At 69.4% G+C, this 57,671-nt stretch carries 49 protein-coding genes and 1 pseudogene (1 of these 50 running past the window's edge); 19 read left to right on the forward strand and 31 right to left on the reverse strand.

What is annotated here, in order from left to right:
• The first annotated feature begins 651 nt into the window (after positions 1-651).
• Positions 652-1,296, forward strand: coding sequence for a hypothetical protein (locus ABZS42_RS16200; RefSeq protein WP_355145900.1), 645 nt, complete (start codon positions 652-654; stop codon positions 1,294-1,296).
• A gap of 36 nt (positions 1,297-1,332) precedes the next feature.
• Here ABZS42_RS16200 and ABZS42_RS16205 read toward each other — a convergent pair whose 3' ends face one another.
• The 9 genes from ABZS42_RS16205 to ABZS42_RS16245 all read right to left on the reverse strand — a co-directional run bounded on the left by ABZS42_RS16205 (position 1,333) and on the right by ABZS42_RS16245 (position 10,721).
• Positions 1,333-2,610, reverse strand: a complete 1,278-nt coding sequence (locus tag ABZS42_RS16205) for an FAD-dependent oxidoreductase (RefSeq protein WP_355145902.1) — start codon at positions 2,608-2,610, stop codon at positions 1,333-1,335.
• Positions 2,607-3,200 (reverse strand): GTP cyclohydrolase I FolE, encoded by a 594-nt coding sequence (gene folE / locus ABZS42_RS16210; RefSeq protein WP_355145904.1) that lies wholly within the window; start codon positions 3,198-3,200, stop codon positions 2,607-2,609. Before folE ends, ABZS42_RS16205 begins: the two co-directional genes overlap by 4 nt.
• Positions 3,201-3,504: 304 nt before the next feature.
• Positions 3,505-4,689, reverse strand: coding sequence for a sialidase family protein (locus tag ABZS42_RS16215; protein WP_355145906.1), 1,185 nt, complete (start codon positions 4,687-4,689; stop codon positions 3,505-3,507).
• A gap of 487 nt (positions 4,690-5,176) precedes the next feature.
• Positions 5,177-6,052 carry a dihydrodipicolinate synthase family protein gene (locus ABZS42_RS16220; protein WP_355145908.1) on the reverse strand — a complete coding sequence of 292 codons (876 nt, stop codon included), beginning with the start codon at positions 6,050-6,052 and terminating at the stop codon, positions 5,177-5,179.
• Positions 6,049-7,074, reverse strand: a complete 1,026-nt coding sequence (locus tag ABZS42_RS16225) for a sialidase family protein (RefSeq protein WP_355145910.1) — start codon at positions 7,072-7,074, stop codon at positions 6,049-6,051. Before ABZS42_RS16225 ends, ABZS42_RS16220 begins: the two co-directional genes overlap by 4 nt.
• Positions 7,071-8,597 (reverse strand): tripartite tricarboxylate transporter permease, encoded by a 1,527-nt coding sequence (locus ABZS42_RS16230; RefSeq protein WP_355145912.1) that lies wholly within the window; start codon positions 8,595-8,597, stop codon positions 7,071-7,073. Before ABZS42_RS16230 ends, ABZS42_RS16225 begins: the two co-directional genes overlap by 4 nt.
• Complete coding sequence (locus tag ABZS42_RS16235; protein ID WP_355145914.1) at positions 8,594-9,076, reverse strand: tripartite tricarboxylate transporter TctB family protein; 483 nt, start codon at positions 9,074-9,076, stop codon at positions 8,594-8,596. Before ABZS42_RS16235 ends, ABZS42_RS16230 begins: the two co-directional genes overlap by 4 nt.
• Positions 9,073-10,041, reverse strand: a complete 969-nt coding sequence (locus ABZS42_RS16240; protein WP_355145916.1) for a tripartite tricarboxylate transporter substrate binding protein — start codon at positions 10,039-10,041, stop codon at positions 9,073-9,075. Before ABZS42_RS16240 ends, ABZS42_RS16235 begins: the two co-directional genes overlap by 4 nt.
• Positions 10,038-10,721, reverse strand: coding sequence for a GntR family transcriptional regulator (locus tag ABZS42_RS16245; RefSeq protein WP_355145918.1), 684 nt, complete (start codon positions 10,719-10,721; stop codon positions 10,038-10,040). Before ABZS42_RS16245 ends, ABZS42_RS16240 begins: the two co-directional genes overlap by 4 nt.
• Positions 10,722-11,326: 605 nt before the next feature.
• On the opposite strand from ABZS42_RS16245, the gene ABZS42_RS16250 reads away from it, so the two are divergent.
• The gene (locus tag ABZS42_RS16250) at positions 11,327-13,987 is read left to right on the forward strand and encodes a glycoside hydrolase family 97 catalytic domain-containing protein (RefSeq protein ID WP_355145920.1); all 2,661 of its coding nucleotides are present in this window, start codon (positions 11,327-11,329) and stop codon (positions 13,985-13,987) included.
• Between the two features lie 519 nt (positions 13,988-14,506).
• On the opposite strand, the gene ABZS42_RS16255 is transcribed toward ABZS42_RS16250, so the two are convergent.
• On the reverse strand, positions 14,507-15,037 hold the full coding sequence (locus ABZS42_RS16255; RefSeq protein WP_355145922.1) for a GNAT family N-acetyltransferase: 531 nt from the start codon (positions 15,035-15,037) through the stop codon (positions 14,507-14,509).
• Positions 15,038-15,290: 253 nt separating this feature from the next.
• On the opposite strand from ABZS42_RS16255, the gene ABZS42_RS16260 reads away from it, so the two are divergent.
• Complete coding sequence (locus ABZS42_RS16260; RefSeq protein WP_355145924.1) at positions 15,291-16,034, forward strand: hypothetical protein; 744 nt, start codon at positions 15,291-15,293, stop codon at positions 16,032-16,034.
• A gap of 61 nt (positions 16,035-16,095) precedes the next feature.
• Here the strand turns inward: ABZS42_RS16260 and ABZS42_RS16265 are convergent, their stop codons facing one another.
• Both ABZS42_RS16265 and ABZS42_RS16270 read right to left on the reverse strand, forming a co-directional pair.
• A complete protein-coding gene (locus ABZS42_RS16265) occupies positions 16,096-16,248 on the reverse strand; it encodes a hypothetical protein (protein WP_355145926.1) in 153 nt (50 codons plus the stop codon).
• A gap of 211 nt (positions 16,249-16,459) precedes the next feature.
• The gene (locus ABZS42_RS16270) at positions 16,460-16,852 is read right to left on the reverse strand and encodes a hypothetical protein (RefSeq protein WP_355145928.1); all 393 of its coding nucleotides are present in this window, start codon (positions 16,850-16,852) and stop codon (positions 16,460-16,462) included.
• A gap of 405 nt (positions 16,853-17,257) precedes the next feature.
• Between ABZS42_RS16270 and ABZS42_RS16275 the strand changes: the two genes are divergently transcribed.
• Positions 17,258-18,682: a M1 family metallopeptidase gene (locus tag ABZS42_RS16275; RefSeq protein ID WP_355145930.1), complete on the forward strand. Its 1,425-nt coding sequence runs from the start codon at positions 17,258-17,260 to the stop codon at positions 18,680-18,682.
• Between the two features lie 89 nt (positions 18,683-18,771).
• On the opposite strand, the gene ABZS42_RS16280 is transcribed toward ABZS42_RS16275, so the two are convergent.
• Complete coding sequence (locus tag ABZS42_RS16280; RefSeq protein WP_355145932.1) at positions 18,772-19,470, reverse strand: hypothetical protein; 699 nt, start codon at positions 19,468-19,470, stop codon at positions 18,772-18,774.
• A gap of 646 nt (positions 19,471-20,116) precedes the next feature.
• Here ABZS42_RS16280 and ABZS42_RS16285 point away from each other — a divergent pair.
• The 5 genes from ABZS42_RS16285 to ABZS42_RS16305 all read left to right on the forward strand — a co-directional run bounded on the left by ABZS42_RS16285 (position 20,117) and on the right by ABZS42_RS16305 (position 26,148).
• The gene (locus ABZS42_RS16285; protein WP_355145934.1) at positions 20,117-20,332 is read left to right on the forward strand and encodes a hypothetical protein; all 216 of its coding nucleotides are present in this window, start codon (positions 20,117-20,119) and stop codon (positions 20,330-20,332) included.
• Positions 20,333-20,334: 2 nt separating this feature from the next.
• A complete protein-coding gene (locus tag ABZS42_RS16290) occupies positions 20,335-22,248 on the forward strand; it encodes a CocE/NonD family hydrolase (protein WP_355145936.1) in 1,914 nt (637 codons plus the stop codon).
• 204 nt (positions 22,249-22,452) lie between these two features.
• The gene (locus ABZS42_RS16295; protein ID WP_355145938.1) at positions 22,453-22,911 is read left to right on the forward strand and encodes a hypothetical protein; all 459 of its coding nucleotides are present in this window, start codon (positions 22,453-22,455) and stop codon (positions 22,909-22,911) included.
• Between the two features lie 475 nt (positions 22,912-23,386).
• Positions 23,387-25,246 carry a hypothetical protein gene (locus tag ABZS42_RS16300; RefSeq protein WP_355145940.1) on the forward strand — a complete coding sequence of 620 codons (1,860 nt, stop codon included), beginning with the start codon at positions 23,387-23,389 and terminating at the stop codon, positions 25,244-25,246.
• Positions 25,247-25,380: 134 nt separating this feature from the next.
• Positions 25,381-26,148: a VOC family protein gene (locus tag ABZS42_RS16305; protein ID WP_355145941.1), complete on the forward strand. Its 768-nt coding sequence runs from the start codon at positions 25,381-25,383 to the stop codon at positions 26,146-26,148.
• A 138-nt stretch (positions 26,149-26,286) separates the two neighbouring features.
• On the opposite strand, the gene katG is transcribed toward ABZS42_RS16305, so the two are convergent.
• The 3 genes from katG to ABZS42_RS16320 form a co-directional block, all read right to left on the reverse strand.
• Positions 26,287-28,560, reverse strand: coding sequence for a catalase/peroxidase HPI (gene katG, locus ABZS42_RS16310; protein WP_355145943.1), 2,274 nt, complete (start codon positions 28,558-28,560; stop codon positions 26,287-26,289).
• Positions 28,557-29,012 (reverse strand): Fur family transcriptional regulator, encoded by a 456-nt coding sequence (locus tag ABZS42_RS16315; RefSeq protein ID WP_355145945.1) that lies wholly within the window; start codon positions 29,010-29,012, stop codon positions 28,557-28,559. The genes katG and ABZS42_RS16315 overlap by 4 nt, the downstream gene beginning before the upstream one ends.
• Before the next feature lie 165 nt (positions 29,013-29,177).
• Positions 29,178-30,137 (reverse strand): TIGR03619 family F420-dependent LLM class oxidoreductase, encoded by a 960-nt coding sequence (locus ABZS42_RS16320; protein ID WP_355145947.1) that lies wholly within the window; start codon positions 30,135-30,137, stop codon positions 29,178-29,180.
• 162 nt (positions 30,138-30,299) lie between these two features.
• Between ABZS42_RS16320 and ABZS42_RS16325 the strand changes: the two genes are divergently transcribed.
• Both ABZS42_RS16325 and ABZS42_RS16330 read left to right on the forward strand, forming a co-directional pair.
• Positions 30,300-30,704 carry a MerR family transcriptional regulator gene (locus tag ABZS42_RS16325; RefSeq protein ID WP_355145949.1) on the forward strand — a complete coding sequence of 135 codons (405 nt, stop codon included), beginning with the start codon at positions 30,300-30,302 and terminating at the stop codon, positions 30,702-30,704.
• 126 nt (positions 30,705-30,830) lie between these two features.
• Entirely contained in the window at positions 30,831-31,292 is a 462-nt protein-coding gene (locus tag ABZS42_RS16330) for a tetratricopeptide repeat protein (RefSeq protein ID WP_355145951.1), read from the forward strand.
• Between the two features lie 234 nt (positions 31,293-31,526).
• On the opposite strand, the gene ABZS42_RS16335 is transcribed toward ABZS42_RS16330, so the two are convergent.
• Together ABZS42_RS16335 and ABZS42_RS16340 are read right to left on the reverse strand one after the other, a co-directional pair.
• Positions 31,527-31,949, reverse strand: a complete 423-nt coding sequence (locus tag ABZS42_RS16335) for a hypothetical protein (protein ID WP_355145953.1) — start codon at positions 31,947-31,949, stop codon at positions 31,527-31,529.
• A 138-nt stretch (positions 31,950-32,087) separates the two neighbouring features.
• Positions 32,088-32,573: a hypothetical protein gene (locus ABZS42_RS16340; protein ID WP_355145955.1), complete on the reverse strand. Its 486-nt coding sequence runs from the start codon at positions 32,571-32,573 to the stop codon at positions 32,088-32,090.
• A gap of 112 nt (positions 32,574-32,685) precedes the next feature.
• Here ABZS42_RS16340 and ABZS42_RS16345 point away from each other — a divergent pair.
• Positions 32,686-32,967: pseudogene (locus tag ABZS42_RS16345) on the forward strand (aldo/keto reductase); the annotation flags it as partial.
• A 152-nt stretch (positions 32,968-33,119) separates the two neighbouring features.
• Complete coding sequence (locus ABZS42_RS16350) at positions 33,120-33,518, forward strand: hypothetical protein (RefSeq protein ID WP_355145957.1); 399 nt, start codon at positions 33,120-33,122, stop codon at positions 33,516-33,518.
• 425 nt (positions 33,519-33,943) lie between these two features.
• Here ABZS42_RS16350 and ABZS42_RS16355 read toward each other — a convergent pair whose 3' ends face one another.
• Complete coding sequence (locus ABZS42_RS16355; protein WP_355145959.1) at positions 33,944-34,831, reverse strand: hypothetical protein; 888 nt, start codon at positions 34,829-34,831, stop codon at positions 33,944-33,946.
• Positions 34,832-35,001: 170 nt separating this feature from the next.
• Between ABZS42_RS16355 and ABZS42_RS16360 the strand changes: the two genes are divergently transcribed.
• Positions 35,002-35,469 carry an NUDIX hydrolase gene (locus tag ABZS42_RS16360; protein WP_355145961.1) on the forward strand — a complete coding sequence of 156 codons (468 nt, stop codon included), beginning with the start codon at positions 35,002-35,004 and terminating at the stop codon, positions 35,467-35,469.
• 125 nt (positions 35,470-35,594) lie between these two features.
• Positions 35,595-36,359, forward strand: coding sequence for an MBL fold metallo-hydrolase (locus ABZS42_RS16365; RefSeq protein ID WP_355145963.1), 765 nt, complete (start codon positions 35,595-35,597; stop codon positions 36,357-36,359).
• Positions 36,360-36,406: 47 nt separating this feature from the next.
• Here ABZS42_RS16365 and ABZS42_RS16370 read toward each other — a convergent pair whose 3' ends face one another.
• Positions 36,407-37,294, reverse strand: a complete 888-nt coding sequence (locus ABZS42_RS16370) for an NAD(P)H-binding protein (protein ID WP_355145965.1) — start codon at positions 37,292-37,294, stop codon at positions 36,407-36,409.
• Between the two features lie 100 nt (positions 37,295-37,394).
• Between ABZS42_RS16370 and ABZS42_RS16375 the strand changes: the two genes are divergently transcribed.
• Positions 37,395-38,285: a LysR family transcriptional regulator gene (locus ABZS42_RS16375; RefSeq protein WP_355145967.1), complete on the forward strand. Its 891-nt coding sequence runs from the start codon at positions 37,395-37,397 to the stop codon at positions 38,283-38,285.
• Between the two features lie 16 nt (positions 38,286-38,301).
• Here ABZS42_RS16375 and ABZS42_RS16380 read toward each other — a convergent pair whose 3' ends face one another.
• Positions 38,302-38,799: a YcxB family protein gene (locus tag ABZS42_RS16380; protein ID WP_355145969.1), complete on the reverse strand. Its 498-nt coding sequence runs from the start codon at positions 38,797-38,799 to the stop codon at positions 38,302-38,304.
• Between the two features lie 172 nt (positions 38,800-38,971).
• Between ABZS42_RS16380 and ABZS42_RS16385 the strand changes: the two genes are divergently transcribed.
• Positions 38,972-39,688 carry an OBAP family protein gene (locus ABZS42_RS16385; RefSeq protein WP_355145971.1) on the forward strand — a complete coding sequence of 239 codons (717 nt, stop codon included), beginning with the start codon at positions 38,972-38,974 and terminating at the stop codon, positions 39,686-39,688.
• Positions 39,689-39,750: 62 nt separating this feature from the next.
• On the opposite strand, the gene ABZS42_RS16390 is transcribed toward ABZS42_RS16385, so the two are convergent.
• From ABZS42_RS16390 to ABZS42_RS16425, 8 genes are all read right to left on the reverse strand, one after another.
• Positions 39,751-40,818: a LacI family DNA-binding transcriptional regulator gene (locus ABZS42_RS16390; protein ID WP_355145973.1), complete on the reverse strand. Its 1,068-nt coding sequence runs from the start codon at positions 40,816-40,818 to the stop codon at positions 39,751-39,753.
• Between the two features lie 39 nt (positions 40,819-40,857).
• Entirely contained in the window at positions 40,858-42,585 is a 1,728-nt protein-coding gene (locus ABZS42_RS16395; protein ID WP_355145975.1) for an IlvD/Edd family dehydratase, read from the reverse strand.
• 79 nt (positions 42,586-42,664) lie between these two features.
• Positions 42,665-43,549: a carbohydrate ABC transporter permease gene (locus ABZS42_RS16400; RefSeq protein WP_355145977.1), complete on the reverse strand. Its 885-nt coding sequence runs from the start codon at positions 43,547-43,549 to the stop codon at positions 42,665-42,667.
• Positions 43,550-44,491, reverse strand: a complete 942-nt coding sequence (locus ABZS42_RS16405) for a sugar ABC transporter permease (RefSeq protein WP_355145979.1) — start codon at positions 44,489-44,491, stop codon at positions 43,550-43,552.
• A gap of 75 nt (positions 44,492-44,566) precedes the next feature.
• Positions 44,567-45,910 carry an extracellular solute-binding protein gene (locus ABZS42_RS16410; protein WP_355145981.1) on the reverse strand — a complete coding sequence of 448 codons (1,344 nt, stop codon included), beginning with the start codon at positions 45,908-45,910 and terminating at the stop codon, positions 44,567-44,569.
• A gap of 208 nt (positions 45,911-46,118) precedes the next feature.
• A complete protein-coding gene (locus ABZS42_RS16415; protein WP_355145983.1) occupies positions 46,119-48,257 on the reverse strand; it encodes an alpha/beta hydrolase-fold protein in 2,139 nt (712 codons plus the stop codon).
• A 224-nt stretch (positions 48,258-48,481) separates the two neighbouring features.
• The gene (locus tag ABZS42_RS16420) at positions 48,482-49,504 is read right to left on the reverse strand and encodes a LacI family DNA-binding transcriptional regulator (RefSeq protein WP_355145985.1); all 1,023 of its coding nucleotides are present in this window, start codon (positions 49,502-49,504) and stop codon (positions 48,482-48,484) included.
• A gap of 334 nt (positions 49,505-49,838) precedes the next feature.
• On the reverse strand, positions 49,839-52,190 hold the full coding sequence (locus ABZS42_RS16425) for a glycoside hydrolase family 3 N-terminal domain-containing protein (protein WP_355145987.1): 2,352 nt from the start codon (positions 52,188-52,190) through the stop codon (positions 49,839-49,841).
• Between the two features lie 503 nt (positions 52,191-52,693).
• Between ABZS42_RS16425 and ABZS42_RS16430 the strand changes: the two genes are divergently transcribed.
• Positions 52,694-52,870, forward strand: a complete 177-nt coding sequence (locus tag ABZS42_RS16430; RefSeq protein WP_355145989.1) for a hypothetical protein — start codon at positions 52,694-52,696, stop codon at positions 52,868-52,870.
• Positions 52,867-54,399, forward strand: a complete 1,533-nt coding sequence (locus ABZS42_RS16435; protein ID WP_355145991.1) for an alpha-N-arabinofuranosidase — start codon at positions 52,867-52,869, stop codon at positions 54,397-54,399. Before ABZS42_RS16430 ends, ABZS42_RS16435 begins: the two co-directional genes overlap by 4 nt.
• A 211-nt stretch (positions 54,400-54,610) precedes the next feature.
• Here ABZS42_RS16435 and ABZS42_RS16440 read toward each other — a convergent pair whose 3' ends face one another.
• Together ABZS42_RS16440 and ABZS42_RS16445 are read right to left on the reverse strand one after the other, a co-directional pair.
• A complete protein-coding gene (locus tag ABZS42_RS16440; RefSeq protein ID WP_355145993.1) occupies positions 54,611-56,185 on the reverse strand; it encodes an alpha/beta hydrolase-fold protein in 1,575 nt (524 codons plus the stop codon).
• 330 nt (positions 56,186-56,515) lie between these two features.
• A protein-coding gene (locus ABZS42_RS16445; RefSeq protein WP_355145995.1) for an aldehyde dehydrogenase (NADP(+)) crosses the window boundary here: on the reverse strand, positions 56,516-57,671 show its 3' portion. 362 nt of this gene lie beyond the right edge of the window; the window shows 1,156 of its 1,518 coding nt (coding positions 363-1,518); its start codon lies beyond the right edge, outside the window — the gene reads right to left on this strand; its stop codon occupies positions 56,516-56,518.

Genomic DNA, 57,671 nt, shown 5'->3' on the forward strand with positions numbered 1-57,671 from the left:
ACCACACACCATCCGACCAACCCCCAAAAAAGGGCCCATCATCCGGGGCATTTCGTCCGGTGTCCCGCCGCTCCCGCGCCGGGCACTTTTACTACATTACCCGCCGATTTCCGCCCTGTCAACCCGCTGTAACCCGGTTTCACATGCTTCCACCCATAACGCGGGCACCCTCAAATCAACCGGCTCCCGCCGCCTTCATCAAGAGATTCAGCAGACCGGCCGCCACGGTTACCCGCGAACTCGCCCGGCACCCTGCCGACCGTTCACCCTACCCGGCCGGTTCCGCCTCACCAAATCCGCCTCGCAGCGAACCCGGGGCACCGCCCGAACCGATCTCGAAGTGGTCTGCGACCGCTCCGATCCCGGTGCCATCCCGGTGCCGGGCCCCCGGGGCTTTCGTCCCGTTTGCCCCGTTCCGCGCTGGCAGAGAGAAAGTTACGTGACCGGGGGTTGATCGTCAAATCCGGCTCGTGGATCAGGTCGCACCTGCTGTCGCCGCCTTTGCGCGCCAAGGAACACGCGCTCGCCCCTCGCCCCGGCGCGTATGTGCGACGGTCGCCGGGAGCCAGAGACACGGCGGCGCCGCGCCGCAGAGCGCCACGCCCGCATCGGGCAATTTCTACAAGATCCGCTGGTGATAAACTCTGTGGCGTGGCAGCGGCCTCCTGGCAGGCGGTGACGGCGCTGGTCGACCAGGTCCGACGGGCGCTGTACGACTACGTCCGCGGCCAGGACCACCCGGTGACGCGGGACGAGGCCGCCGAGGCACAGGGCATCTCACGCAACCTGGCGGCGTTTCACCTCGACAAGCTGGTCGCGGCCAGGCTCCTGCAGGCCCGGTACGAGGCGCCGGCTGACCAGCCACGCGGGCGAGGCAGGACGCCGAAGGTGTACGAGGCCGCGCCGGGCTGCATTTCATTGACCATCCCGGAGCGTCGCTACGACCTGATCGGCGAGATCCTCGCTCAGGCGGTCGCCGAAGATCCGACCGACGCCAGATCGGCGGCCCTACGCGTCGCGGAGCGGCGGGGCGCCACCATCGGTCGTGAGGCCACCAGGCCCGGCACCGTGGCCTCGCTCCTGGACGAACTCGGCTTTGAACCGGTCGACGACGACGAGCTCATCCGGCTACGGAACTGCCCGTTCCATCAACTCGCTGTTCAACAGACCGAGCTGGTGTGCGGCCTGAACCAGGCGTTCATCGCCGGCCTGCTGGACGGGCTCGGCCGGACGGAACTCCGCGCGCGGCTGGTCCCCACTCCCGGAGCCTGCTGCGTGCAGATCCGTCCGGCTTGACCCGCCGGGCACTCGTCCCGCTGACGATGCCTTAACTCAGGCCAGGAGATCGCCGAGTGGCACCTGCGGGTCGGCGAGCCTGGCCAGGTCGACGGCGGTGCCGCCGTGTCCGGCGCGCACCAGCGCCTGGATGTGGTCGGTCACGTCCCACACGTTGGCGTTCATTCCGGCCAGCACCCGGCCGTCGGAGACCCAGAACGCCATGAACTCCGGTGCCTTGCCGTCCGCCACGGCCGGGTCGCCGCGGAACACCACCTGGTCGTAACCGCCCGGGGCCGCCCAGCCCGAGTACTCCATCCCCAGGTCGTACTGGTCGGAGAAGAAGTACGGCAAGCGGGTGTACTCGGCCTGCTGGCCCAGCATCGAGCGGGCGGCGGCCGGGCCGCCGTTGAGCGCGTTCGCCCAGTGCTCCACTCGGATGTGCCGGCCCAGCAGTGGGTGGTAGGCGTTGGCCACGTCGCCCGCGGCGTAGATGTGCGGATCGGAGGTGAGCAGCTGGGCGTCGGTGACGATGCCGTTGTCCGCCTTCAGGCCCGCCGCCTCGGCCAGCTGCATGTCGGGCTGGATACCCACACCGACGACGACGGTGTCGGCGGGCAGTTCGGTGCCGTCGGTGAGCAGGACGGACGACACCCCTCCGGAACCGTGCAGCCGTCGGACCCCGGCGCCGAACCGGAAGGTGACGCCGTGGCTGTGGTGCAGGTCGGCGAAGACCCGGGCGACCTCGTCGCCGAGGACTCGCTGCAACGGCAGGTCGGCGACGTCGACCACGGTCACGGTGGCGCCGTGCTCGCGGGCGGCAGCGGCGATCTCCAGACCGATCCAGCCCGCACCGATCACCACGAGCTGGGACTTGTCGGTGAGGGCTTCGGCGATCCGGTCGGACTGCGCCAGCGTGCGGAGGTACAACACGCCGTCCAGGTCGGCGCCGGGAACGTCCAGGCGGCGGGGCGTCGAGCCGGTGGTCAGCAGCAGCTTGTCGTACCCGAGCCGCTCGCCGTCGTCGAGGACGACGTCTCGGGCGGCGCGATCGATGGCGGTGACCCGGGTCGCGGTACGCAGGTCGACGTTGTTCGCGTCGTACCAGCCGGCGTCGTGCACGTACACGTCGCCGCGTGGTGTGGTCCCCAGGAGTAGACCCTTGGACAGTGGCGGCCGCTCGTAGGGGCGTTCGGGCTCCGCACCGAGGAGGATCACACGGCCGTCGAAGCCCTCTTCGCGCAGCGTTTGGGCGGCTTTGGCGCCGGCGAGGCCGGCCCCGACGATGACGAAGGTGGGGCTGTTGACCATGCCGTTCTCCGATTCGGGGATCACTGGGTTCCGGTGAGGGAGAAGAACTCGGCCCTGGAGCGGGCGTCGTCACGCAGAGTACCGAGCAGGGTGGAGGTCACCGTGGTGGCACCTGCCGCACGTACGCCACGCAACGTCATGCACATGTGCTCCGCCTCGATGACGACGCCGACGCCTTTGGGAGCGAGTTCGAGGGCCAACCATTCCGCTACCTGCTTGGTCAGCCGTTCCTGCACCTGCGGGCGATGGGCGAACAGCTCCACGACGCGGGCGAGCTTCGACAGCCCGAGGATCCGGTCGCCCGGCAGGTAGCCGACGTGGGCGACACCGACGAAGGGGAGCAGGTGGTGCTCGCACACCGACCGGATCGGGATGGATCTGGCCAGCACGAGTTCGTCGTATCCCTCGTCGTTGGGGAAGGTGGTCGGCTCGAACGGGCGCGCGGTGAGCAGTTCGGCGTACGCCGAGGCCATCCGCCGTGGTGTCGCGCGCAGGCTCTCGGAGTCCAGGTCGATGCCGAGCGCGGCGAGGAACTGGGCGGCGGCCTGCTCGGCGGCGACGAGGTCGCGTGCCGGTTGCTGGTGCACGCGGCGTGGGGCGGGTGCGATGGTCACGTCCGCGGCTCCCGGGGTCGGTGTGCAGGTTCCACGGCGCGTGCCTCGTCCTCGGCGAGGGCCGTCGCCGGCACCTGCCATCCTGTGCTCTCCGGCGCGGAATTTCAATAGCGGGCGCTGGTCAAATTCGGGGACCGCGCTCGGCCGGGCCGACGACCCCGGGTGGATCGCGCGGGACCACGACCGACGATCCGTACGTCTCCGTGAGCCGGCCGCGAATGGTCTCGCGTCAATTCGGGCTGGTCCCGGAAGCGGCGGTACGGACGCCACGGTCGTGTCGTCGTGGCGTCCGTACTCGCGGGGGTCAGCGTGGGGTGTTCACGTAGTGGCAGGCGGAGGGCTGCGTCAATTTCCCGTGCCGCAGCTCGACGGGGACGGGCTGCGGGTCGGACGGCAGGTCGCTGCCGGCTCGCACGAACTCCTCGTTGAAGACGACGTGTCGCATGGACTCACGTCGGTGCGTGTAGGCGAGGTGGATCATGCCGTCGCCGGTCTGCAACAGATAGGGGTACGAGAACTCGGCACCGGGCTCGGACTCGACGTCGACGTGACTCGTCCAGGTCTTGCCCTGGTCGGTGGAGAGGGAGAGCCGCAGGATGTTCCTACCCGAGGTGATCGGGTTGTGTGCCAGCACGAGGTTGCCGTCGGCAAGCTTGATCAGGGCCAGCCGGGCGTTGTTGTTCGGCAGGCCCGTCGACTCCGCTTTGGTCCAGGTGCGGCCGTAGTCGAACGACTCGGTCTTGTAGATGGCCTGGTCTCGGGTGCGGAGGTAGGCCAGCAGGTGGCCTGGTTCGAGTTCGACGGTGGCTGGCTGGATCGCCCCGTTCGGCGAGGTAGGCCAGTTCGCGTCGTTGTCGGACGGGTGCGGCACCCAGGTGGCGTAGTTTTCGCTCGGGATGTACCAGCCGGACGACCATCGCGTCTCGCTGTAGATGGGGACGAGGACTTCCCCGTTGGACATGCGGAACGGTTGGGTGCCGAAGAGCCAGCCCCATTCCTCGCGGATCTGCTCCGGCGCGCTCCACGTGTGGCCGTTGTCCGTCGAGCGGATGAGGCGGAGGTCGGCCTCCGTCCAGCCGTCCCCACGGATCGTGGAGAAGAACAGGTAGGTGGTGTCGTCATCGGCCCACAGCACGGCATTGCCGTCCGGCTTGTCGGGCTCGTCGAAGATCACCCTCGGTTCGGTCCAGGTCTTGGATCCGACCGGGAGTCGACTCATGTAGGTGGCCACGTCGTCGGCCTTCTCCTGGGTGCCTGCGTAGAAGGCGTAGAGAAGGTCACCGTTGGGCGCCTTCTCGATGGACGCGACGTGGACGCCGGGGTAGTCCGGGTCTTGCGGGTGGATGTCCTGACGACAGGCGTAGGCACGAAAGGCATCGCTGTGTCCGGGTGGTTCCGCGGCGCGGGCCACTCCGGCGACTGGGAGCGCCAGCACGGCGGCGAGGCTGGGAACCAGCACTCGGCGCAGCGGGGTCAGGTGTGCGAACACGATGTCTCCTTCGGTTCGGTTGGGTGGCACGGGCGGTGGGCGATGCATGGCCGTCCAGGTGGTGCCCGTGCTCGTGTCCGCTCCCTGTGCCTGCTCGGGTGCAAAGCGCCCCCATTCGCGCGATTGGGTTCCGCGTCGGTCGCCCTGCCGTTGAGACCGGCCACCGGCCAGGGACCGGTCTTGCGCCTCGGACACCAGTGGCGGGTCACCAACGGTGTGGGCAGGCCACCGGCTCGCTGCCCGCCGACCCGTGCGGACGCTCGCTCCACGGCGGCATGCAGATATCCAAATTCGTTAACCGTCTACTGTTAACAGTAGGTTGCCAGCGACTCGCCTCGATGTCAACGGCTCACTTGGCCTCGTGGCCTGCGATTGGCTGGTCACAACCCACCCAGTGCGGCACTGCGCGTGAAGGGCCGCTGAGGCGTCAGCGCGTCGAGGCCGCGCCGTTTCCCTCCGCGCGACTCCTTAGCCGGGGGCGGGCCGGTCAGAGGAGGTCGGCGACGTCGGATTCGAGCGTGCGGCGGTCCTGCGGGGAGATCGGGTCGAGCGGGGCGCGCAGCCCGCTGGCGGGGATGCCGCGCAGTTCGAGGACCGCCTTCAGGTGGGCGAGGTTGCCCTGACCGGTAACTGCGACGGCGCGGCGCGCTCGCTCCCGCGCGACCGCCAGCGCCGCCGAGTCCCCGGCGCGCAGGGCATCGCGTACCTCGAGGAAGGGTGCCGGCAGCGCGGAGCTGACGCCGGACACCACGCCCGCCGCTCCCAGGTCGACCACCTCGGCGAACTCCGCGTCCGCACCGGAGTAGACCGGGATCGTCCGGTCGAGCGCGGCGAGGTAACGACCGACGGCGGCACTGCCCGCACCGCTGATCTTCACTCCGGCGAGGCCCGTGTCGACGAGCCGGGCGAGCAGGGCAGGCGTCACCGACGTGGTGGTCCGCGCTTCGAAGAGGTACCCGTAGACGGGTACGCCGGCGGCCCGCCCGACCAGGGTCTCGTAATACGACAGCAGGGCTGACTCGGTGGCGGCGTAGTAGTGCGGTGTGAGCGCCGCGAGGCGGCGGGCACCGCGGTCCACGGCGGCCTGCGTGAGGGCGGCCGCCTGGTACCGGGACGCTGCGCCGACGTGCCAGTACGTCCGGTCGGGACCGAAGGCGTCGCTGGCGGCGGTGCAGACGGCCAAACGTTCGTCATCGGTGAGAGTGGTGAACTCGCCCGTCGTTCCGGCGACGAAGATGCCGTCCAGGGGCGCCTCGGCCAGTTGTGCGTAGGCCGCCCTGGTCGCGCCGATGTCGAGCGCGCCCTCCTGGTCGAAAAGGGTCGGCACGGCGCTGATCAGGTTGGCGTCGGGGTAACTGGTCATGAATTGCTCCGGTCTGAAGGGGCGAGAATGGCGAACGCGATTCCGCGGCGCTGCCAGGTGTAGGTGACGGCGAGTCCGTCGCGGGTCCGGACGAGGCAGGGATAGGAGAACTCGTTGGCGCCGGTGGTGGTGACGCCCGAGTCGGCCGGTTGGTAGGTCTCGTCACCGGCGCGGTCTCGCGATTCCTCGATCGTTGCCCAGGGCTGCCAGGTGGCACCGTCGTCGGTCGAGGCCGAGATCAGCAGCGGCGCGCGCGATGCCCAGTCGCCACCGGTGGGATTGTGGGCCAGATACACCGTGTCGCCGAGGGTGCAGATGCTGATGCCGGAGTTGTTGTTGGGAACGTTGCTCAGCACTCCGGCGGACCAGGTCTCACCGTCGTCGTCGCTGCAGGAGAAGACGAGCCGGCCGGCAGTGCTGCGAGCGAGGAGGCGGACCTGCCCCATGCCGGCCTGCCACAGTGCGGGTTGGATGAGCCCCGCGCCGGGGAAGGTGCTGTGGTCGATGACGATGCTGTCGGTGCGCCGCCACGACCAGCCGTCGTCGTCGCTGATCTCGACGAACGAGTCCCATCGGGGTGTCGCTCCCCACGTCTCGGTGGAGGCGCCGGCGAGTAGCCGGCCGGACGGCAGACGAAGGGGTGGCGTGCGTACCGGTCCTCGTCCGCCCGGCGTGTCGGGTGGGAGTGGGTGCGGTACCGACCACGTCTGGCCGCCGTCCACCGAGGTGGTGTGGAACGTCCGCCAGGCCGAAATGGTCCTGCCCACCTTGAAGAACAGGCGCAGCGCGCCGGATTCCTGTCGGTGGAGGACCGGGTTCCAGCACGGCACGAGGTCGCCGCTGACCATCCGGGGTGGAGCCCAGTCTGCGCCGGCTCGGGTGGCGAGCCAGATCTGTGAGTTGGCCGCCCCTTCGTGGTCGCCCTGGAACCAAGCGACCACGAAGGAGTCTGCCGTCTCACAGAGCGTGCTGCCGTGGCACTGGCCGGGCACGTCGCGCACGACGAAGTGCTTTTCGATCAACTGCCGACCCCGGCCGGCCGTCGCGGTTGCGGCGTGCCCGGTGGGGATGGGCGTTTCCGTGCCTTCATCCGGGAGCGGATGCGGGGCACGGCGATGGCCAGGACCGCGGCGACGAGGAGGACGACGGCGATCGGGCTGGTGTAGATCGTCTCGAGGCCGCCGAGTTCCATGGAGCGACGGAAGTTGCGCTCGGCCAGGGGTCCGAGGATGAGGCCGAGCACGATCGGTCCGGCGGGAACACCGAATCTGCGCAGCAGCAGGCCGATGACGCCGAAGAGGAGCATGAGGCCGACGTCGAAGACGCTGTTGTTGACCGCGTACGTGCCGACGATGCAGAAGGTCACGATGACGACCCACAGGAACCGGGTGGGTAGCTCGAGCAGCTTGGCGACTCCCCGCATCCGAAGGAGGCTGAGGCCGAGGGTCAGCAGGGTCGCGAAGAGCAGGATGCCTGAGATCGAGTACACCAGGTCCGGGTGCTGCGAGAAGAGGCTGGGTCCGGGCTGGATACCCCAGATGATCATCGAGCCGAGCATGACGGCCATGACGGAGTCCCCCGGCACGCCGAGGGCGAGCGTGGTCAGAACGGACCCTCCCACGCCGGCGTTCGACGACGAGTCCGCCGCGGTCAACCCTTCCAGTGAACCCTTGCCGAAGAGTTCGGGCTCCTTGGAGATCCGCCGAGCCTGGTCCCAGGCGACGATGCCACCGATGTCGCCGCCCGCCGCCGGCAGGATGCCGACGACGGTGCCGACGGCCGACCCTACGGCGACAGGCTTGATCATGGCTCGGTTCTCGGCCTTGTTCGGCCACCAACGGCCGAAGCTGCGCACCGCCTCCTGCTGGGCGTGCCCACGTTCGACCATTTGGGTGAACACCTCGGTGATGCCGAACAGCCCGATGATGACCGCGATGAACGGGATGCCCTCGACGAGTTGCGGAATGCCGAAGGTGAAGCGGTCGGAGCCGTCGAGGGGGTCGCGGCCGATGGTGCCGAGGGCGAGGCCGAACAGACCCGCGATGAGGCCCATGACGATCTTGCCGCCCGACACCTCGATCATCATGGTCAGCCCGAACACCACGAGGGCGAACATCTCCGGCGAACCGAACTCGAGCGCCAGGTTGCTGAGCGGGACGGCCGCGACCATCAGGACCGCGATGCCCACCAGGCCGCCGATCGCCGAGGCGTACGCCGACGCGGTGAGCGCGATGCCGGCTTTTCCCTGACGGGCGAGCGCGTAGCCGTCGAAAGTGGTCGCGATGGAGGCGGGTGTGCCCGGGGTGTTGATGAGGATCGCCGGGATGCGATCGCCGAACTGGGCCGCGACGAGGATGGTCAGGAGAACCGCCAGTCCGGGCAGCGGATCCATGGTCAGGGTGAAGGCGCTGGCCAGGGCGACGGCCATGGTGGCGCTGATGCCCGGAAAGGCGCCGACAAGCATGCCGATGGCGGCGCCGATGAGGATGCACAGTGCGATCTGAACGGTGAACAGAGCGCCGAAGCCGTCGAGGAGAGCGTTCATACCGGAACCCTCAGGAGGAGCGCGAACAGGGCGTAGAGCACCACCGTGATGCCGGCGGGGAAGAGGATCAGGTCCTTGATGCCGCGGCCGCCCGCGATCCACGTGAGGGCGGCCACGAAGACCATCCCGGACACCAGGAAGTGGATGTAGTACCAGAGCAGGCCGAAGGCGAGGGTGGCCAGGACGAAGCCGGCCACCCGCAACACGCCGACCCGGGTGGCCGGCTCCGCGTCGTCGCGCTCGGGCGTGGCGAGGAACGCGATGACGATGTGCAGGACCGACAACACGACGATCCCGGCGCCCAACGCCTCTGGCCAGATGCGGGGACTGACGGCGAGGGCACGGGCAGGCAGCTCGATCGCGCGGGCGAGCAGGAGGATCGCGACGCCCAGCGTCAGGAAGACACCTCCCAGTGCTGCCTCGCGCCACGGCGAGGCAGCACTGCGCTCACCCTCGGGGGACGGGTGAGACGCGGTCATTTCTGGTAGATCTCGCCGAAGCGCTGGAACTCCGACTGGGCGAAGGCGGTGGCATCCTCCGATGAGGTGGCCATCGGCGTGTTGCCCGCCTTGGTCATGACGTCGGTGAAGGTCGCCGAGGACGCCGCCTTGTGCACGGCGTCGGCGAGTCGCTGCTTGACCTCGGGCGGCAGGTTCGCGGGGGCGCCCATCAGACCCCAACCACCGATGACGACGTCGACGCCGAGTTCCTTCGCGGTCGGGACGTCAGGCAGCGAGGAAACCCGCTCAGGGGCCATCACGGCGAGCACCCGCAGCCGGCCGTCCTTGGCTGCCGCGCCGGACTCGCTCACACCTGCCATGACAGCCTTGACCTCGCCGGACACGCCGGCCGCCACGGCCGGTGCGCCACCGTCGTACGGGACGGGCTTGAAGGTGACCCCGGCCGACTCCCCGAGGGCGAGGGTCGCCGCCTCCCAGATCGCGCCGGCGCCCGAGTTCGAGACGGTGATGGTTCCGGGGGCGGCCTTGGCCGCGGCGATGAACTCCGCGAGCGTCTTGTAGGGGCTCTCGGCCGGGACCGAAAGGGTCGCGGGGGCGTTCATGACCTGACCGAGGATGGTGTACTGGTCGGGCTTGATGTCGGCGCCCTGGTGTCCGAGCATCGCCACCTCGACCGGGATGAATCCGATGCTGTAGCCGTCCGCCGGCCGGTCCTTGAGGTAGGTGAGGCCGACACGGCCCCCGCCGCCCGTACGGTTCTCCACCACGATCGACTTTCCGAGGTCGGACTCCATCTCCTTCGCGAGCGTCCGGGCGGTCAGGTCCGACCCTCCTCCCGCTCCGGCGTGGACGACCAGGGTCAAATCCTTCGACGGGTAGTTCGCGGAGGATACCTCTCCCCCGCCGCCACGGTTGGCGCACGCGGTCACTGCGAGACTTGTGGCGACGGCCAGTGCGGCTATCGCGACCGTTCTTGATCTCATAAGTCGTTCTCTTTCTGCGGGGGTGGTGGGGGTGCCGCGGACTGCAACCGCGAACAGGTCGTCTGCAGGTGACGGTGCAGTTCGACCTTGACTTCGGCGACCTTGCCCGCGGCGATCAGACCGGCGAGGTCGCGGTGCTCCCGCGCCGACGTCGCGAGGTCGTCCATGCGTTTGCCGGAGGCGTACAGCAGGCCCTCGATGGTGGGACGAAACTGGTTCCACAGAACACCGAGTCGGGTCAGAGCGGCGGCGTGGAAAAAGGCACTGTGGAAACGGATGTCGGCTGCGGTGAAGTCCGTCGAGCTGCGGTCGGTGACTGCCGCATCCATGTCGGCGAGTGCTGCTTCCAGTTCGCGGGAGAGATCATCTCGCCTGGCGGCGATGGCACGCTCGACCGCCAGCAGTTCGAAGGACTCCCGGAGCGCCATCAGCTCGTCGATGTCAGCTGCGGTGAGCGAGCGGGTGACGACGTTCCGGCCGGTGCCGGCGACGAGTCCCTCCGCGCGCAGGATTTTGATGGCGTCCCTGACCGGACCCCGGCTGACCCGGAACGACTCAGCCAGCTCCTCCTCGACGAGGCGTGTGCCCGCGGCGAGTTCGCCCATGATGATGCGGCGGCGCAGCTCGCTGGCGAGCCTCTCCCCGAGGGACTCCACTCTGATGGGGCTGACGTTCAGCACTCGACCTCCCGAAAACTGTTAACAGTTAACACTTGGTTTCATCGACCGTCAACGGTTGATGAGGCGAAGTCCCCCGACCTGCACCCACACCCGCACAGGTGGCGCGGCGACCGTCCACAAGCTTCGTTCGCTAAGCACTCCGGGCGGGAGGGCCAAGCGCCCAAACGCTCTCAGCCGCACATTGGATGACATCTTCGAACGCCTTGCGCGCGGCCGTCCACTTTGACAGACAGTGTGGTCATTTTCCCGGCAACACTCCTCCATAGTGCGTCAACTCGGCGCTACTGAGCGGCGACGTAACGGTTGCTCCAGGCTGAGTTCGTCCCTTAGGCTCCGGGTCGCGAGAGCCAGACGTGGGCTTTCGCGATCGTCACCCCTGTTCGGTTCTGTTGGATTCGACTACGGGCAGGAGGGAGGTCGGCTCCCCCCACGCCGGCCCTCACGGCCGGCTCCTGCCGGCGTAGGCAACGCGACCGCGGTCAGGATGAAACCCGCAACTGACGACGCAGGCACTCCCCTGCCGTCGATCAACCGCCGCGTCGCCCTGGCACGTGCCTGCTGGTTCGGCATCCGCTGATCAAACCCACATGCAGAAGGGACGATCGATGCGTGTGCACAGCTCGCGGCACCGGTTCCTCGCGCGCTGCGTCGTACCGATAGTCGCCGTCGCCGCCGCGGCGGTGGCGGCCACCCCCGCCGCGGCCTCCGATTCCGGCGCCTGGACGGTCCGTGGGCCGTCGCCCGCGGCGCCGGTATCGGCTTCGGTGACGCTCGACTCCGACGGCGCGTTGTCGCTCGCCGTCTCTCACCGGGGCAGGAGTGTGCTGGCCCCCTCGGCGGTCGGCATCGAGACCACGGCCGCCGACCTGACCAAGGGTCTGACCTTCATCCGCCGTGCAGACCGGGTCGTGGTGGAGAACTACGTCATGACCACTGGCAAGCAGCGCGTCCGGCACGCCCGGTCGGCGGAGTCGACGCTGTCGTTCGCCGGCGAGAGCGGCGCGCGGATGGATCTCGTGGTCCGCGTCTCGGACGACGGTGTGGCCTTCCGGTACGTCCTGCCCGAGGCCGCAGGCGTCACCGTCGAGCGGGAGGCGTCCTCGTACGCCCTGCCGACCGGCGCACCCGCGTGGTTGCTGCCGTACACGCCCAACTACGAGGCGACCCGGGTCGAGACCACCGCCGGTGCCGCCGCGACGGGCGACTTCGGCTTCCCGGCTCTGTTCGAGGTGGACGACACCTACGTCCTGCTCACCGAGTCGGACGTGGACGGCCGGTACTCGGGTGGCCGCCTCACCCACCAGGCGGGATCCGATTCATACGCGATCAAGCTCGCCGACGCGGAGGTCACCTCGCCCGGCCCGTTGGCCACTCCGTGGCGTACCGCGATCGTGGGCGACCTGGCCACGGTGACCACCTCGACGCTCGTTGACGACCTGGCACCGGCGTCGAAGCTGGCCGACACCTCGTGGATCCGCCCGGGCACGGTCGCCTGGTCGTGGCTGTCCGAGCACGACAGCCCCCGGGACCCGGTGCGCCAGAAGCAGTACGTCGACTTCGCCGCCCGCAACGGATGGTCCTACATCCTGATCGACGAAGGCTGGGATCGCAGTTGGGTGCCGGACGTGGTGCGCTACGCGCGCGCCCGCGGTGTCGAGGTGCTGCTCTGGTTCCACTGGACGGCTCTGGACACCGCGCAGGAGCGGGACGACACGCTGTCGCTGGTGAAGTCGTGGGGCGTCGCCGGGGTGAAGGTCGACTTCATGGACTCGGATTCCCAGGCACGCTTCAAGTGGTACGACGACATCCTCCGCAAGACGGCCGAGCTGCGGCTCATGGTCAACTTCCACGGCGCCACCATCCCCCGGGGCATCCAACGGACCTGGCCACATGTCATGACGCTTGAGGCGATCCGTGGCGCGGAGCAGTTCCGTACCCGGGCCGCGACGAACACGATGTTCCCGTTCACCCGCAACGTCGTCGGCGGCATGGACTACACCCCTGTCGCGTTCGTCGTCTCCGACCGCGACACCACGGACGCGCACGAGGTGGCGACGTTCCTGGTCTACGAGTCGGGCTGGCAGCACGCCGCGGACAAGCCCGAGAACTACGACTCGCGTCCCGAGGCGCTGCGGACGATGAACCAGCTCCCCACGACGTGGGACGAGACGCGACTGCTCGGCGGACGCCCGGGGCAGGAGGTCTACCTCGCCCGACGATCGGGTCAGCGGTGGTACCTCGGTGGGATCTCGGCCGTACCGGCGAAGACGTTCGAGACGCCGCTGACGTTCCTCGGCAAGGGCCGATGGCTCGTGGAAACTCTCCGTGACGGCCCGGACGGCCTGGTCCGGGAGGCCCGCATCGCCGACGCACACGACTCGTTGACGGTGCCGGTGGCCACCAACGGCGGATTCGTCTCGGTGATCTGCGAATACACCAAGGGAAGGTCGACCTGTGACCAGCCGGTACGGCGGGTGCCGCGGACGGATCTCGTGGTGACACCCGGCCAGGCCCAGACGCGACCTGGCGGCACCGTCGACGTACGCGGCACCTTCACCCTGCCCACCGGCGGCCCGATCAACGACGTCCAACTGCGGGTGAACCCGCCCGCGGGCTGGAGTGTCAGCGGCTCGACGGTGTCCGACAAGCACCTGCGGGCCGGTGAGTCGATCAGCGGCGCGTGGACGGTCACCGCCGCCGCGGACGCCGCTCCCGGGTACATCGACGTACCGGTCGTCGCCACCTACCGCTTCGCCGACGATCCGCAGCGGCGCCCGGTGCATGTCGAGGAGGCGGTGCGCGTGTTCGTTCCGCCGCCGAACCCGACCGGAACGGCGTACGTCAGTGACCTGCCGTTCCTGAGCGAGAGCAACGGGTGGGGTCCGGTCGAGCGGGACGGCTCCAACGGCGAGATGAACGCCGGCGACGGAGGCGCCATCTCCATCGGCGGCAGGACGTACGCCAAGGGCATCGGCACCCACGCGCCCAGCGAGATCACCGTGTGGCTGGGTGGCGCCTGCACCCGATTGCAGGCCGAGGTCGGCATCGACGACGAGGTCACTCAGTCCGGCTCGGTCGCGTTCCAGGTCGTCGGTGACGGTCGGCCACTCGCCGACACCGGGATCATCCGGAGCGCCGACGGCGCGCGCACGCTCGGTGTCGACGTCAGCGGGGTACACACGGTGACCCTGAGGGTCACCGATGGTGGGGACGGTAAGAACTTCGACCACGCCGACTGGGGTGACGCGCGGGTGACCTGCGCGTAAGTGGTCTCCAGCGGAGCCGCCACGGCACCGCGGAGGGTCCGGGGGCCGGTCACCACGCCGCCCCCGGCCCCTCGCACCACGGATTCGGAACCGTCGCTCAGGCCGCTGTCACGTCGGCGGGGGCGCCATCGATCACCTGCTCGCCGGTGCCGACTGGGAGCACGAACGGGCCCGGTGACGGTGCGGGGCAGGGACCGACCCGCGCGCTCCACCGACCTGGTGCGCCGGGATCCGCCGGCCACCACGCCGGCGATGGTCGCGCGGAGCTATGGCGTCATGTCGTCCTCCGGTGGCGGTGACTTCCGCCTCGAGACGAACCCGTACCGCACCAGCAAATACCCTATGAGCCCCACGATGACGACAGTCAGAAAAACGCACGCGATCCCCCCGGTGATGCCCATATGGCGAAATTATCCTGTTGTGCACGGCGGGAGATTCGGTTTCGAAAGATACTCGAACAGGTGAGCGCCGGCCTCGGCCCCCGCTCCCTGGGCCGGGTGACCGCCGGCGGGACGACGTTCAGCCGCCCGCTGACGAGGTGTTCACCAACTGATACATGAGGTGGTCCTGCCACCGGCCGGCGATGTTGAGGTACTCCGGCGCCATCCCGTACCGCACGAACCCGTTGCGTTCCAGCACCCGCTGCGATCGGACGTTGTGCGGCAGGGTCTCGGCCTGCACCCGGTGCAGTCCCAACTCCTCGAAGGCCACCCGCACGGTCTCGCGTACCGCCTTGGTCGCGACTCCCCGGCCGTTGTGGCTTGCGCTGACCCAGTAGCCCATGGCGCACGACTGGAACGGGCCACGCACGATGCCGTTGAGGGTGATGCGGCCGATCACACTGCCGGAGTCGTCGAGGATGACGTGGGGCAGCTTCGATCCCTGCTCGTGCTGCTGCAGGTCGGCCCGGATGACGGCGTGTTGGCCGTCTGCCGTGAAGTAGTCCTCGCTGCGGATCGGTTCCCAGGGCGCGAGGAACTCACGGTTGACGCGGAACAGCTCGGCCAGGGCCGGAGCGTCTTGCAGGGTGATGAGCCGGGTGATCTCCACCCGGTCATCGTGCCAGCCGGCCGGCGCGCTTCCTGGCCCGCCGGCACCGGCTCAGAGCTGTGGCCGGTGCGAAATCCTCGGAGCCGGCGACCACTCACCGGAGAGAGCTGAGACGGGCGTCACCGCGCAGGGGGCTGTCACCTAACGCTCAGCCAACTCCCGGCGACTTCTTAACCAGGCGGCGCATCGTAGGACCGTCCCGCCCTGGCGGCATCGGTCCGCAGGGGGTGGATACCGCACCTGCGTCTCAGGGATGAGCAAGTCTGCTTGGGAGATCATGACCATGCCGAGTCAGAGCAAGAGCCGAAGCGCTTCCGCGGCAGCCGCCCGGGAAGCGGTCGAACGCGCCCGGCGACGCGAACGCCGACAGCATCGGCTGTTCTGGGGCATCGGAGGCGGACTGGTAGCCGTCCTCCTGGTCGCGGTCGGCCTGGCCATCGCGCTGAACCACCCGGCGCACGGGTATCCGAGCGCCGCGAAGATTCCGGCCACCCCGGCCGCGACCGCCGAGGGCCGTACCGACCAGCCGCCGTGGCCGACGCCGGCCGACGCCACGAACCGGGTACAGGCGGCCGGACTGCCGATGCTCGGCACGGAAGGGACCATCGAGCACATCCACGCCCACGTCGACGTGATCGTCGACGGTAAACCGGTCACCGTACCGGCGCAGATCGGCATCGACGAGGCCAGCGGCCAGATCAGCCCGCTGCACACCCACGACACCACAGGTGTACTGCACGTCGAGTCGCCGGTGAAGGCGGACTTCAGCCTCGGCCAGTTCTTCACCGAGTGGCAGGTGGCGCTCTCGGAGAATCAGGTCGGCGGCCTCACCGCCGGCGACGGCAAGGTTCTGCGCGCATACGTCAACGGCAAGCCGCACTCGGGTAACCCGGCGGGAATCGTGCTGCACGCGCACGACGAGATCGCCCTCGTCTACGGCACGCCCGCCCAGCAGGCAAACCCGCCGTCGAGCTACGCGTTCCCGGCCGGCGAATAGCCCTCGACGCGATACGCCGGGCCGCACGACCGTATTGACCTTGACGGGGTCGGTGCCGTTCTCAGGCGACTTCGAGCGAGTCGAGCCGGGCGAGCAGCCGGGCGCCTTCGCGGTCCATGACCCGTGGCTCGCGCAGGGCGTTCGCCATCAGCCCCGATGTCGAACGAATCCTGGGCCGCTCCCCCGGCACCTTCGCCGACTGGGCCAAACGCAACGCCGCAACCTTCCGCTGACCGTCCCCTAGTCCAGGCATGGCGGGTGCCGCCCTCCTGCTGCTGCCAGCAGGGGGGCGGCCAGACCCGGTTGAACTCCTCGTCGAGATTCGACTTCCTGGTGTGCCGTCCACCGGAAGCGACCCGCCGCCGGCCGCACAGGGCCGGCCCGGTTGGCGTCCGGGCCGGCCCCGTGCTGTGGGTGGGTGTGGGTTACGGCGCGGCGACACCGTCGAGGACGCCTACCGCCTCGGTGCCGGGGGTGGCGACGAGCTTGCGGGTGAGGGTGTACGAGCCACCCGCCGGCACGTCGACGTTGAACCGGCTCATCACCCAGTTGCCCGCGGCGTAGACGTCGAAGGCGGTGGCCGACGGCCGCAGCCGCTCGCCGACGTACGCCGCCACCTCGCTCGCGTGGGCGTGCAGCGAACTGCGCCGCACCTCGGTCGGCACCTCGACGGCCGCGCCGTCCACGCCGAGCGCGTCCGGGCCGAGGACACCGTCGAGGTTCAGCAGCCGGGCGAGGACGTCGTACTCCACGTCGGCGGCAGCCACGATGCCGTCGTCCCGGCTGCGCAGGTCGACGGCGACCTCGGTCACGTGCACGTGCGCCTGCGCGGGAGCGGCGACGCCGAGCAGGGCAACAAGGGCAACGAAATCGCCAGTAGACGCACAGGAAAGCACTTTGCAGGGCTCGCTCCAGACCCGGCAACAGAGAGAAGGCTCAATTCACCGAACCTTCCGCTGCGCGTCATCACCCTCGGAAGCCGGGCAACTGCACCCGTGCGTGCTCGGCACGTGGCCACGTCGACAACAGCATTGCGCTCGGCGTCCGGCGGGCCGGTCCACACACGACCCGACGGGATCCGCGGTTCCGGTTTGCCGACATTCGAACGCACGGTGAAGGCTCGGTGACCGGCAGACCTTGACGCATCCGCATCCGGTGCGGATGGATAGGCGTACACATCGGGTGGCCGACGCCGCCGCGACGGTCCAAATGAGAGGATTCAGATGACAGTCCCACGCCTGCGCGCTGCCGCGCTGGCCACGGTCGTCCTCGTGGCTGTCGGTTCGACGGTGGCGCCGGCCTCAGCCGGTGCGGCACCTGGCAAGCCTGGAGCCCCCCGGTACTCGGCCGGTGCGGCGAGCGTCGGTGATCCGTACTTCCCCGATCAGGGCAACGGCGGATACGACGTCCAGCACTACGACCTCAACTTCTCCTACGACCCGGCGACTCGGTTCCTGGATGCCACTGCCACCATCACCGCGACCGCCACGCAGGACCTCGACCGGTTCAACCTGGACTTCCGCGGCCCGGCGGTCTCGGCCGTGACGGTCAACGGGCATGCGCACGCCTTCGTCCGGGACGGGCAGGAACTGATCGTCACCCCGCGTCCGAAGCTCAAGGCCGGGCACACGTTCACCGTGGTGGTGAAGTACGCCGGCGTACCGGGCCCGATCACCGACCCGGACGGATCGATCGAAGGCTGGGTGCCCACCGACGACGGCGCCTTCGTCGTCGGGGAGCCCCAGGGGACACCCGCGTGGCTGCCCACCAACGACCACCCGACCGACAAGGCCACCTTCCGGTTCACCGCGAAGGTGCCGGCGGGGCTCACCGCGGTCGGCAACGGCCAACTCCTGTCCCGGGAGACCCGGGACGGCTGGACCACCTTCACCTGGGACTCGACCGAGCCGATGGCCACCTACCTGGCGACGATCACCATCGGCGACTTCCTGGTGACCGAGTCGACCACGCCCACCGGGATCCCGGTCTACGTCGCGATCGACCCGCGGCAGGTCTCCGGGTCCACCGCTGCGGTGGCACAGCTCCCGAAGATGGTCGACTTCTTCGCCACGATGTTCGGTCCGTACCCCTTCGCCTCGACCGGGGCGATCATCGACCGGGCCCCCGACGTGGGCTACGCCCTGGAGACGCAGACCAAGCCGATCTTCTCCAGCGCGGCGAGCGTCGGCACCATGGCCCACGAACTGGCCCACCAGTGGTACGGCGACAGCGTCTCCCCGGAACGCTGGTCGGACATCTGGCTCAACGAGGGCTTCGCCACCTACGCCCAGTGGATGTACACCGAGTACAACGGCGGCGTGTCGGTCAGCCAGACTTTCAGCAACAGCAGCAACTACGGTCGGGCCGCGTCGTCGCCGTTCTGGCAGATCGTCCTGGCCGACCCGGGTCCCGAGGAGATGTTCAGCAACATCCCGTACAACCGGGGCGCGATGACCTTGCACGCGCTGCGCGGCAAGGTCGGCGAGGACGCGTTCTTCCGCATCCTGCGTGAGTGGGCGGCCGGCCACCGGTACGGCCATGCCGCAACGGCCGACTTCGTCGCCCTCTCCGAGCGGGAATCCGGGCAGGACCTCACCGCATTCTTCGATGTCTGGCTCTACCAGAAGGGCCGGCCCGCGGCCTGGTGACGGACGGCCGGGGCCTGCGACCGGGACGGTCGCGGGCCCCGGCCATGCCCTTGGCGGACCGGACCACCGGGGCGCCACCGGCGCCCCGGTCAGCTCGGGTAGCCCGTCCCCTGCGGCGGGGACTGCCAGCGGGTCACGTCCGACTGCCGGGACTCGTTCGGGGAATCGCGGCGCAACGAGTCGATCCACTGCGGACCACTGACCATTGCCGGCTCGGGTCCGTCGGCCTTACCCGGCTCCGTCGGATCCTCACCCTGCTTCGTCGCACCGAGCCCGTCCGCCCCGAGCGGGCGATCCTGCTCCGATACCGGTGGAATCATCTTGTCCGGGCCGTCGACCGTCTGCTCATCGGTGTCCGACTGCGGCCAGCGCCGCCACCGCTGGGCACTGACGGCCCCGACCATGAGCAGCAAGCCCAGCAGCAGCGTCGTTCCGGTCCGTACGGGGGTGAGCAGGTCGATCTGGTAGCCCACCACGCTCAGCTTGTGACTGAGCAGGTCCAGCAGCCATGCCGGGCTGACCAACAGGCCCGCGTAGCTGGCCGCGTACGCAAGTCCGGTCAGCACCGAGCCGAGCGGGGAGACCCGGACGGTGGAAATGAGCCCGAGGAGGAGACCGGCAGCCGACAGCACGAGCAGCGGCTTCAGCAGAGCGGTGGCCGCGGGCGCTGCCCCGTTGTCCTGCGCATCCGCGAACACCCGCAGGGACCGGCCTTGTCCAGCGGCGAGCAAAACCCAGGCCAGCGGACCCACGATGAGCGCGGCGATTACGGTCTTGATGTGTCGCATTCGGGCAAGGTACCGAGCTTGCCTCGTTGATCGATCACTCGATAAGCAAAACTTAACTCTCCGTGACGCTACGTCGTCCGGGGTAGCTGTCGGTGCGGAAGGTGGGCTACCAGCTCGTTGCGCAGGGTAAGTTCCGCGCCGATCCCGGCGAGTTCCTGGACGACTGCCGGTGGGCAGCCGCCGGACATCGACTTCATGGTCACGGCCGCTCTCATGGTTCGGGCTGGACGCCCCGCGCTCGTGCGACTTCAACTCCCACCGGCCGCATGAGGGCATCGCCAACGCGACGCTGGTCACGGCCGTTGTCCGCGTAGGTCGCCGACCCGAGCGAATCGCCCGCTTCATCGACGACGGCACGACCGCTTCGGCGGTGTTTCCACGCCCACAAGCATGCCGTCTGACCTGCGCAGACGAGATTCTCGGCAAGTGCGGGTGGCCGCTCACCGGGCATCGAAGGTCTTGCACCCATCTTCGTATACAACATACGCTCCCAAGGTCACCGTCTCGAGGAGCTGCCATCGGACCCCCTTCCCCGCGAAACGAGCCCACGCGGGCTCCGTCCACCACGGGCGCCGGTGGTGACGGTCGCCATGCCCGCACCGTCGCGGCCTGCTCACCGGTGCCGACAGCGGAGGCGGCGCCCACTGTGGCGAGAACCAGGCGGCCGTACGACAGGGCCGCCGACGGCTCGATCGGCGATCCACCACTCAACCCGGACGTCTTCGTGGCGGGCACCTCGGCCATCACCGGCTTCGAGTTCATCGGCGACGGCCCGCCCCGCCTCAACACCGCCGGCCTCACCAACCAGCCGGTGGCCCCGACACGTCATGCCCTGCCCCACGCACCGCGAAGGAGTTCGTGACCATGCATCTTCTCCATCGACAGCGACGATCACGACCACGAAGCTGGCTGCCCGGCGCCGCAGCGTTGACGCTGGTGGCCTCGCTCGGATTCGCCGCCCCGGCAGCTGCCGCCCAGGAGCAGCCGAGCGGGCAGCGTCCGGTGTTCGAGAACGGCAGAGCACAGCCGGTGTACGCCGGTGAAGAGATCATCACCCAGAACGTCTGGGTCGAGGTCGAGGGCATGGACACCGACCGGGACGGTGCCAACGACCGCATCCGGGTGCAGATCCGGCGGCCGGCGTCGACCGACAAGGGCATCCAGCTGCCGATCATCATGCAGGCCAGCCCCTACTGGGGCGAAGGCGGGGAGTTCCTGAACAACGACGTCCACGTCCCGCTCTACGCCCCGGACCGGCCGGGCTACGCGCCGCCGCCGGACCCCGGCCCGTTCCCGTACTTCCCGCTGCCCGACAAGCCGTACGACGGAACCGAGCCGCCGCACCAGACCATCAACGGCGGGACGTACCAGAACGAGTTCCTGTCCCGCGGCTTCATCTTCGCCCACGCACAGATGCTCGGCACGGGCAGCTCGACCGGGTGCACCACCGCGGGCGGCCCCGAGGAGCACGAGTCGCTCAAGGCGGTCATCGACTGGTTCAACGGCCGAGCCGACGCCTACGACATCGACGGCAAGCCGGTCGAGGCCAACTGGACCACCGGCCTGGTCGGGATGATCGGCACCTCGTACGACGGCACGCTGCCGATCGGGGTGGCCACGACCGGTGTGAAGGAACTGCGGGCGACCGTGCCCATCTCGGCGATCTCCAGCTACTACGACTACCGCCGGATGAACGGCACGCCGATCTCGACCAACACCAACCTCGGCGGCGACCAGAACTCCAACCACAACTCCAACATCTCCCGGAAGTACCCCGAGGTGTGTGACTACACCAAGGAAGAGGTCCGGCGAGGTCAGGACCGGCTCACCGGCGAGTACAACGACTGGTGGCACGAGCGCAACTACCTGCCGAACATCGGCAACATCGCCGGCGGCGTCCTCGTGCAGCACGGCCTGAACGACCAGAACGTGAAGCTCCGCAACGCCGCTCAGCTCGTCGACGCCCTCGAGAAGAACGGCATCCCCCACCAGGTGTGGCTGCACCAGGGCGGGCACGGCGACCGGGCGCTCTCGAACAACCGCGCGGCCTGGCTGGATCTGCTCAACCGCTGGTGGACCTACTGGCTGCACGGGGTGGAGAACGATGTGCTGGACGAGCCCGCAGCAGTGGTCGAACGCGAGGACGGCACCTGGACGCCGTACGACAGCTGGCCGGTGCCCGGCGCCACCGCCACCCCTCTCTTCCTCGGCGCTAGCGGCAACAACACCACCGGCAAGCTCACGCTGACCCGTAACGCCGCGGACGGGCCGGTCACCGAGACCTTCGTCGACGACATGACGATCGACGCGACGTCCTTCGCCCGCGCCGAACAGTCACCGAACCGCCTCGCCTACCGCACGGCGCGGCTCACCGAGCCGGTCCACCTCAGCGGGACGGTGCATGTCTCGACTCGGATGTCGATCAACGCCCGGGCCGGGCTCGTCAGCGCGATGCTGGTCGAGTACCCGAAGTCGGGCGACCCGAAGATCATCGCGCGTGGGTGGTCGGACCCGTTGAAGCGGAACGGATTGGACCGCAGCTTCGGCATCAAGCCGGGAGCCCCGTTCATTCACGAATTCGACCTGCAACCGCACGACTACGTGTTCAGCGAAGGCAGCCAGATCGGTCTCGTCGTGTACTCCAGCGACCGGGTCTTCACCCTCCGGCCGCCGCCGGGTACGGAGCTGAGCCTGTACACGCACCACAGCCAGACCAGCGTCGACCTCCCGATCGTCGGCGGCGCGTCCGCCCTCGCGTCCGCCCTCGGCGGCGCGTAAGACCGATCGCTTCGGTCCGGTCCGGGTGGCGGCTTTCCGCCCACCCGGACCGGGCCGGGCAACCCTGACGGTGCCCGGATGCCCACTGGCGGCCAACGCTCGCCACCTACGGCCGCCCGAGCATGGTGGCCGCCACCCACGCGGCGAAGTCGCGCTCCTCCCATTGGGATATCGTGCGCGAGCTTCGATGTGAGGAGGTGACGGATGTCAGCGGACGGTCGATTCGTCGATGCACGGCTCGCCGTGACTGCTGGGACGCTGGCCCTGGTGGGCCTGCTGGCAGCGGCCGGCTGTTCGCGGCTCGCCGAAGACGCCGGGACCACCGTCCCTGATGAACAGGCGGTCTCCGCCACGTCGATGCGCCTCGACCGACCGGAGAAGCTGCTCGGCAACTGGCACGAGTCGGTCGACCGACGGCTGCGCACCACCGGCCAGAAGAGCATGGGCACCTTCAAGACGCTGGTCATCGGGGAGCCGACCAGCGCGGTCGGCACCGCCTACGGGCCCGTCGAGGAGAAGTACTCCCGGCATCGCGGGATGTACCGCTCCGGCGACCAGCGGGTCATCCTGCTCAGCGGGGTTTCCGGCACGATCGCCGACCCGGACACGACGCTGAACACCGTATTTCGCGGGCTTCCGTCCGTATCGACGTCAAGCCGATAGAACCAGGCCCGCTCGGCGGCACCGCCAGGTGCGGTATCAGCCAAGACGCCTCGGTACGCGCGGATGTCTGCGCCTGGGCCGACGAGCACACCATCGGCATGGCGACTCTCATCGGCTTCCCTCAGACCGAGAGCCCGCCGGAGCTTCTCCGGTAGATCCGCGCACAGCTCGAACACCCAGCCGGATGACGGCTACGCGAGCCCCGAGACACCCGCGGACGCCGACGCGGCTGACGACCGCTCGCCAGTCCGGAGTCGTCGGGGCCGTACGGGTGACTTGAGCCGGTGAGTGGCGGAATGCTGCACCGCCATGAGCACCGTACGCCCACCCGTTCCGGACAACCGTCCACATGTCCACCAATGTGGGCGGCACACGGCGCGCCGGGTAGAGCTGAGGCATCCGCTGATGCATCGGAATGCCGCAAATTGCCGCATTTCAGTGAAAACCGGCGTGTCAGGTGCGTAACCTGCCGGACATGGTCTCTCGTACCTGGCGTAACCTTTTGCTCACAGCACTCGGGATGGGCGTGCTCGCTGGTGCCGGTCAGCTCGGCATCGCGTTCGCCCTCGGCATCGTCCAGCTCACCGGCGCCTCCGCCGGCGCCACCGTCAACCAGTGGCCTGCCCAGCTGGTCTGGGTGGGCTGGTTCGCGGCGCACGCCGCCGTAGCCGGCACCGTCGTCACCGCACGCCTGGCCCGCCGGCACGGGCTGCTGGAGAGCACGGGCAGGTTGGTGGCCATCGCCGCTGCCGCCGCACTGGGCGCCACCGTTGTGGCACCGCTCTGCGTCCGGCCGGCTCAGGCCGCCGAGCGCTTCTCTGTGGACCCGATCTGGGCCGTCGGCATCTGCGCGATCCTCGGCGCGCTGGTCGGCGGGGGTGCCGCGATCGCCGTACTGGTGAGACCGCCGCTGGGCTGGAACCTGGCGGCGGTCGGCACCGCGGTCTGGCTGGCGGCACTCGTCTCGGCCGTTCCGTCGCTCTCGACCGAGGGGCCGTTGCCCGCCGTACGGCTCGGTGTGCTCGAGTCGACCGTGCTCGACACCGGCGCGGTCGGCCGGCAGGCGGTCCTGATTCTGCCGGCGGTGGCCCTGCTCATCGGCGTGGTCACCGGCGGGCTGGCCCGCTGGCGCGGGCATTCGCCGCTGGTCAACGGCGTGACCGGTGCGGCCGGTATGATGCTGGTCGCGTTCGCCTACCTGACCGCCGGTCCCGGCGACGCCGTCGACCGGTACCAGATCACCCCGTACTACGGGGCGCTGCTCGCCGTCGCTGCCGGTGCGCTCGGTTCGGGCGTCGCCGCGTCGGTGCGCTGGCCGTTCGCACGACGCACCACCGAAGCGCCCGCCGACGAGCCGACCGACGTCCACGGTCCGCTGTCCGCCGACCCCGCCGTGCCGCATCCCATGGCGCCGGCCGCTGCTGGTACGGCCGACGAGCCGGAGCCCCTGGCCGGCGCGCGACCGGTCGGCGCGATCGCGGCGAGGTTCCCGATCGCAGCCGAACCGCTGGGCTACGCTGCGCCGGTTGGCGACCGGGACACCGGCGTCGTAGCGGCCGGCTCCGCGACGCGGACCGCCGTACCGGCCACCATCGCCACGCCGGCCCCACTCGCCGAACTCTGCGCCCCGGGCGACCTCACCGCAGCCGCCGAGGTGGACCACATCCGGGAGGGGTCGGAACCGGAGCCCGCGACGGTGGCCCATCTTCCCGTGGTTCCCGGCGGGGACGGCTTTGGGTCGGCCGGGGCGGAGGCCGGCAACACCGAGCCCGACGAGACACCGGCCGACGGAACGCTTGCCGCCCCGGGGACCCGCCGGATGTACCAGCCGCCGAAGAGCGATCCGGTGCGAGTCCAGGCGACCCGGCAGGTCGTTCCGGCGCGACGGGTGCCGTCCTCGACGGAACCCGCCGCGGACACCACGGCTACCCAGCAGGCCGGCCCGCCGGAGGGGCCGGAACCCGCCCTTCCGCCTCGGCACCGGCCGCCCCTGCCCAGCCTGGACCGGGCCGCGACCTGGGACGCTCTCGCGACCGCCCGGCGCGCCGGCCCCCCGTCCGCGACCGACGCCGCCGCAGCCGCGGCCGCGGCCGCACCGGCATCCGCCGTCGAGGCGGGACGGGTCAACGGCCGGCTGGGCCTGTTCCGGCGCAACAGGTCCCGGGCCGACGCGGACGGCGCGGCCACCCGAGAGGATGGCGGACCGCTGCCGAGGCAGGACGCGGAGTTCGTCGACTGGGTGAACCAGCTGGGCAAGCCGGTGTCGGACACCGGCCCGGCTCAGGACGGCGGTGGGAAGTCCATTCGCTCCACCGGCCGCCGCCTGAACGGCTGACCCCGCCGCCAGGCCCCGCCGCCGCACGAACGAGCTGATCGCGCTCGGTGTGCCGCAGGAGTTGACCGGAGGCGGGCGCTCGTACGGGTCGTAGCGCCGAGAGTTGCCCGAGCAGAGGAAGCGAAGCCGAAGCGATGACAGACATTCCACCGGGCGCACCCGCCTGGGTCGACCTGGTCACCACCGACCTGCCCGGCGCGGCGCGCTTCTACGCGCCCCTGTTCGGCTGGGCCGTCGCGGAGGCGGACCGGCAACCCGCCACTGACGGTCACCTCGTCTTCCACCAGCAGGGTAAACCGGTGGCCGGTGCCGGGCTGCGGGCCGATCCGCAACAACCGCCTGCCTGGATGCCCTACCTGGCGACCGACGACGCCGAGGCGACCTGCCAGCGGGTGACGGCCGCCGGCGGCTGGATCCTGAGCGAGCCCATCGACGTCCCCGGCTCCCGGCGGACGGCGCTCTTGGCCGACCCGGCCGGGGCATCGTTCGGGGTGTGGCAGTCCCTCGGCATGCCGGGAGCCGAGGTGTTCGACGTGCCCGGCTCGCTGACCTGGCCCGAGCTGGCCACGCGGGAGTGGGACGGGGCGAAGGAGTTCTACGGGTCGGTGTTCGGCTGGACGGCGGACGACCAACCGATGGGGCCGATCAACTACACCACCTGGCATCTCGACGACCGGCCGGTCGCCGGGATGATGCCGATGATCGGCGACGATTGGGGTGAGCTCCAGTCGCACTGGATGGTCTACTTCGCGGTATCGGACACCGACGCCGTCGCCGACGAGGCGCAACGGTTGGAGGGGCTGGTGTCCGTGCCGCCGACCGATCTGACGCGGGGCCGGTTCGCGGTGCTCACCGATCCGCAGGGCGCGTTCTTCTCGATCCTCGGGGCCACCCCACCGTGATCGGTACGCGGCTGCGGCCGTACCGGCGCCAGCAGCGGCCCGTGGCGCCCCTGACATCGTTTCGTTGAGGCTCTGCGCCGTGGACGAGCCCCGGTCGATCAATGATGGATCGTCCGGGGCTCGTCTGCCGGAGCTGGGTCAGGCGAGGTCGAACCGGTCGAGTTCCATGACCTTGGTCCAGGCCGCCACGAAGTCGGCCACGAACTTCTCGCGGGCGTCCTGGCTGGCGTACACCTCCGCGAGGGCGCGGAGCTGCGAGTTGGAGCCGAAGATGAGGTCGACCGCGGTGGCGGTCCACTTCACCTCATCGGTGGCCAGGTCCCGGATCTCGTACACGTGCTCCTCGGCCTCCGACGCCTTCCACCGGGTGCCCGGGGAGAGCAGGTTGACGAAGAAGTCGTTGGTGAGCACGCCGGGCCGGTCGGTGAGGACGCCGTGCGTCGTGCCGCCGACGTTGTTCCCGAGGGAGCGCAGGCCACCCACGAGGACGGTCATCTCCGGGGCGGTCAGGTTGAGCATGTAGGCACGGTCGACGAGCAGCACCTCCGGCTGGGTCTTCTCGCCGGGACGCAGGTAGTTGCGGAATCCGTCCGCGCGCGGCTCGAGGACCCGGAAGGACTCGACGTCGGTCTGCTCCTGGCCGGCGTCGGTACGGCCCGGATGGAACGGCACGGTCACCTCGACGCCGGCGTCGCGTGCCGCCTTCTCGACCGCGGCCGAGCCGGCCAGCACGATCAGGTCCGCGAGCGAGATCTTCGCGCCACCGGCGGAGTTGAACTCCCGCTGGATTCCCTCGAGGGTCTCCAGGACCGACGCGAGCTGCTCGGGCTGGTTGACCTCCCAGCCGCGCTGCGGCTCAAGGCGGATCCGCGCGCCGTTGGCGCCGCCGCGCTTGTCGGTGGACCGGTAGCTCGCGGCGGAGGCCCAGGCGGTGGAGACCAGCTGCGCGGTGGTGAGCCCGGACGCCAGGACCTTCGCCTTGAGCGCGGCGATGTCGTTGTCACCCACCAGCTCGTGGTCGACCGCCGGCACGGGGTCCTGCCACAGCTGGGTCTCCGGGACCCACGGGCCGAGGAAGCGGCTGACCGGGCCCATGTCGCGGTGCAGCAGCTTGTACCAGGCCTTCGCGAAGGCCAGCGCGAACTCGTCGGGGTTCTCGAGGAAGCGACGGGAGATCTTCTCGTACGTCGGGTCGACGCGCAGCGCCAGGTCGGTCGTGAGCATCGTCGGCTTGTACTTCTTCGACGCGTCGAACGGGTCCGGGATGATCTCCGGGGCGTCCTTGGCGACCCACTGCTTCGCGCCACCCGGGCTGGTGGCGAGCTCCCACTCGAATCCGAAGAGGATCTCGAAGAAGCGGTTGCTCCACTGCGTCGGCCGGTCGGTCCACGTCACCTCGAGACCGCTGGTGATCGTGTCCGGGCCGTTGCCGCTGCCGTGGGTGCTGAGCCAGCCCAGGCCCTGCGCCTCCAGCGGGGCACCCTCGGGCTCCGGCCCCACGTGGTCGTCGGCGACGGCCGCGCCGTGGGTCTTGCCGAAGGTGTGCCCACCGGCGATGAGGGCGACGGTCTCCTCGTCGTTCATCGCCATGCGGGCGAAGGTCTCACGGATGAAGTGCGCCGCCGCGGCCGGGTCGGCGTTGCCACGCGGACCCTCCGGGTTGACGTAGATGAGACCCATCTCGGTCGAACCGACGTCGGCCGCCATCTCCTTCTCGGAGGCGTAGCGCTCGTCGCCGAGCCAGGTGTCCTCCGGTCCCCAGAAGATCTCCTCGGGCTCCCAGACGTCCTCTCGACCGAATCCGAAGCCGAAGGTCTTGAAGCCCATCGACTCCATCGCGACGTTGCCGGCGAGCACGAGCAGGTCGGCCCAGGAGATCTTCTGACCGTACTTCTGCTTGACCGGCCACAGCAGCCGGCGGGCCTTGTCCAGGTTCGCGTTGTCCGGCCAACTGTTGAGCGGGGCGAACCGCTGCGCGCCGTCGCCGGCGCCACCGCGACCGTCGTGGATGCGGTACGTGCCAGCGGCGTGCCAGCTCATCCGGATCATCAGGCCGCCGTAGTGGCCGAAGTCGGCCGGCCACCAGTCCTGCGAGGTGGTGAGGACCTGGATGATGTCCTGCTTGAGGGCCTCGACGTCGAGCTTGGCGAACTCCTTGGCATAGCTGAAGCCCGCCCCCAGCGGGTTCCCCTTCGGCGACTGGGCGTGCAGCACCGACAGGTCGAGCTGGTTGGGCCACCAGTCGCGGTTGGTACGCGGACGACCGCCGGTCTTGGGAGTCGGCGAGTCGATGGCCGGGTTCTCGCTCTCGCTGCCGTGCGCGGTCACCGAGTCGTGCGCGACCGGGCAGCCTGCTGCCGCCTTCTTGTCCACGCCCTGCGCGCTCGAGGGCTGGTCCTGGGTGTCGCTCATGAACTTCCTTCCGAACTGACGGATCGCTGGGAGGTGCGTTCGGTCGCGCAGTCGGGGCAGGTGCCCCAGTAGACGACCTCCGCCTCGTCGACCACGAACGCGTGATCTCCGGAGGCGGTGAGACAGGGAGCGTGGCCCACGGCGCAGTCGACGTCGGCGATGGCACCGCAGGAGCGGCACACGACGTGGTGGTGGTTGTCGCCGACCCGCAACTCGTACCTCGCGGTCGCACGGGCGGGTTGGATGCGCCGCGCCAGACCGGCGTCGGTGAGTGCACGCAGCACGTCGTACACGGTCTGGTGGGAGACCGTGGGATGGTCCGCCCGTACCAGTGAGATCACCGTGTCGGTGTCGACGTGCGGATGGTCACGCAGCGCCGCGAGCACCGCCAACCGGGGCCCGGTCACGCGCAACGAGGCCGCCCGAAGCTGGGCCTCGAAACCGGACGTCATGTGCTGAACATAGCCCAATCTTCTGGAACTGCTCAAGATTTGACTCGGCTTCAATCCACTCAGTTCGCCGCAACTCGGTGCGCCGTCGGCGGCGGCCCTACGGCGCGGTCAGCGGCGCGGGAGCCGAGGATCTCCCGTTCCCCCGGGTACTTCCTCGGACGACGGTCACGAGGCCACGGCCCGTTCGCGGATCTCCACCGCCGTCTCGAGCATCTGCCGGGTGCTGGTGAACCACTCCTGCAGGTTCAGATCCACGATCAGCTCGTCCGCGCCCGCCTCGGCGGCCGTTCGGACATCGTCCATGATCTGGTCGAGGGTGCCGACGAACGGGGATCGGCCGGGTCCTGCCGGACGGTCGGTGAAGGTCACGTTTCCGACCACGATCATCTCCATCCGGCTCGTGTCCCGGCCGTAGCCGGCGGCCATCTCCCGGATACGGTCCCAGCTCGCACGCAGTTCTGCGGCTCCGGCGGGCCCCGGGGTGCTGAGGAACGGCAGCCAGCCGTCCGCGCGTCGGGCTATCCGCTCCACCGCCTTGAACTTGGTGTTGCGGCCGATCTTGCTGCCGCCGCCGCCCAACAGCACGGGGATCTTCGACACTGGCTTGGGCAGGACCGAGGCGCGGTCGATGGCCGCGCGAGGGCCCCGGACGGTCACCGGGTCCGACCCCCACACGGCATCGAAGACGTCGAGCGTCTCGTCGAGGTAGCGGCCGCGGTCCGCGCCGGTCGCGCCGGTGGCCCGGAACTCGTCTGTGGACCAGCCTGCGCCCAGACCCGCGACCAGGCGGCCGCCGCTGATCTGATCGATCGTGGCCAGCGTCTTCGCCAGCTGGACCGGTGCGTGGAGTGCAGCGATCAGCACAGAGGTACCGAGGCGCACCCTTTCGGTCGCCACCGCCGCCGCCGTGAGGACTGCCAACGGGTCGGCCGCCTGCCGCTGGCTCTCCGGCCACGGCACCCCGGGCACCCCGGCGTACGGGTCGGCTGGCGCCTCGGGGAACAGCAACCGCTCGTACGTCCACAAACTGGCGTAGCCGGCCGCTTCGGCCGTTCTGGCCGCTTCGACCAGGTCGTTCTGCAGGTCGACGCCCAATCGCTGGGGCAGCCGAAGTCCGAGCTTCATCTGGAACCTCCGGGTAGTCCGTCGTTGTGGCCGCCGCGGAAAGTGAGCCGTGCCGCAGGAACGTCCCGACTATCCGACATAGCGCATATTTCCGCCATTCTCGGTCCGCCCGCCAAGTCTGAACCCTCACACTGATGTGAAGGTCAATGTAGGTTTGGGCACATGAAAATCGGCGAGCTCGCGGAGCGTACGGGCACGTCCCGTCGGCTGCTGCGCTACTACGAGGAGCAGGGGCTGCTCACGCCCAGCCGCGGCCCCAACGGTTACCGCGAGTACCAGGAGCCACACGTGTACGTCGTGCGGCAGATCAAGGGGCTGCTCGACGCCGGACTGCCGACCCGGATCATTCGGGAACTCCTGCCGTGCCTGGACAAGCCGCAGGCCATCTACGTCCCCGACGTGACACCCGAAATGATCGACACCCTGCGACGCGAACAGGCTCGGCTGTCCGAGCGCATCGAGTGCCTGACCCGCAACAGAGACGCGATCGCCGACTACCTCGAGACGGTTCTCGAAGTTCGCTCCCGCGACGCCACGCCGCGGATATCGCCTGCCCGGGGAGACTGAGGCATCATCATGGCGGTGAGCTGAGATGCCGAGGTCGACCGGTCGAGGCATCAGACTCTTCCGCCAGGACTCGCGGCGCACACGATTCGGGCCATCGCCGCGAGACGAGTTGCCCAGGAGCAGCCGATGATCAGCGACGCGACGCTCACCCGCATCAACCAAGGGGTGCAGTTGCACCACCACCAGGGCCAACGTGAGGCCGCCCGCGACCTGTTCGCGCAGATCTGGGATGAGATCGGCGGGCAACAAGGCGACCCCTTGCACATTTGCGTCCTGGCACACGCCATGGCCGATGTGCAGGACGACGTACACCAGGAGCTGGTCTGGGACCAGCGAGCACTGGCGGCGGCCGACCAACTGACCGACACCCGGGTGGCGCAGGCCGGGGTGACGCTGCCGGTGGCCGGCCTGTATCCGTCGTTGCACCTCAACCTGGCGGAGTGCTACCGCAAGCTCGGCGATCTCGACCGCGCCCGCGAGTACCTCCAGCGTGCGCAGGCGGGAATCGGCGCGCTCGGCGATGACGAGTACGCGCAGCTGATCAAAAGCGGCATGGACCGGATGGTGCAGCAGCTGACCTCCGAGTAGACGCGCTCTACGGAAGGGAATCGGCCGCGGGCGGCGTCGCCGCGCGACGCCCCGGATCAACTGGCGGACGGCCGCGACGAATCCCCCTCCTTCCGCCCACTGCTGCCCTGCCCCGAATGCTCGGACGAGTCGATATCGACGCTGATCGACGCGCGAGTTGCGGCAGGTCTGGACGCCGCGGGGACCGGCTCCCTGGCAGGGCGTTCGAGGTGGCGCTCAGCCTTCGGAATACGGCTACCCGCCGGGGCAGCGGGTATCGCCGCCGCTGTGCTCCTGGCAGATCGTGGGCGGTGGAGGGGAAGGCGGGGCCGGGACGAGCTCTCGGTACGCTCCGACGGCGACCGGAACGGCGAGTACCCCCAGACCGAGCGCGATGACCAGGTAGACAGCGGCGGTCCGGCGCAACAGCCCACCGCGGGCCACGACGGCGATCACCGCCGGGCCAGCCACCACCTCGGCGGCCAAGAGCAGCAGTGCCACGTTCGCCTTACGAGCCAGTACGTCGGCACCGGCGCCCTGGTCACTGTGCTGGTCCGCCCAGCCCTCGATGCCGATGCTGAAGATCCACCCGAGCAGCACCAGCGCGCCGATGAGCCATGCCACCGTCAGCAGCGCGACGGCGCCTGGCGCCCACGGCGCCGCAGGTCGGCGATCCACGCTCGCACGGTATAGACGAAAGGCAAGTGAGGCCAGGCGGGGTGACACGACGGCTCACCGCGTCACCATCCATCGGCGCTCACGACACCTCTCCCCCGGAGCACCTCGTAGTCCGGCCGTCCTCGCGGCGTTGATGGTTCACCTCGGTAGGCCTGGTTCGTCGGGCTGGGCGGGGTTCGCTGTGCGTTCCGCACTGACGGCAATGCTGCCCAGCAGAGCGAGCGCCTGCGCTGAGGGTGTGCCAGGTTCGGCGTGATAGATCACGAGGACCTGATTGTCGGTACCGGCGACGATCAGCTTCTCCCGGTACAACTCGAGATCACCGACTTCAGGATGGTGCAGGCGAGCCTGGCTGCTGGTGCGCCGGACGATGTCCTGCCGCTCCCAAAGCCGTCTGAAGCGTTCGCTCTTGAGGGAGAGCTCGCCGACGAGTGTCACCATGCGAGGATCCGTCGTTTCGGTGCCCATGACGGCGCGCAGCTGGCCCACGGCGGCGGCGGTGGCCTGCTCCCAGTCGTCGTGCAGTTCCCGGTCGCGCGGGTCGAGGAACGCGGCGGCCAGCCGGTTGACGCCGGTACGCATGTTTGGCGACAAGGTTTGGGCCAGTTGGTTCGCGGCGAGCACTGTCAGTTGACATCCTCTCCGCCCTAAAGGACGGAGATTCCCTCCACGCTGCGCGTGGAACACGCGGCGTACCGTCGACCCTGCTCACCTCGCTCCGAGCGACGGGCGCCGCCGCCTGGCCCGCTTCACCGACAAAGCAGCGGCAGCAAACCAGGCCATCGCCGACGAGGTCAGGCGGATCGCGGAACGCAGGGGCGTCGCAGCGGCCCAGGTGGCTACCGCGTGGGTCGCCGCCCGGAGCGAGAAACTGGGCATCTCGGTGGTGCCGATCCCCGGCACCAAGCGGGCGTCATGGATCGAACAGAACGCGGCCGCTCTGCAAGTGCAGCTCACAGCGGAAGACATCGGAATCCTCGACGATCTGGCCGGTCGGGTCGTGGGCGCCCGCTACTAGCGGGTCCTGCCGACCCGGCGGCACGTCTTGCCTGGAAGGTTCACGTCAGCAGTGGCGATGTGGGTGGTGCCACCGCTTCAGAAGGCCCGCTATCGTGACCAGCACGGCCACCAGGACTGCCTAGACCAGCGCTACGCGATCTGGGAGGGGCAATGACCAGTTTCGTGACGCTGGGTGCTCTCGCGGCCGTTGCGGCGGTCGGTCTCCTGCTGCTGATCCGCCGGCCCGCAGCCGCCCAACGGCTCGTCCGCCTGGCCGGCCTGGTGATCACCGTGCTGGTCGCCGCCGTTCTGACCCCGTGGACCGTGCAGGATTCCGGAGCGGCGGCAGGCTATCTACTCGGTGTGCCGGTCCTCGCGGCGACGGTTCCACTGCTGGCCAAGCGTTCCGCTCGCTCCGCCGGGATCGCCGACCTCATCGCGGCGGCCGTCATCTGCGGCTGGGGGCTGTTGCTGGCGCTCGGCATCGGGATGGCGTTCCTACCCGTGGTGCCGCTCTACGTGGTCAGCGCGATCCGAAGCGTCGCACCGCGCATATCGCCCCTCAGCTGATCTGGACACCGGCAGCCATCGCAGCTCCCCGCCCCTGACGGTTGCCCTTTGACCTGCGTGGGCGGGACTGGGTTGAGTTCCGTTCGGTGCCGTTGGGCGCGGTGCACAGCCGTTCAGGGCAACCCGTGGCGATGGTGACCAGCGACCGTCCGCAAACGTCACTCAGCCCACATAGCCGCCAACATCCCAAGCCAACCCGGAGCGCGAAAAGACGACGCGTAGCTGAACTCGCGGGAGCAGCCATTCCGAGGAACGGTACGTCGTCGTCACCGTCGGCTCGGACCCCGAACATGCGCCCCCGCCACCTGACCGACGGACCACATGTATTGCAATGGCTCTACTTTCCCAGCGATCTTGTCAGGGCAGCGATACCTGAGTGCCCGACCAAGACGCCACAGGTCAATGTCGTCGGTGATCCCGTCCGGTCAGGAGCAGTCGAATCGGTGGTCGTAGGGACGCTCCGGGCATGTCGTGCAGACGAAAATGTAGATGCCTCCGGCGTCGCCGAGCATCAATCCCGCCGGGTTCTGAAGCGACCGCCACGGATGGTCATCGGGGCTGTCGAAGCCCCAGCCGACCATTGCGGGCCGATCCTCCAGCGGGACCCAACGTCGCTCGTCGCCCCGGCTGAACTCCCACGTGGCGATGGTGAGCAGATGCTCCATCCGGCTGCCGCACAGGCAAACCGGCCAGTCAGGCGACTGCGTCCAGCCGGGGTAGCCGCCGACCTTGATCCCGGGGGCGACCGCCAGGTCGCTGTCGTACTCCCAGCCGTGGTCTGCCTCGACCCGCCGTGCCGCTTCCTGGATCTGTGACCACACCTCGCGTGGCAGGTCGTACGACGGATACTCGACCACCCGCTCGGGATCGACGACGCATGGGTCGGGCACATACCACGCCTCGGCGTCCTCGGACGGGGCCGGCATCGTCGGCAGTCGTGGGCCGATCGCTGATCGTCGCCGCCACCGCAGGCGTGGAAGCGGAGCGCTCCAGGGATCATGGTCGAACGGGCACCACAACACCTGCAGCACGTCCGAGCCCTCGGGGAACGTCAGGTCGGGCACGTCGTCGGCGACCAGCTGCAAGACCGGCACGAGCGGCACCCCAGCCTCGGCCGGGTGGTCGTCCAGGCCAATGCCGTCACAGGTCGGCCAAGGCTCGTTCGCCGGCCACAACAGCGGGCCGCCGACGGAGCTCTGCTCCTCCGACGGCGAGCCCTTTCGTGGATGCAGCCGGGTGGTGGTCCGCGCGAGCGCACGCAGCTGCGGGAAGACGGCATCCATGTCGAAAGGAGCCTGCGGGGTCGTGTGCACGGCCGAGATCGTACGGATTGGCAGCGACCGGCTCCAGATCGCCGGCCAGCACTATCAGCGGCGGACCTGCCGCCCCAACTCGATGGCTGTCGGGTTCCGGCTCGCGCCCGTGATGGCCGGCCCGCGACATCGAGAGCCCGCTCGGGTAGGGTCCGTCGGGGGTGCCCCGAATGAGTTTCCGGCTGGCGGCATACGCCGTGTGCATCGAGGACGAGCGGGTACTGCTCGCCCATTGCGTGCCACCGGCGGGCGACGCTCACTGGACTCTTCCTGGCGGCAAGGTCGAGCACACGGAGGATCCGTTCGATGCGGTGATCCGGGAGGTCGCCGAAGAGACCGGCTACGACGCGTTGGTGGAACGCCTGCTGGGCGTGGACTCGAGGGTGGTTCCCGCGGCCGCGGCGTTGCTGGGGATCGAGCACCAGAACGTGGGCATCTTCTATCGAGTCCGTGTCACCGGTGGCACCCTCCGTCCCGAGGTGAACGGCGATGTCGCCGAGTCGGTCTGGACTCCGATACCCGACGTGGCTCGCCTGCGCCGATCCTCGCTGGTCGACGTCGGTCTCGCACTGGCGCAGACCCTACCGGCCACCGGCCACGTCGCTCGCGTCCCGGTCGGCGGTCTGATTCAGCACTGAGACCGCGATGCCGACGCCGGCGTCGCCGAACCGGTCCGGGAGCAGTGGCGTAACGGTTCGAATGTGTCTGAGGACTACTTTCCGGCCGCTCCCGTGCAGGATCGACGGGCCGCATACTTGCCAGCATGAGCCTTGCGATCCGCCTCTTCGGCGGCCCCACCGTGACATTCGACCTCGGGGGCCTCACCTTCATCACCGACCCGACGTTCGACGCCCCCGGTGAGTATCCGATCGGTGACCGTACCCTGACCAAGACCGCCGCCGCGGCCGGCACACCCGCCGACGCCGGCCCGGTCGACGTCGTCCTGCTCTCCCACGACCAGCACCCGGACAACCTCGACGCCTCGGGTCGCGACTTCTGCGCCACCGTGCCGCTGGTGCTGTGCACCACCACCGCGGCCGAGCGGCTGGGCCCGCCCGCCCGCGCGCTGCCCACCAGCACGCACATCGACCTGCCGCGGCGGGACGGCGCCGGCAATCTGCAGGTCACCGCCGTCCCCGCCCAGCACGGACCCGACGGGACCGACCACCTGACCGGCCCGGTCACCGGGTTCGTGCTGCGCGGCGACGGGGTGCCCACGGTGTACGTCAGCGGCGACAACGCCTCGCTGCGGGTGGTCAGGGAGATCGCCGACCGATTCCCGGACATCGACGTCGCGATCCTGTTCGGCGGCGCCGCCCGGACCCCACTGGTCGGAGACGCGAACCTGACCCTCGACGCGAACGAGATGGTGGAGGCAACCAAAATCCTCGGCGCGTCGACAGTGGTCCCCGCCCACATCGACAGTTGGGCCCACTTCACCGAGGGCCTCGCCGACGTCCGTGCCGCGTTCACCGCCGCCGGCCTGGCCGACCTCCTCCTGGTGCCGCAGCCTCCGCAGAGGTCGTGAATCCGCACCTCGTCGAACGAGAGGCAACCGGCGACAGCGGTGGTTGTCTACAGCGAGTCGATGGCCGGCTTCAGCACATCGGTGCACCACTGGCGGAACGTGGTCGGGGTGCTGGTCCGCGCCGTACGGGCGACGCCGTTGTCCAGGCCGTTGTTCTTGGCGAGAGCCATGTCGAGCAGGGCCTGGGCCATCGGCTCGGAATAGCCGGACCGCATCATGTTCACCTTGTACACCTCGCCCGGGATCTGCTGGTAGCGCACCGGTCGACTGAGCACGTCGGAGATGACCGCGGCCACCTCGTCGTAGGTGAGGTCCTTCGGGCCGAGCACCGGAACCTCGTCGAACCCGGTCCAGGTGTCGTCGCGTAGCAGCCGGGCGGCGACCGCGGCGATGTCCCGGGTGGCGGCCATCGGTGCGGGCAGGTCGGGCAGATTCGGGCCGTAGAGGACGCCCTCGGCTGCGATCGGGCCGGCCTGCCACAGCGTGTTGTCCATGAAGGACGGCATGGTCAGAGCCCGGTACGGCACACCGGTGTCGGCGATCAGGTCATCCATGGCCAGCGTCGCGGTGACGTGACCGGCGCGCCCGGCGACCGGCGTGCCCCGACCCAACGCCGAGATACCGACCACCCGCCCGACGCCCTGCGCCGTGAACGCATCGAGCACTGGGCGTGTGAAGCCCGAGAACGCGGCGTCGACAGTCTCCGCGCGCGGATCGGCCGCGACGAGCCAGAAGACGGCGTCGGCGCCGGCGAACGCTTCGGCCACCACGGCGGGGTCGCCGTGGGAGCCGCGCACGATCTCGACCCGCTCGGCCACGCCCGGTGCGAGCCGCGCCGGGTCCCGGACCACGACGCGGACCAATGCGTCGTCGTCGAGCAGATCCTGCACCAGCCGGCGGCCGATGTTGCCGGTCGGAGCGGTAACCACGATCATGTCTTTCCTCAATTCGGTGTCGAAGCTGACGCGGTCCAGTGAACGCGGGTCGGATGCTCGGCGGAAGGATCGCTTCCGTCCCGATTGATACCCTGACGGTATGAGTGATCTGGAGACGCGGCAGCTGCGCTATTTCGTGGCGGTCGCCGAGGAGCGGCACTTCGGGCGGGCCGCCGAGCGGCTGGGCATGGCACAGCCGCCGCTGTCCCGTGCGATCCGCGACCTGGAGCGGCAGCTCGGCGTGCAGCTGCTGATCCGCACGACGCGCCAGGTCACGCTCACCTCGGCCGGGGAGACGCTGTTGGCCGACGCCCGGGTGGCGCTGGACGCGGTCGCCGCGGCGGAACACCGGGCCCGCCATGCCGGGCGGCCGGTGCGGACGCTGCGGCTGGCGCTGAAGGCGGACCACGACGCCGGACTGCTACCGAAGATCATGGACGCGTACCGGACCCTGCCGGTGGAGCTGCTTCTCGGCGGGCACGGCGAGCAGGTTCCGGCGCTGCGTGACGGGCGTGCCGACGTGGCGCTGCTGCCGACGCCGTTCGACGAGCGTGGGCTGGACGCGGAGCCGCTGGTGACCGGCCCGCGCCTGGTGGCACTGGCGGCCACCGACCCGCTGGCCGCCCGGACGACCGTACGGCTGTCCGACCTGGTCGGGCGGCGGCTGCCGGACGGTACGCCGGCCGAGACGGGCCGCACGCCGCAGCCACCCGCGAACTGGCGGAGCAGACTGGACCTGTCGCAGATCTTCAACCTGGTCGAAGTCGGCAACATCGTCTGGTTCCTGCCCGACTGGGTGGCCCGGCGCTTCCCCCGCCCCAACATCGCCTATCGACCGGTGGACGGACTCGAACCGACGACGCTGGCGGTGGCCTGGCCGGCCGAGTCGCGCTCACCTGCCGTGGCGGCCTTCGTACGCACCGTCAAGGAGATCGCCGAGGCCACCATCGACCGCGAATCGGAAGCCCCTGATCAGCCCGCCGTGAGGTGATCGCGAGTAACCGGGTTCACCGGCGTTGCAGCAGCCCGCGCTCGGCCATGTAGGCGCGCAACGTCTCGGCGTCCTCCGCGGACATCAAGCCGCGTGGGATCACGGTGGCCGGCATCCGGCCGACGTACACGATCCAGAACTCAGGGGTGTCCCTCACCTGGGCGACCCCGTCCCAGGCGATACCGCCGGACTCCGAGCCGCTGCGCATCATGATGTTGTCGTCGGTGATGTCGTAGCCGCCCTCGACGGCGTAGCGACTGGATCTACGGCGGGCGCGCAACCGCACCCACGGCGCGTACAGCATCGACAGCAGACCACCCACGACCAACGCGGTGCACAGCGGTGTCAACCGGTCGCCCCACGCTGACCCCCGCGAGACGGCGAAACCGATCGCCCCGACCGCCGCCAGCACCGCGCCGATATATCCGTACTTGCGCAGCCGGACGCTGCTGAGCGCGGCGGCCACCCGGCCTGGATAGGTGGGATCGGCCGGGACGTCAAAGCGGATGTGCACGCCAGAACGATAGTGCCCGCCGCCCGCCTCCGGGATCGGCGCCTCGGCTCTTCGTGCGGCTGCTCGACCACGATTCCCTTCGTGGGATCCGGCCGACGAACACCACCGGCGGAGCCGGCGGACGACCTAGCGTCAGGAAGGACCTGCCGAGCCGCGAGGACGGGAGCGGATCGTGGAGAGACACCGCCGCGACAGCCCCGTGCGGCCGCCTGGGGAGTCGACCGGCCTCTGGCGCCAGGGGCTGAACCTCGGCGCCAAGGTCATGCAGGAGACGACGCCGCTGAAGGGCTTCGACGCGTACGTCGTCGGTTTCCATCCGGCGAAGGACGACCCGTCGATGCAGATGGAGGCGCACCACTACTGCCGTCAGGTGAACGACGACTTCCTACAGTGCGTGCTGTTCGACGGCAACACCGCCGAGGCAAACCTCATCGGCATCGAGTACATCGTCTCCGAGCGGCTGTACGGGACGCTGCCCGAGGGCGAACGCCACTACTGGCACCCGCACAACTACGAGGTGCTCGGCGGTTCCCTGATCGCGCCGGGCCTGCCGGAGCCGGCCGAGCGGGCGTTCATGGCGGTGCTGATGAACAGCTATGGAAAGACCTGGCACACCTGGCACACCGGCCGCCTCGACACCGGTCCGGGCGACCCGCTGCCGTTCGGTGACCCGATGCTGATGTGGTCGTTCAACCGTGACGGGCAGTGCGATCCGGCCCTGGAACAGCACCGCAACGAGGCCATGGGAGTCGACCGTACGGAGAAGCGCTCCTCGCGCTCCGGACTGGTGGACCGGGCGCACCCGCAGGACGGGGTGGCGCTGCTCGACCGCGCCTTCCCGGACGGCACCCCCCTTGCCGGCGCGGTGGACCGCTCCGAGACCACCTGACCGGCAGTACCTCGCGGCTCACACCGGCACGGCTGTTCGAAGCGGACACACCTCTCGCCAGATCACGTTTCGCTCCCGGGCCGGCCGGCGGTGCTCTGCCGTACGACCAGCTTCGGGACGACCAGCGGCAGGGCCTGCGGCTCGGTTCCGTTGATCGCCTGGGTCACGGCCGTGATCGCGCGGCGGCCCACGGCGTCGAAGTCCTGTTGGATGGTGGTCAACGGCGGGACGAGGTATGCCGCTTCCGGTACGTCGTCGAATCCGGCGAGCGAGATGTCCTGCGGCACCCGTCGGCCGCGCTCGTGCAATGCCCGGAGCACGCCGATGGCCATCTGGTCGTTGGCGGCGAACACCGCGGTGGTCCCCCGCATCTCGCAGATCCGCGACCCGGCGACATAACCGCTGTGGGCGCTCCAGTCACCCTGGACCGGCTCGGGCGGGCGGAGGCCCGCTTCGATCATCGTTCGGCGCCAGCCTTCGACGCGGGCGCGGGCCTCCGCCCAGTTGAGCGGGCCGCTCACGTGCACGATCTCGCGGTGCCCGAGCCGCAGGAGGTGTTCGGTGGCCAGGCGAGCGCCGAGCACCTGGTCGACGCCGACGGTCACGTTGGCCCTGGACAGGTCGCCCTCCACGACGACGAAGGGCACGCTGGTGCGGGTCATCCGCACCACGTCGAGAGCCTCGTCGTTGCTGGCGATCATCACGACGCCCTCCACCCCGACGCGCATCAGGTGTTCGGTGGCGTCGATGAGGGCGTGCAGCGTCACCGCCGAGAGGCTCACGGAGGTGGCGAAGTATCCGGCGGCGCGGGCGGCGTCCTCGACGCTGCGGTGGATGCTCGTCGGACCGAACAGCGTCCTGGCCGTACCGATGATGCCGATCATTCCGGAGCGTCCGCGGACCAGGGCCCGGGCGGCGATGTTGGGGCGGTAGCCGAGCCGCTCGATGGCCTCGAGGACCCGCTGCCGGGTCTCCTGCCGGATACTGGGCGCGCCGTTGATGACCCGGGACACCGTCTGGTGCGACACGCCCGCGAGGCGAGCGACGTCGGCCATGACCGGTGGCCGGGCGGCGGCCGCCGAAGCCGCCGCCGTACGAAGCTCGCCCTGGCGGGCCGTTCGTTCTCCCATGGGATCAGTTCCTCGTGCGCCTCGTGAGTTCCGCGGGGGTCAGTGTGAGTGACGGGGCACGGCGCTGCCGCTGCCGCCGACGAGGAAGTCGAGGTCTGCGCCTCGGTCGGCTTGCAGGACGTGCTCGCTGTACAGCCGTACCCATCCCCGGTCGGCGACCGGGGGTGGTGGCTGCCAGGCGGCGCGGCGTCGGGCGAGTTCCGCGTCGTCGACCAGCAGGTCCAGGCGCCGGGCCGGAACGTCGACCCGGACCTGGTCGCCGCTGCGCACCAGCGCGAGCGGGCCGCCCACCGACGCCTCCGGGGCCACGTGCAGGATGCAGGTTCCGTACCCGGTGCCGCTCATCCGGGCGTCGGAGATCCGCACCATGTCGGTGACACCGTCGGCGAGCAGCCGCCGGGGCATGGGCACGTTACCCACCTCGGGGAATCCGGGGTAGCCGCGTGGTCCGGCGTTTCGTACGACGATCACCGTGTCGGGGGTGACATCGAGGTCCGGATCGTCGGCGGCGACGACGTAGTCCTCGATCCGGTCGAAGACGAGTGCCGGTCCGGTGTGCTTGAGCAGGTGGGCGGAGGCGGCGGAGACCTTCAGCACGGCTCCGGACGGTGCGAGTGACCCGCGCAGCACCACGGTGCCGGAGCCGGCGGGTTGGACCGGCTCCGCGAAGGTGGCGATGACCTCGCGGTTCCAGCACTGGGCGCCGCTGATGTTCTGGGCCACGCTTTCTCCACTGACCGTGACCTGCTCCAGGTGGAGCAGTGAAGCGATCTCCTTCATCACCGCCGGAACACCGCCCGCGTAGGCGAAGTCCTCCATCAGGTACGTCCCGGACGGCATCAGGTTGACGAGCATGGGCACGTCCGCGGTGAGGGTGTCGAAGTCGTCCAGCGACAGGGGTACGCCGAGGCGTCCGGCGATCGCGAGCAGGTGTACGACGGCGTTGGTGGAACCACCGATCGCGGCGTTGACCCGGATCGCGTTCTCGAACGCCTGCCTGGTGAGCACGGTGGACAGACGTTGGTCCTGCTCGACCATGGCGACGATCCGGCGGCCGGCGGCGTGCGCCAGCGCGTACCTGCGCGAGTCGACCGCCGGCACGGCGGCGGCCCCCGGCAGTTGCACGCCCAGCGCCTCGGTCACGCAGGCCATCGTGGAGGCGGTGCCCATGGTCATGCAGTGACCCCGGCTGCGGGACATGCCGACCTCCGCCTCGGCGCAGTCGGCCGCGGTCATCCGGCCGGCCCGCATCTCCTCGGTGAAGCGCCAGACGACGGTCCCGGAGCCGATGTCCTGGCCGCGGAACTTGCCGTTGAGCATCGGACCACCGGTGATCATCAGAGTCGGCAGGTCGACGCTCGCCGCGCCCATCAGCAGGCCGGGGGTCGTCTTGTCGCAGCCGGAGAGCAGAATCACCCCGTCGAGCGGGTTGGCGCGGACCGACTCCTCCAACTCCATCGCCAGCAGGTTGCGGTAGAGCATGGTCGTCGGTCGCATGAGGGGTTCGCCCAAGCTCATCGCCGGGAACTCCAGCGGCAGGCCGCCGCTCTCCCAGACGCCCCGCTTCACCGATTCGGCCAGGTCTCGCAGGTGGGCGTTGCAGGGGGTCAGCTCCGACCAGGTGGTGGCGATACCGATCACCGGGCGACCGTCGAAGACGTCGTCCGCGAACCCCTGGTTGCGCATCCAGGACCGATGGATGAACCCGTTTCGGCCTTCCGCGCCGAACCACTGCCCGCTGCGCAGCTGTCGATCGGTCGTCGTCATCAGCACGCCTCCGTGATCTGGACGGCCGCGGGGGTACGCGGCGATCGAAGTGTTTGCTCGGCCGATGGCACGGTGCGGCCTATCTGAGGCCGCCGACCGACAGACCGCCGCGCCAGTGCCGTTGCAGGCTGAAGAACGCGACGATCAGCGGGATCACCGAGACGAGCGAGCCCAGGATGATGAGGCTCCAGAGGGAGGTGCTCCCCGCGTTGTTCGCCGAGGCGATGCCCTGCCAGAGGCCGAGGCCGACGGTGACCGGGAACAGACGGTTGTCGGAGAGCATGGCCAGCGGCAGGAAGTAGTTGTTCCAGGAGGCCACCGCCGACAGGAGCAGCACGGTGACGACAGCGGGTCGCATCATCGGCAGGGCGATCCGGAGGAAGGTGCGCAGCTCTCCCGCGCCGTCGACCCGTGCCGCGTCGAGGAGTTCGTCGGGGACCGCGTCGCGGGCGTACACATGCATCAGGTAGACGCCGAACGGATTGAGCAACGACGGGAGGATGACCGCCCAGACCGTGTTCGTCATGCCGAGCCGGGAGAACATGATGAAGGTCGGGATGACCAGGGCGGTGGCGGGCACCATCAACGCGCCGAGCACGACGGCGAAGCTGAAGCGCCGGGCGGCGAACCGGTACTTGGCGAACCCGTACCCGGCCATGACCGACAGGACGGTGGCACCGATCCCACCGGCGATGGCGTAGAGCGTGGAGTTGAGGATCCACCGGAGATAGATGCCGCCGTCGTAGGTGAACAGCTGCTTGAGGTTCCCGAGATAGTCGACGCGGTCGGTGAACCACATGGTGTTTCCGCCGCCGAACAGGCCCGGCGCGTCCTTGGAGCTGTTGACGAGGATCCACCAGAACGGTACGAGGAAATAGATCACCAGGAAGCCGAGGAGGATCTGCAGCGGGAGATAGCGTTGCGGTCGGCGGGTGCCGGCGCGGACGCTGGTGCGGTCGGCCATCTACAGGAAGCTCCTCCGCTTGCGGGTGAAGAACAGGAATGCGTACACGCAGATGAACACGACTCCGCCGAGGGCGAACGAGATCGTCGAGCCGTAGTTGAAGTTGGCGAGTGAGAACGCCTGCTGGTACGCGTACATGTTGGGCGTGAAGTCCGACCCGATCGTGCCGGCGGCGAGGTACCGCAGGATCTGCGGTTCGTTGAAGAACTGCAGGGTGCCGATGAGCGAGAAGACCAGGATCAGGATCAGAGCGGGCGCGATCAACGGAATCTTGATACGTAGCGCGATCTGCCATCGTCCGGCGCCGTCCATCCGGGCGGCCTCGTAGAGCGACGGGTCGACTCCCTGCAACGCCGCATACAAGATGATCATGTAGTAGCCGGCCCACTGCCAGGTCACGACGTTGAGCAGACCGTAGAAGATCAGGTTGCTGCTGAGGAAGTCGGGTGCGGTGGCGCCGAACAGCCCGAAGATGTCGGTGAGCGGGCCGAACCCCTTGCTGTAGAGGAAACCCCACATGACGGCGCCGATGACGGTGGGGATCGCGTACGGAAGAAAGATCAGCAAGCGGGAGAAGCGGGTGAACCGGGTGGTCACCGCGTCCAGAATGAGGGCCATCGCGAGCGCGATGACGATCTGCAGCGGGATGGCGACGAGCGAGAAGCGGAGCACGAACCAGACGCCGGACAGGAAGCTCGGGTCGGTGAACGCCTTCACGTAGTTGTCGAAGAGGACGAAGCTGGTGCCGCCGATCAGCTTCTTCTGGAAGAGGCTGAGGTACAGCGCGTACGCCAGCGGCGCGATGAGGAACGCCAGGAACACGACCCCGAACGGCCCGACGAAGAGCCATCCCATCAGGTGTTCGCGAAGGTGTACCTTGCCACGGATCTTGCGCGTCTCAGGCTGTGTACGCGCTGCGCGCTTCTCGGTCAGGGATGTCATCTTGGTCTCCGGGACGTGGACGCTGAGGGGGAGGGTGGGCCGGCCGCCCAGTGCCGGCGCGGCCCACCCAGCCGGTCACTGAACGGTGAAGCCCTGTTCCGTGGCGTACTTCGCCACGTCCTCCTGGAGCCGGTCGGCAGCCTGCGAACCGGTGACGGAGCCCTTGATGACCTCGCTGACCTGCTTTTCCATGGCGTCGAGGTAGTACTGGCCGAAGGGGGCGTACTGGACGCCCTGGTAGGCGTCGGCGGCGGGGACGTAGACCTCCTTGTTCGCCTGCTGGCCGCCGAAGAACGCCACCTTCAGGTCGACGAAGGCGGGATCCTTGAGCGCCGTGAGGTTCAGCGGGAAGATGATCTGGTTGGTCCAGCCGTCGGTGAGCGACTCCTTGTCGGCGTAGAGCCCGTAGGCGACCTTCGCCGCCAGCTCCGGCTTCTTCGCCTGCTTGGTCACCGAGAACGCCGACCCGCCCCAGTTCACCTGCACCGGGTTGGCCGGGTCCCACTGCGGCAGCGGCGCCACCGCGAACTTGCCGGTGTCCTGGCCCTTGCCGACGCCCGCGCCGGTGAGGTAGCCGGGTGCCCACGCCGCCGAGATGTACGTCGCGTAGTTGCCGTTGATCACACCCGAGATGTACTCCGGGGTGAACTGGTTTTGCGTGCCGACCAGGCCCTTCTTGGCCAGGCCACCCCAGTAGTCCAGCACGTCCTTGGACGCCTGGTCGTTGAGCTTCACACCGATAGCGTTCGGCTGCGCCGGATCAGAGGTGAAGGGCGTGGCGCCCTTCTGGATCTGGAGCGCCATCAGGACCGCCGGGACGTTCGCGCCGAAGTCCCCGAAGAGCGGACCGCCGGCGTCCTTGACCTTCTGCGCAGCCTGCTCGTACTCGGCCCAGGTCTTCGGCGGGGTGATCTTGTACTTGTCGAAGACATCCTTGCGGTAGATCATCGCCACTGGGCCGCCGTCGACCGGGACACCGTAGACCGCCTCGCCGACCGAGACGTCCTTCCAGGCACCCTCGCTGTAGTTGGCCTTGACCGCGTCGAAGCCGTACTGCTTGATGTCGACGAGAGCGCCCTGGATCTGGAAGGTCGGGATCCGGTCCGCCTCGACCATGATCACGTCAGGCGCGCCGGTGCCCGCCGAGATGGCGGTCTGGAACTTGTCGTACTCGTCGCTGCCCTGCCCGACGTTGGTCCAGCAGACCTGCACCTCGTCGTTCTGCTTGTTGAAGTTGTCGACGACGAGTTGCATGTTGGGATACCAGCCCCACATCGTCACGGCTGGCAGGTCCTTCTTGGTGATCGTGTTCGTGCAGTTGCTCGCGTCGCTTCCGCCCCCGCCCCCGTCGGAGCAGGCGGCGAGGCCGGCGCCGGCCGCGAGCATGGCTACCGTGGCGAGAATCTGTTTCCTCTTCATTGACGTGATTCCCTTCGGGGGGTCGGGGGGATGCGCGACGTCCACACGCCGTCGTAAGGGGCTGGCGATCGACCGGGGACAGGCAGGGGGCGAACGCTCCCGGCCTGTCCTGCACGCCGATCCTCTACGCGGAACACACCCGTGCCTGGCGGGTGCCACCGGGGGCAGGAACACGTCCCGCCCCCGGTGGCGTCGCCCGCACGGGCTCCTAGCGCTTGAACAGACGCGGCGCCAGGTCGATGAGGTTCTTCTGCCACACGTCCCAACCGTGCGGCCCGGGGGTCACCCCGTCGAACTCGTAGCGGATACCGAGGTCGTTCAGCGTGCTCAGGGACGCCATGAAGCTCGGGTACACGAAGTCGGTCTGGTCGCCGACGTACAGGCGCAGCATCTTGGTCCCGTTGTTGATCGCCTCCACGTCGACGCCGGTGCCGCTACCGAACCCCGCCGAGAAGGCCGCGACGTAGGCGAACTGGCCGGGATACGTCCGGAGCACCCCCAACGCCTGCCCGCCGCCCATCGACAGGCCGGCGAGGGCCTGCTGGGACGACTCGCTCGAGATGTGGTACCGGGCGCGGGCTGTCGGGACGATGTTCTCCAGCAGCTCCCGGTTGAAGTTGGAGGAGTTGCCGTTGCCCATCACGACCACCATCGGGACCAGGTCGCCGTCGAGGAACTGGTGGTCGAGGATCTGCTTGGCGCGTCCCATCTCGACCCAGTCCGTGTAGTTCTGGCCGGCACCGTGCTGCAGGTAGAGAACGGGATACGGCTGCGCCCGGCTCGGGTCGTACCCGGGAGGCGTCCACACCAGGGCGGTGCGGTCCTGACCCGCCACGGTGCTTCGATAGGTCATGCTCTCGACCTGCCCGCCCTGACCGGCCGGCATGTCCGACAGCAGGCGGGCGCCCGCCCCCGGAATGAGGAAGGTGCTCCACGTCGGCTCGGTGGTCACTCTCGTCGGATTGGACGTGTCCTTGACCGCGACCCGGTCCACGATGAGCCGGTAGTAGTAGAACCACGGGTCCAGCGGGCCTACTGTCGCACGCCACCGGTCGCCCTCGCGGGACAGCGGCAGCCGTAGCCAGCTGCCACCCGGGGCCACGTTCGCCCAGACCGTGACGTGCTGGGCGTCGGTGAAGCCCGTGGTCGTCTCGAAGGTGACGAAGCCGTCCTCGGTGACGAACGGCGTGGGGGTGGTGCCCGCCGGCGGCGGGGCGAACTCGCCGTCCAGCTGCCCGTGACCCGGGCTCGGACCGTGGTCGGAGACGTCACGGAACAGCCGCGGCAGGAAGTCGACGAGGTTCTCCTGCCAGGTGTCCCAGTTGCCGCCACCGTCCGGGTTGACCCCGTCGAACTCGAACTCGACGCCGGCTCGGCCCAGCGCCTGCGTCAGACGGTAGGTGACGTTGTACGCGGGGTCGGTCACGTTGCCCGTGTAGAGGCGCAGCAGCTTGAGCTCGCGGTTGATCTCCTTGGCGTTCCTGCGGTCCACGTCCGGGGCCTGCAGGCCGGAGAAGGAGCCGACGTAGGCGAACTGCCGCGGCTTGGTGAGCGCCGTCGACAACGCCTCCGATCCGCCGTCCGACGCACCCGCGATCGCCTGGTTCGCCGGGTCACGGAGCACGTGGTAGCTGTCCGCGACCGCCTTGCGGAGGTCCTTCAGCTCCTTGTCGTTCGAGCTGTCGTCGTCGTTGAGCACGACCACCATCGGCTTGATGGCGCCGGCAGCCGAGAGGTTGTCGAGGATCTGCTTCGTTCGGCCGAGGTCGAGCCAGTCGGTGGTGGACTCACCATGGCCCGACTGCAGGTACAGCACCGGATAGCCCTTGCCGCCCTTGGCCACGTAACCGGGCGGGGTCCAGACCAGGGCCGACCGTTGCCCCGTCCTGGTCCGGTACGTCAGTGGCTCGACCTTGCCGCCGGTCCCCTCGGGGGCGTCGGCGAGCCAACGTGCCGATTCGCCGGGGACGAGGAAGGTGCTCCAGAGCGGCTCGGACGTCACACCGGTGCCGTTCGTGGGGTCCTTCAGGCTCTTGGTGTCGTCGCCGGTGACCTGGTAGTGGTACTGGCCGGGCTCCAGTGGACCGAGCACGCCCGACCACACGTCACCGCGGCGGGTCAGACCGAATTCCGCCCAGCTGGCGGAGGGGCCGAAGTTCCCCTCGACGACGACCTGCGACACCGCGCCCACGTGGTCCTGTACGTAGGCGGCCGGGACGCTGAACGACGCGTAGCGGTCTTCCGAGACGCCCAGCCACGGCGTGTCCGCCGCAGCGGGTTGCGGCGTGAACAGAACCGCCGCGACTGCCATGGCTCCGGTGGCGAGTGCCGCCGAGAGCCGACGCACGCCAGCATGGCGTAGGCGCCCATGGTAGGGTCCAGTTGTCACGTTCCACTCCTTTTCTGTGCCGACCGCGGATGCGACCCGACTGGCCGGCTCAACTCATCGGTGGATTTCGCTGCCGCTCTGCGTCCGTGCCTCCTTCACAGGTTCGTCGCGGACGCACCTGACGTGATCGCCCGGTGCGGCTTCGGTGTCCGATGCGACCAGGCGGCCACACCGGAGGCGTTTCAGGATCTTGTGATGCTCTTCGGCGGCGCGGTCGAGCCGCGGACCACGAGACTGGTCGGCAGCACCATCTGGCGCGGCCCCTCCCACTCGCCGGTCACCAGTGCCTTCAGCATCCGCGCGGCCTCGTATCCGAGCTGGTACATCGACTGGTCCACAGTGGTCAGCCCCGGCTCGGTCAACGCCGACTCCGGGATGTTGTCGAACCCGACGACCGAGAGGTCCCCGGGCACGGAGAGTCCCAGTTCCTTCGCCGCTTCGAGAACCTTGAGCGCCATCCCGTCGCTCGCCGCGAAGATCGCCGTCGGCCGGTCCGCCCGTTGCAACAGGGCACGCGCCAGGGGAGATGCGGACTCGGGGTTGAAATCGCCTCTGCCGATCAACGTCAGGTCGACCGGGACGCCCGCGCCGGTCAGCGCGCTCCGGTAACCCTCCTCTCGCGACCAGGCCGCCGCCAGGTTGGACCGGCCGGCGATGAACCCGATGCGCCGGTGGCCCAGGCCGAGCAGGTGCTCGACAGCGGCGGTGGCACCGGCGAGGTTGTCGGCGGTCACCGCGGGCGCTGTCGAGTGCCTCGCCGGGTCGATGGCCACGACCGGCGTCCGGCTCTGCACCTCACCCCAGGGCGTGACCACGATGCAGCCGTCGGTGAGAGTGCCCGACAGGCGGGTCAGATGCCGCTGCTCCCAGCCCTCCGAATACGACCCGTAGAGATCACTGTTGGCGTAGATGATGAGGTCGAATCCGGAGCGAGTCAGGGCCTGCATCACCCCCTTGAGCACCTCCGCCGTGTACGACTGGAAACTGTGCGTGACAAGCCCCAGGACATTTGTGCGGCTGCGCCGAAGGCTCGTCGCCACCAGGCTGGACTCGTAGCCGAGTCGCTCGATGGCTGAACGAACCTGCGCGCTCGTGTGGGCACTGACGCCGTAATGTCCGTTGACCACGCGCGAGACGGTGGCGGTGGAAACGCCGGCCGCCCGAGCGACGTCACTCATCGTTACCGGCGCATTGACTTCGGTCATGCCCGCTCTCTCTGGCCTGCAATCGTTATCGGTTACGTTTCCAGGGTGTTGTCAACGTAACCGGTAACGATTACAAACACAAGACCTCTTCGATCTCTCGCAACCCCGGTTGTGACCGCTCACCCGGAGACGCACAATGGCGCAATCAGTGACCGGCCGCTGCTGTGCACGGGCGAGCGGTCGTCACCCTCGAGGCCCCAATGCGGCAACCCGTTTCCGGTGGGTCGCGGCCCGGTAACCCGTAGGTGTGATCGTTCGTGTGGATTGATTTCGCGGTGCGGCACGGCCGGCACAAAAGCGCAATCCGGCACCACGACCACGCGTCGCGGTCACGTCAGCGCCGACCCGTACCCGTCCCCCCGCCGTCTCCGCCGAGCGCCGGCGCGCCAGCCCCGCCGCACAGGTCGCGGACTTCGGTCGTGCCCGTGTACGCCTTCGGTGTCACCGGCCGGTTCGCGTCCGCACGGATGACGAAGCTGCCGGCGAGGGTGCGGTCGTGGGCCGAGGAGCCGACGTAGACCTCGATCTCGCCAGGTTCCACGGTGTAGTTCATGTCGCGGTCGTAGAAGCCCAGCTGTCCGGTGGGCAGCTCGAATCGCACCGCCACCCGCTGACCGGCGGCGGCCGACACCCGGGCGAAGCCCTTCAGTTCCAGCACCGGTCGGGTGACCGTTGCCTGCGGGTCACGGACGTAGAGCTGGACGACCTCCTCGCCGGCCCGGTCTCCGGTGTTGGTGACCGTGACCTCGACGCCGACGCTGTCTCCGGCCCGGACCTCCGCGGCTTCCACCGTGGCCCGGTCGAGCGTGAAGGGCGCGTATCCCAGGCCGTGGCCGAAGGCGTAGCGCGGGCTGACCGGCGAATCCACGTAGTCGCCGTGCCAGTGCGACCGGCCGCCGGACACCTTGTGGCCGTAGAAGACGGGGATCTGACCCACCGTACGCGGATACGAGATGGGCAGCTTTCCGCTCGGGTTCACCTCACCGAGCAGCACCTCGGCGATCGCCTGGGCTCCGGTCTCGCCGGGCAGCCAGGCCATCAGCACCGCGGCGCACTTCTCGTGCAGGAAGTCGCTGCCGACCGGTCGACCGGCGACGAGCACCGCCACGACGGGGGTACCGGTGGCTACGACCGCGCGGACCAGGTCCTCCTGTACGCCGGGAAGGTCCAGGCTGGACCTGTCCCGCGACTCGCCCGTGGTCGCCCTGGGCGTCAGCCCCGAGCGGTCCCCCAGCACCAGCACGGCGACGTCCGCGGCGGCGGCCGCCGCGACGGCCGCGGCGAACCCTTCCGTGGACGGATCGACCACATCGCAACCCGGCACGTGGCGCAGCCGGTCGCCCAGCCGGGCCGTGAGTTCGTCCCGGACCGTGGGCACACCGTCGGTGCTCTCGTCGATCTCCAGGTCGTCCGGGATCGTCATCATCTCGCCGAGCAGGCCCCGCCGCTCGCGTGCCTCGGTCAGGGCCTCGATGTGGGCCGCGAACGAGTAGTCACCGAGCAGGTGTCGGGCGTCGTCGGCATTCGGCCCGATGAGAGCGACCCCTCCCGGCCCGGCGGGCAGCGGCAGGACACCGGCGTTCTTGAGCAGGACGAGGCTGCGGCGCGCGATCTCGAGCGCCACGTCCCGATGCCGCTGGGCGTGCACCGTCGTCAGGACCGCGCCCTCGTCGACGTACGGGTCCTCGAACAGCCCGAGTTCGAACTTGTGGCGCAGCACCCGCGAGACCGCTTCGTCCAGCCGGGCCTCGCTGACCTCGCCGGCGTCCAGGGCGTGCCTGAGCGCGTCGGCGTACGCGTCCGTCGCCGGAAGCTCGACGTCGACACCCGCGTCGAGGGCCAGCATCGCGGCTTGCTGCCTGTCCTGCGCGAAGTGGTGGTAGGAGTGGAGGTCGTTGACGGCGAAGTAGTCGGACACCACGCTGCCCGCGAAGCCCCACTGGCTGCGGAGGATGTCGGCGAGGAGTTCCCGGTTGGCGTGGCAGGGGATGCCGTCGAGCTCGTGGTAGCCGGCCATCACCGACTGGAGCCCGCCCTCGCGGACCGCCGCCTCGAACGGATACAGATACACCTCACGCAGCAGACGCGGTGGCAGCTGGGCCGGCGCCCAGTTCAACCCGCCTTCGGACGCGCCGTAGCCGACGAAGTGCTTGGCCGTCGCGAGGACGCCGTCGGTCAGGTCGGCGCCCTGGAGGCCCCGGACGAACGCCACGCCCATCCGGGCCACCAGATACGGATCCTCGCCGTAGCTCTCCTCCGTCCGGCCCCACCGCGGGTCACGGACCACGTCCAGCACCGGTGAGAGCCCCTGGTGGCTGCCCGTGGCCCGCATCTGAGCGCGAACGGCGTCCGCCAGTTGTCCGTTGAGCTCGGGCGCCCAGGTGCTCGCGACGCCGATCGCCTGCGGGAATATGGTGGCCTCGCGCGCCATCACTCCCGAGCAGACCTCCTCGTGCACGATCGCCGGGATGCCCAGCCGGGTCTCGGTCAGCAGGAACCGCTGGATCGCGTTGGCGGCACGCGCCACCTGTACCGCCTTCAGGCTGGTCGCGCCCGCGACGCGGGTCACGTGGCCCAGGCCGTGGCCGAGGATCGGCCGGGCCCGCTCCGCGGAGAACCGTCCGCCCTCCAGCACCCGGAACGCCCAGGTGCTGCCCAGTTGCGCGAGTTTCTCCTCGCGGGTCATTCGTGTCAGCAGATCCGACACTCGTTCCGCGACAGACGCTGTCGCATCGGCGTAGGTCGCCCCAGCCTCCGGCTTCACAGTGGTCATCCGGTCACCCCAATCGCCGCCACAACCTGTCTTCGGCCTCACCGGTCGGGACGCTGCATGTCCCCGGCCGCGTCCCCCGTCACGGCTGCCACCGCCCCCATGCCCGGCCATCGAGGACCATCGGTCCACTTCGGGCCGGGTCCGGCGCGGCCGCCGGCCGTAGTCGGAGCAAGGAGGATCGGGACGATCGCCCTGATCTCTGCCGGCACCGTTGCGGGGTTGCCGCGCGCCCGACGACCGCGGAGCCGATCGCTCAGGCGCGGCCCGGGCCAGACATTGATCGAGGGCAGCGCGTCCCTTAACGTAAACGTAATCGATAACGATTACATTGATCGTGACCGTAATTGATGACGGTCGAGTTGTCCAGAGCTCACACCGGCCCCACCACCCCTCGGTCCCGAGCAGCGGCGCAGATCGTGGCATCGGGATCATGCACGAAGGGAGCCACCCCCCTGAACACCCAACTCGACGATGCGCCGGAGCACCTGGCCGGCGCCGAGATCCCACGCCCCCGACGCGACGGGCTGCCGGCCCGCGCGTGGCGGAACCTGCGAGCCAAGCCCGGGTCGATGGTCCGCCGGGAGGCGTCGTGAACAGCACGCGCTTGATGCTGGACCCACGCCGGCGCGTCGCACCGGTACCGCGCCGGCTCTTCGGGTCGTTCGTGGAGCATCTGGGCCGCTGCGTCTACACCGGCATCTACGAGCCGGAGCACCCGACTGCCGACCCGGACGGGTTCCGGCGCGACGTCCTCGCGCTCGTACGGGAGTTGGGCGTCACCACGGTCCGCTATCCGGGCGGCAACTTCGTCTCCTCCTACCGTTGGGAGGACGGCGTCGGCCCGATCGACCGACGGCCGGCTCGGCTCGACCTCGCCTGGCACAGCCTGGAGACCAACGCGTTCGGGCTCGACGAGTTCATGCGCTGGGTCCGCAAGGCCGGCACCGAACCGATCATGGCGGTCAACCTCGGCACCCGCGGCACCGCCGAAGCCGTCGACCTGCTCGAATACGCCAATCACCGCGCTGGCAGCCACCTCGCCGACCAGCGCCGCGACAACGGGGCGACCGACCCGTACGGGATCAGGCTGTGGTGCCTCGGCAACGAGATGGACGGCCCGTGGCAGGTGGGCGCGCGGAGCGCACCCGAGTACGGGCGCCTCGCCGCGCAGACCGCCAAGGCCATGCGCCGTTTCGATCCCGCCCTCGAACTCATCGCCTGCGGGTCGTCACACATGGGCATGCCCACCTTCGGCAGCTGGGAACGCGACGTTCTCACCGAGGCGTACGACGACATCGACCTGATCTCCCTGCACGCCTACTACCAGCCGGTCGACGACGACCTGCCCAGCTTCCTCGCCTCCGCTGTGGAGATGGACAGGTACATCGACGCCGTCACCGCCATCGCCGACTCCGTCGGGGCGATCCGCCGATCCAGCAAGAAGATCATGATCGCGTTCGACGAGTGGAACGTCTGGTACCAGTCCGCCGCGCCGTCGACGCCGCCCAGCGGCGAGGACTGGCCGGTCGCACCGCCGTTGCTGGAGGATCACTACAGCGTGGCCGACGCCGTCGTCGTCGGCGGCCTGCTCATCAGCCTGCTCCGGCACAGCGACCGGGTCACTGCGGCCTGCCAGGCCCAGCTGGTCAACGTCATCGCACCGATCATGACCGAACCGGGCGGATCGGCCTGGCGCCAGACCATCTTCCACCCCTTCGCCCGCACCGCCCGGCACGCCCGCGGAGCCGTCCTCGACGTACTCCGTGACGGCAGCACGACGACCACCGACCGGCACGGCGAGATCGATGCGGTGGACGCGGTCGCCACCTGGGACGACACCGCCGGCGAGATGGCCGTGTTCCTGGTCAACCGTGCCCTGGCCGCACCCGCCGAGGTGACCGTCGACCTCAGCGGCGCCGAGGTGCGCGGGATCATCGAGTGCGTGACCGTCGGCGGCACCGACCTCGACGCGAGGAACACCGCCGACGGCCCGGACCACGCCGCCCCCCGCCCCAACGACACGGTACGGCGGGTCGGCTCCGAGATCCGGCTGACCGTCCCGCCCGCGTCCTGGAACCTGGTGCGGTTGACGGTCGGCCCCGGCGAGCCCATGAACACCTGACCGGCCGTCCGCCTGGGCGGCACGGTCGGCCCGGCCGGCCGAGCCGGTCCCGGCGCGCAGCAGTGCCGGGCGTGGCCGGCACTGCCACGAGGCGCGCCGTCCCTCGCACGGCGCCGAGGTGACATGCCCCGGCCGCCCACTCCCGGTGTGACCGGGGGTAAGCGGCCGGGGCTTCCTCGCCGGGGCTAGGAGGTCGGCACGGTGCCCGGTGTCACTGGGCGCCGACCGGTGTGCTCTGCGAACCGTTGAAGAGCTTGTCGCCCTGGTAGTGGGCGACGACCGGGGCGTCGAGCTCGCCGTTGAGCGTCTTCTTCAGCCGGGCGACTCCCTTGTGCACCGGAGCGGAGCCGAGGTACGTGTCGCCGGCGTAGAAGTCGACCTTGCCGGAGGTGGCGGCCATGCTGGTGCTGACCGCGTCCACCGTCGCGGTGGCGGTGACCTTGGTGTTGTGCGAGGCGCCCGCGGGCGCGGTCTCGACGTCGAGGCCGGTCGTGGTGGTGCGGAACGCCAGGTCGCGCAGGTAGTGGTTCAGCAGCGGGCGCCAGACGTGCCAGGTGTGCACGCCGGGCACGTTGTACTCGTCGAGTTCGACGCCGGCGGCCCGCAGGGCGGCGGCGTTCCGCTGCGAGTTCTCGGCGATGTTGCCCAGGCGGTCCTGGAGCCCGGTGCCGATCATGATGCCGCCGGTCACCGCCTTCATGCGGTCGAGCTGCGCCTGGTTGGCGGCCGGTCCGCCGGCGCTCCAGGCCGCGTGGTAGCCGAACAGGTCGGTGTGGTTGTACATGAGGGTGTATGCCCGGCTGCCACCTGCGGAGAAGCCGCCGAACGCCCGGTCCTGCGGGCGGGTGGAGACGTGGTAGTTCTGCTCGACGAACGGGAAGATGTTGTTGCGCAGCTCGTTGACGTAGCCCTCGTTGCCGCCGGGAAGGCCGTTGAAGTCGGTGGACACGATCACCATCGGCTCCACGGCCCGATCCTTGATCGCGTTCTCCAGGATGAGGTGGGCCACGCCCTGCATCGTCCAGGCGGTCGAGTGGTCACCACCGCCGTGGCTCAGGTACAGGGTCGGGTACGGCTTGGCCCGGTTGGGGTCGTAGCCGTGCGGCAGGTAGACGACGATGTCGTGCACCCCCGCCGGGTTGGTCGACAGCGGCGAGGTGTACCGCCGGGTCTCCAGCGTGCCGAGCTTGCCGACCGGCGCCTGGTAGCCGGTGTCGTACGTCGGGAACTTGTTGCTGGTCGGGACGTAGATGGTGCTGCGTACGGCACCGGGCGCGCCCGGGTACTGCGGTTGGATCTGCCACGGGTTGGCGGGGTCGTCGTGCAGGGTGCAGCCGGTGGCGAGTTCGTTGCTGCAGTCGTGGGTGAACGCGTAGCGGAAGGAGCCCGCGGGCAGCGGTGTGGTGAACGTCCACACCCCGTCGGGGCCCTTCTGCATGGCCTGGATGTGCCACGGGGTGGCCGCGACGTCGCCCGGCTGCCACTCGGCGGGTGGCCGGGCGTCGCCGCAGTCCTGGCATTGGATGTTCTCCGGCCGCGAGTAGAACCAGTCGCCGTAGATGTGGACCTGCTGGACATCCGCGGGCGCCCGGTACCTGAAGGTGACCGAGTACCCGGTCGGCGGCTGGTCGGTCCGGATGACGGTCGGCCCCACGGGTGCGGGTGGGGCGGCCGACGCCGCAGGGGCGGCGACCGATGCGGCCGCGACGGTGACGGTGGCGAGCAGTGCGAGCATCAGCCGCCGTCTCGGCGCCGGCGTCAGGGGACGGGGAGGTGCAACGGGCATGTTCCTGCTCCCTCTTCGGCTTGTGGTCAGACCGCATCGAGCGGCCGACCGACCATTCGATGGTGAGGTGAACGGATACCAGTGACGAGCGATGCCGCCATGTGAGCGTTAACATCGTTCCCTGCCAAAAATATAACCATGAGTTTGATTGCCGGTCAATGCCTGTCGAGGAAATCGCTTTGTCGAATCGCAAGGAATGCAATTAGGACAAGCAGAATCGGCGCCAGAAGTGCTGGCGCGCAGATTCGTCCCCAGGTTTTGGTCGTTGGAGCAATCAAGAGCCGTCGGTTATCGCCACGAAGCGCTTGACGGGAGCTACCTGTCGGCGCGCTATTCCATTCCTGGTTCCAACCTCCCATCGACCCGCCGGGGAATGACCCGGTATTCATCTCGCAGTTCCTCGGGCAGGATCCATTCCGGAGCGTCCTGCCACGCCATCGGACGAAGGAATCGACGGAGCGAGGTGGCGCCCACCGAGGTGTGCACCGCGTTGGTCGACGGCCAGGGCCCACCGTGTTGCTGGGCCCACGAGACGCGAACCCCGGTGGGATAACCGTCGAAGACGATGCGACCAACACGGGCGGCCAGCACGTCGACCAGCCGGCGCACCACCGCGGCGTCGTCGCCGGCCACGCTGTGGATGGAGCCGGTGAGCGACGGCGGCACCGTCGCGAGCGCGACGTCCAGCTCGGCGACCTCGCCGTACCGGACCACGACCATGAGCGGGCCGAAGCACTCGTCGGCGATCTCGGCGGTCAGGTCCGGCAGACCGACCTCCAGGAGAGCCGGCGGAACGATGAATCCCGCACCCGGTTGGACCTGGGGCCGTGCGGACACCCGCGCGCCGGCGCGCTCGAACGCCGCGGCCCGGTTCACGAACGCGTCACGGACGCGCTCGTTCAGCAGGACCGCGCCGCCCGCGGAGGCCACCCTTGACCGCAGGGTGTCGACGAGCTGGTCGCCACCCGGATCCGACGGGATGAAGGCCAGCCCGGGCTTGGTGCACAACTGGCCGCCCGAGCCGGTGAAGGAGGCGAACAGCCCCTCGGCGATCCGGTCGCCCCGGTCGGCGGCCGCCGCGGGCAGGACCACTATCGGATTCACGCTGCTCAGCTCGGCGTACAGGGGAATCGGATCGGCTCGTTCGTCGATGGCCGCCTGGATGGCCCGGGCGGCGCCGAGGGAACCGGTCAGGGCCGCCGCGCGGACCAGGGGGTGGCGCACCAGCGAACGGCCGGCCTGCTCCCCGTACACGAGCGCGATCACACCGTCAGGGCCGCCCATACCGCTGACGGCCGACTCGATCGCCTCGCCCGAGGCGTGCGACGTCAGCGGGTGGGACGGGTGGGCCTTCACGAGGACGGGACAGCCGGCGGCGAGCGCGGAGGCGGTGTCGCCGCCGGCGACCGAGAAGGCGAACGGGAAGTTGCTGGCGCCGAAGACGGCCACCGGCCCGAGGGGCACGAGCATGCGCCGCAGATCCGGG

Origin of the sequence: Micromonospora sp. NPDC005367, from assembly GCF_040606825.1 — a bacterium.
Classification (GTDB): domain Bacteria; phylum Actinomycetota; class Actinomycetes; order Mycobacteriales; family Micromonosporaceae; genus Micromonospora.

Excerpts from the sequence above, each read along its gene's own strand:
- katG (WP_355145943.1), bottom strand. The coding sequence starts at position 28,560 with ATGAGCGACACCCAGGACCAGCCCTCGAGCGCGCAGGGCGTGGACAAG.
- ABZS42_RS16365 (WP_355145963.1), top strand. The coding sequence starts at position 35,595 with ATGAGCCTTGCGATCCGCCTCTTCGGCGGCCCCACCGTGACATTCGAC.
- ABZS42_RS16440 (WP_355145993.1), bottom strand. The coding sequence starts at position 56,185 with ATGCCCGTTGCACCTCCCCGTCCCCTGACGCCGGCGCCGAGACGGCGG.
- ABZS42_RS16295 (WP_355145938.1), top strand. The coding sequence starts at position 22,453 with ATGTCAGCGGACGGTCGATTCGTCGATGCACGGCTCGCCGTGACTGCT.
- ABZS42_RS16220 (WP_355145908.1), bottom strand. The coding sequence starts at position 6,052 with ATGACCAGTTACCCCGACGCCAACCTGATCAGCGCCGTGCCGACCCTT.
- ABZS42_RS16410 (WP_355145981.1), bottom strand. The coding sequence starts at position 45,910 with ATGAAGAGGAAACAGATTCTCGCCACGGTAGCCATGCTCGCGGCCGGC.
- ABZS42_RS16395 (WP_355145975.1), bottom strand. The coding sequence starts at position 42,585 with ATGACGACGACCGATCGACAGCTGCGCAGCGGGCAGTGGTTCGGCGCG.
- ABZS42_RS16240 (WP_355145916.1), bottom strand. The coding sequence starts at position 10,041 with ATGAGATCAAGAACGGTCGCGATAGCCGCACTGGCCGTCGCCACAAGT.
- ABZS42_RS16370 (WP_355145965.1), bottom strand. The coding sequence starts at position 37,294 with ATGATCGTGGTTACCGCTCCGACCGGCAACATCGGCCGCCGGCTGGTG.
- ABZS42_RS16320 (WP_355145947.1), bottom strand. The coding sequence starts at position 30,137 with ATGAAGCTCGGACTTCGGCTGCCCCAGCGATTGGGCGTCGACCTGCAG.
- ABZS42_RS16420 (WP_355145985.1), bottom strand. The coding sequence starts at position 49,504 with ATGACCGAAGTCAATGCGCCGGTAACGATGAGTGACGTCGCTCGGGCG.
- ABZS42_RS16305 (WP_355145941.1), top strand. The coding sequence starts at position 25,381 with ATGACAGACATTCCACCGGGCGCACCCGCCTGGGTCGACCTGGTCACC.
- ABZS42_RS16300 (WP_355145940.1), top strand. The coding sequence starts at position 23,387 with ATGGTCTCTCGTACCTGGCGTAACCTTTTGCTCACAGCACTCGGGATG.
- ABZS42_RS16280 (WP_355145932.1), bottom strand. The coding sequence starts at position 19,470 with ATGCGACACATCAAGACCGTAATCGCCGCGCTCATCGTGGGTCCGCTG.
- ABZS42_RS16250 (WP_355145920.1), top strand. The coding sequence starts at position 11,327 with ATGCGTGTGCACAGCTCGCGGCACCGGTTCCTCGCGCGCTGCGTCGTA.
- ABZS42_RS16260 (WP_355145924.1), top strand. The coding sequence starts at position 15,291 with ATGAGCAAGTCTGCTTGGGAGATCATGACCATGCCGAGTCAGAGCAAG.
- ABZS42_RS16330 (WP_355145951.1), top strand. The coding sequence starts at position 30,831 with ATGATCAGCGACGCGACGCTCACCCGCATCAACCAAGGGGTGCAGTTG.
- ABZS42_RS16325 (WP_355145949.1), top strand. The coding sequence starts at position 30,300 with ATGAAAATCGGCGAGCTCGCGGAGCGTACGGGCACGTCCCGTCGGCTG.
- ABZS42_RS16315 (WP_355145945.1), bottom strand. The coding sequence starts at position 29,012 with ATGACGTCCGGTTTCGAGGCCCAGCTTCGGGCGGCCTCGTTGCGCGTG.
- ABZS42_RS16360 (WP_355145961.1), top strand. The coding sequence starts at position 35,002 with ATGAGTTTCCGGCTGGCGGCATACGCCGTGTGCATCGAGGACGAGCGG.
- ABZS42_RS16350 (WP_355145957.1), top strand. The coding sequence starts at position 33,120 with ATGACCAGTTTCGTGACGCTGGGTGCTCTCGCGGCCGTTGCGGCGGTC.
- ABZS42_RS16375 (WP_355145967.1), top strand. The coding sequence starts at position 37,395 with ATGAGTGATCTGGAGACGCGGCAGCTGCGCTATTTCGTGGCGGTCGCC.
- ABZS42_RS16230 (WP_355145912.1), bottom strand. The coding sequence starts at position 8,597 with ATGAACGCTCTCCTCGACGGCTTCGGCGCTCTGTTCACCGTTCAGATC.
- ABZS42_RS16400 (WP_355145977.1), bottom strand. The coding sequence starts at position 43,549 with ATGGCCGACCGCACCAGCGTCCGCGCCGGCACCCGCCGACCGCAACGC.
- ABZS42_RS16390 (WP_355145973.1), bottom strand. The coding sequence starts at position 40,818 with ATGGGAGAACGAACGGCCCGCCAGGGCGAGCTTCGTACGGCGGCGGCT.
- ABZS42_RS16235 (WP_355145914.1), bottom strand. The coding sequence starts at position 9,076 with ATGACCGCGTCTCACCCGTCCCCCGAGGGTGAGCGCAGTGCTGCCTCG.
- ABZS42_RS16290 (WP_355145936.1), top strand. The coding sequence starts at position 20,335 with ATGCATCTTCTCCATCGACAGCGACGATCACGACCACGAAGCTGGCTG.
- ABZS42_RS16425 (WP_355145987.1), bottom strand. The coding sequence starts at position 52,190 with ATGACCCGCGAGGAGAAACTCGCGCAACTGGGCAGCACCTGGGCGTTC.
- ABZS42_RS16405 (WP_355145979.1), bottom strand. The coding sequence starts at position 44,491 with ATGACATCCCTGACCGAGAAGCGCGCAGCGCGTACACAGCCTGAGACG.
- ABZS42_RS16275 (WP_355145930.1), top strand. The coding sequence starts at position 17,258 with ATGACAGTCCCACGCCTGCGCGCTGCCGCGCTGGCCACGGTCGTCCTC.